The sequence below is a fragment of the Roseivivax sediminis genome (genome assembly GCF_900112685.1).
Lineage (GTDB): Bacteria > Pseudomonadota > Alphaproteobacteria > Rhodobacterales > Rhodobacteraceae > Roseivivax > Roseivivax sediminis.
Genome location: NZ_FOMS01000001.1, coordinates 276693 through 331615 on the forward strand (window position 1 = coordinate 276693; position 54923 = coordinate 331615).

Consider the following 54923-nt stretch of genomic DNA (forward strand, 5'->3'; position numbering starts at 1 on the left):
TTCCCGCAAATGTGATGCACCGGGCGCGGCGGCAATGTTTGTGGCACGGCTCTCACGCCCTCGTGTCCCGGTGGCGGCTTTGTTACAACCGTGTTTCACACTTCAGCCCCGACCGTCCGCGAAAGGCGCGCCGATGTCCCTCGCTCCCGACCTGACCGAAACGCTCGCCCGGGCGCGCGGCGACCTGCGCATGGGGGTGCCGGTGGTGCTGGAGGGCGCGGCCGGTGCCGCGCTGGTCCTCGCCGCCGAGACGCTGACCGCGGACCGGCTCGCGGACATGCGCGCGCTCGGCCCCGTCGACCTCGCAATCACCGGCCGGCGGGCCGAGACGCTAAAGGCACGCGCCTATGACGGCGACATCGCCCGCGTCGCCCTGCCCGAGGACGCGCACCGCGACTGGGTCACCGCCCTCGCCGACCCCAAGGACGACCTCGCCCGCCCGATGAAGGGCCCGCTCGTCACCCGCCGCGGCGGCGACGCGACACTGCACCGCCTCGCGCTGACCCTCGTGAAATCCGCGCGCCTTCTGCCCGCGGCGCTCGTCGTCCCGCTCGCCGATCCCGCCGGCACCGCCGCGACCCACCGGCTCGGCTGCATCGACGCGGTGGCGGCGGCGCCGCACCTGATGCGCCTCAGCCCGCTCGATCACGTCGTCACCGCGCGCGTGCCGCTCCGCGCCGCCGAGGACGCGCGCCTGCACATCTTCCGCCCCGAGGACGGCTCCGAGGAACATTACGCGATCGAGATCGGCCGCCCCGACCGCGCCGCCCCGGTCCTTGCGCGCCTGCACTCGGCCTGCTTCACCGGCGATCTTCTCGGCTCGCTGAAATGCGATTGCGGCCCGCAGCTCAACGCCGCGCTGGCGCAGATGGGGGCCGAAGGCGCCGGCATCCTGCTCTATCTCAACCAGGAGGGCCGCGGCATCGGGCTTGCCAACAAGATGCGCGCCTACGCCCTCCAGGACCAGGGCTTCGACACGGTGGAGGCGAACCACCGCCTCGGCTTCGAGGACGACGAACGCGACTTCCGCCTCGGCGCGCAGATCCTCGAGCGGCTCGGCGTGGGCAAGGTGCGCCTTCTGACCAACAACCCCGCCAAGATCGCGCGCATGGAAGACAGCGGCATCGCGGTGGCCGAGCGCGTCCCCCTCCGCGTCGGCGAGACCCGCTTCAATCACCACTACCTCGAGACCAAGGCAAAGAAGTCCGGCCACCTCCTCTGAGACGCCATCCGCCCCCGCGGCCCACGCCGGGCTCTATCGTGCCTCTCTCTTCTTCTCGTTCAAAATACTCCGGGAGCGCGAGGGCAGCGCCCTCGCTCCTCACCCCTCCGCCCGCTCCGCCGCGCGGGTATCGCGCTCGGCCAGCACCGCCCGCCGCTTGGTGGCCAGCGACGCCGCGATCACCCCGATCGCCACCATCCCGATCAGGATCGTCGACAGCGCGTTGATCTGCGGGCTCACCCCCAGCCGCACCGCCGAGAAGATCTTGATCGGCAGCGTCGTCGCCGAGGGCCCGGTGGTGAAGGACGCGATCACCAGATCGTCGAGCGACAACGTGAACGCCAGAAGCCAGCCCGAGATCACCGCCGGCGCGATGATCGGCAGCGTCACCAGCCGGAATGCCTGCGCCGGCGTGCAGCCGAGGTCGAGCGCCGCCTCCTCCAGCGCCCGGTCGAAGGTGGCGAGCCGAGAGGACACCACCACCGAGACGTAGCACATCGAAAAGGTCGTGTGCGCCAGCACCACGGTAAAGATCCCGCGGTCGAGCCCGATGCCGATGAACAGCAGCAGCAGCGACAGCCCGGTGATCACCTCTGGCATCACCAGCGGCGCGTAGATCATGCCCGAAAACAGCGTCCGTCCGCGAAACCGGCCCATCCGCACCAGCGTCAGCGCCGCGAGCGTGCCCAGCACCGTGGCGAGCGTCGAGGACAGCACCGCCACCCGCACCGTCACCCAGGCGGCGTCGAGGAACGCCTCGTCGCGCAGAAGCTCGCCGTACCAGCGGGTCGAGAAGCCGCCCCAGACGGTGACGAGTTGCGAGGCGTTGAAGCTGTAGATCACCAGGATGACCATCGGCAAGTAAAGGAACGCGAAGCCCAGCGTCAGCGAGGTCGCGTTGAACCACGAAAACCGATTCATCCCTCGCGCTCCCGCTGCTTCTGCTCGTTGCGCTGGAACAGCACGATGGGCACGATCAGGATCAGCAGAAGGATGATCGCCACCGCGCTCGCCACCGGCCAGTCACGGTTGGAGAAGAACTCCTCCCACAGAACCTTGCCGATCATCAGCGTGTCCGAGCCCCCGAGGAGCGACGGGATCACGAATTCCCCGATCGCCGGGATGAACACCAGAAAGCACCCGGCGACCACGCCGCCGCGCGACAGCGGCCAGGTGACCAGCCAGAACGCGCCCAGCCGCGAGGCGCCGAGGTCCTCGGCCGCCTCCAGAAGCGCATCGTCCATCTTCTCCAGCGTGGCGTAGATCGGCAGCACCATGAACGGCAGGTAGGTGTAGACGATGCCGACATAGACGGCATTGGTCGAGTTGAGGATCTGCAGCGGCGCGTCGATGATCCACAGGTCCATCAGCACGCGGTTGAGGATGCCGTCCGACGACAGGATCCCGATCCAGGCGTAGACGCGGATCAGGAACGAGGTCCAGAACGGCAGGATCACCAGCATGAGCAGCGTCGGCCGCCATTCCGGCGCCGCGCGCGCCATCCCGTAGGCGATCGGATAGCCGATCGCGAGGGTGATGAGCGTGGAGACGAACGCGATCCAGACGGAGCTCAGATACGCCCGCCAGTAAAGATCGTCCTGCGTCAGGAACACGAAGTTCTCGAAATCGAGCCCCGACAGGAAGTCACGGATCCCGGCCCAGCCCTCCGACAGATCGAGCGTCGGCGTATAGGGCGGGATCGCCACCGCGATATCCGACAGCGAGATCTTCAGAACGATTACGAAGGGCACCAGAAACAGCGCCAAAAGCCACAGATAAGGCAGCGCGATGACCGCCAGCCGCCTCATGCCGCGGCCTCCGCCCCGCGCGCACGGCCATACGCCGGCGCGGCGAAATGTAGGGTGGGCAATCTGCTCACCTTGCGCCCGGCCTCGCCCGCCACGCTCACCGCTCCAGAAGGACGCCGCAGCCGGCGGTCCAGTTGATCCACACCTCGTCCTCCCAGGTGAAGGGCTGGCGGGTGTCGCGTTCGGTGTTGAAGTTCTGCGCCTTCACCACCCGCCCGTCGGCCAGCCGCACGTGGTACGTGGACAGGTTCCCCAGATAGCCGATGTCGATCACCGTGCCCTTGAGGACGTTGTCGTCCTCCACCCGGTTGCGGTGGATCTCCACCTTCTCAGGCCGGATCGCCACGTGGCAGCGCGCCCCTTCCGCGAGGTCGAGACCCGAGCGCACGCGCAGCGGCGGTTGCCCCTCGGCCCACTCGACCGTGTAGCCGCCCTCGGCGCGCCGCGCCGTGCCCTCGATGATCGTCACGTCGCCGATGAAATCGGCCACGTAGAGCGACGCCGGCTGCTCGTAGATCACCGGCGGTGTCGCCACCTGAACGATGCGCCCCTCGTCCATCACCGCCACGCGGGAGGCGACCGTCATTGCCTCTTCCTGGTCGTGGGTGACGATCACGAACGTCGTGCCGGTCTTCTCTTGGATGTCCATGAGCTCGAACTGCGTCTCTTCGCGCAGCTTCTTGTCGAGCGCGCCCAGAGGTTCGTCGAGCAGCAGCAGCTTCGGCGCCTTGGCGAGAGAGCGCGCCAGCGCCACGCGCTGCCGCTGCCCGCCCGAGATCTGGTGCGGCTTGCGGCGCGCGAACTTCTCCAGCCGCGTCAGGCGCAGCATCTCGGTCACGCGCTCGTCGATCTCGCCCTTCTCGCGCCCCTCGCGCTTCAAGCCGAAGGCGATGTTCTCCCACACCGACAGGTGCGGGAAGAGCGCGTAGTTCTGGAACATCATGTTGACCGCGCGCCGGTTCGGCGGCACCCGGCCGATATCCTGCCCCGACAGGTGAATACTCCCCTCGGTCGGCGTCTCGAAGCCGGCGAGCATCCGCATCATCGTCGTCTTGCCGCAGCCCGACGGCCCGAGCAGCGCGAAGAACTCCTTGGCGTAGATGTCGAGCGTCAGATCGTCGATCGCGGTGAAGTCGCCGAAGCGCTTGGTGACGCCGCGAAACTCGATCAGCGGCGTCGCGTCCGGGTCGTCCCAGGGCGCGAAGACCGCCGGTCGGGTCCGCTCAGCGGTGGCGGTGGACATGGATCGTCACCTTGAGATGTGAGGACGCACGCAAGCCCGCCGCGCGGGGCGGCGGGCCCAAGGACGCGGGAGGCTCAGACCCCCGACTTGATCGATGTCCAGAGTCGGGTGACCGTGCGCTGCACGCGCGGATCGTAGGGCGTTGTGGTGTAGAGATTGTCCAGCGTCTCCTGGTCGGGGTAGATCGCCGGATCGCCGATGACGTCCTCGTTGAGATATTCCTGAGACGCCTCGTTGCCATTGGCGTAGTAGACGTAGTTGGACGCCTGCGCCATGTTCTCCGCGTCGAGGATGAAGTTGAGGAATTCGTGCGCGGCCTCGGGGTTCGGGGCATCCGCCGGGATTGCCATCTGGTCGAACCACATCTGCGCGCCTTCCTTCGGGATGCTGTATTCCACGGTCACGCCGTTCTCGGCCTCGGCCGCCCGGTCGCGCGCCTGCAGGATGTCGCCTGACCAGCCCACGGCCACGCAGATCTCGCCGTTCGCCAGCGCGTTGATGTATTCCGAGCTGTGGAATTTCTGTATATGGGGCCGGATCTCGGCGTACACGTCGCCGGCCTGTTCGATCACCTCGGGGTCGTGGCTGTTGGGATCCTCGCCGATGTAGTTGAGCGCGGCGGGAATCATCTCTGCAGGCGCGTCGAGGAAATGCACACCGCACTCGGCCAGCTTCTCCATGTTGGCCGGATCGAACACCAGGTCCCAGGAATTCATCGGCGCGTCCTCGCCCAGCGCCTCCTGGACGCGGTCGACGTTCACGCCGATCCCGGTCGTGCCCCACATGTAGTTGATCGAGTACTCGTTGCCCGGATCGTAGGCCTCCGTCCGGTCGGTGACGACGGACCACAGGTTGTCGATGTTCGGCAGCTGCTCCTTGTCGAGCTTCTGGAACGCGCCCGCCTGGATCTGGCGCTGCAGGAACGTGCCGGTGGGCACCACCACGTCGTAACCCGAGTTCCCGGCGAGCATCTTGGTCTCCAGAAGCTCGTTCGAATCGAAGACGTCGTAGATCAGGTCGATCCCGGTCTCTTCCTCGAACTGGGTCAGCAGATCCTCGTCGATGTAGTCGGACCAGTTGTAGACGCGCACCTCCTGCGCGGCGGCGGCGCCGGCCAGAAGGGCGGCGGCGGCGGTCAGGCTGGTCAAGCGGTGAATCATGTCGGGCTCCCTGTGATCCGGGGGCTCTGCCGGCCCCGTCGGATCGGATGTGATCAAATCTTGCCCGGCCGGGCAATGAAAAGATCATGCGACGCGCGTTCGGCGTCCGCAAGCGCCCACGAAGCGGGCGGGCGCAGACGGCAAGGCAGGCGCCCCGGCGCTCTCGGGGCCAGCGACCGGGCCGCGTCCGGGCCGCGTCCGGGGCGAAGCGCCATTGCCGCCATGCGCGCCGCGCCCCTTTCACCAGCCGCCGCGCGCCCTTACCTCACCCCCCGAAGCAGACCGGAGCCCGCCATGCGCTATTCCCTTCTCGATCTCGCTCCCGTGCCCGAGGGTGCGGAGACCGCCGACGCCCTGCTCAACATGGAAGACCTCGCGAAGCACGCCGAGGGCTGGGGCTATCATCGCTACTGGCTGGCCGAGCATCACAACATGGCCGGCATCGCCTCCGCCGCGACATCGGTGCTGATCGGCCACGTCGCCGCCCGCACCCGCACCATGCGCGTCGGGGCCGGCGGCATCATGCTGCCCAACCACGCCCCGCTCGCCGTGGCCGAAGCCTTCGGCACGCTCGCCACGTTGCATCCGGGGCGGATCGACCTCGGCCTCGGGCGGGCCCCCGGCGGCGACCAGGCGGTGATGCAGGCGCTCGGCGTCCATCCCCGGCGCGCCGAGCGGTTCGAGACCGAGGTGGCCGAGCTGCGCGCCCTCCTCGGCCCCGGCGATCCATCCTTGCGCGTGCACGCCCATCCCGGCGAGGGCACCGAGGTGCCGCTCTGGATCCTCGGCTCTTCGCTGCACGGGGCAGAGGTCGCCGCGCGGCTCGGCCTGCCCTACGCCTTCGCCTCGCATTTCGCGCCGGCGGCGCTCGATCAGGCCTTCGCCCTCTACCGCGACCGCTTCCAGCCGTCCGAAACGGCGCAGCACCCGCACACGATGCTGGCAATCAACGTCTTCGCCGCGGAGAGCGACGCCGAGGGCGTGCGCCTGCGCACCTCCATGCAGCAGGCCTTCTACCGCCTGCGCACCGGACAGCCCGGCAAGCTGCCCGCCCCGGTGAACGATATCGCAGAGGTCATCCCGCGCGAGGCGCGCCCGGCCATCGACGGCGCCCTCTCGGTGACCGCCGTGGGCAGCCCGCAAACGGTAGAGCGCCAACTCGCGGAACTCATCGACCGCCATCGCCCGGACGAGGTGATCCTCACCGGCCAGATCCACGACCACGCCGCCCGCCTGCGCTCCTTCGAGATCGCGGCGGACGCCCTGAGCCGGCTCGGCGCAGAGGCGGCGGCGTGACCCCGCGCGACCTCGTCCTGACACCGCGCGGGGTGCGCTTCGCGGGGCGGCTCTGGCCCTGCACGATCGGCCGCGGCGGCATCACACGCGACAAGCGCGAAGGCGACGGCGCCACCCCGGCTGGCACGCATGACATCGTCGGCCTTCTCTACCGCCCCGACCGGCTCGCCCCGCCCGCGGATTGGGCGGTGCCGCTCCGGCCCGGCGATCTGTGGTCCGACGATCCGGCGGACGAGGATTACAACCTCATGGTCCGCGCCCCGCATGGCTACAGCCACGAGGCCCTGCGCCTGCCCGATCCGCGCTACGACATCGTCCTCGTCACCGACTGGAACTGGCCGCGCGCCGAAGCCGGCCGCGGCTCGGCGATCTTCCTGCACGCCTGGCGCCGCCCCGGCTACCCGACGGCAGGCTGCATCGCCTTCCGCCCCGATCACCTCCGCCGCATCGCCGCCCTCGTCCGGCCAGACACGCGGCTCGTCGTCCCGGAGACCCTCGCCGCCTGAGCTCGCCCCTGCTTCTTCTCGTTCCAAGTACTCCGGGGGCGTGGGGGCTGGCCCCCACTCCAGTCCGTGACGCTCGCCCGCCTGTCGGACCTCTGCCCCGTAGGGTGGGCGATCCGCCCACCCTCAGCACCGGTCACACCCAGGCGGCCCAGGCCATGCCCGCCGCCAGCGATCCGATGAAGGCGAAGCCGAGATAGGCCGCGAAGACCCGCGGCTTGACCAGCGCCCAGACCGCGATCGCCGCCGGGATGCAGCTCACCCCGCCCGCGATGACGAAGCTCATCGCCGCGCCGGGTGCCATGCCCTGCGCCAGGAGCGCATCGACCAACGGCACCGCCGCGTAGCCGTTGAGGTAGGCCGGCCCGCCGAGCAGCGCGCCTTTGACCACGGGCCACAGCCCCTCGCCGCCCAGCAGCCCAGCGATCGCATCGGCGGGCACGTAGGTCAGCATCACCGCCTCGACCACGTAGGCCAGCGTCAGCCATTTCAGCAGGAACAGCGCGTTCGTCGCCGCGGTCTCGCGGAACGTCTCGCGGCGCGGCCCCTCGGTCCAGAACCGCCAGACCGGCGCGCCCTGGAACGGCTTCTTCACGCCGCAGCAGCCGCCCACCTGCGGTTTCTCGCGCAAGGGATCGCGGAACACCGGCGAGGATTTCAGCGCCATCGTCCCGGCCCCGCCCAGAATGCCGAGCCCGACCGCCGCCAGCGCCTTGGCGACAGCGAAGTCCCAGCCGAGCGTGCCGGAGGTGATCAGAAACATCGCAGGGTCCATGATCGGAGAAGCCAGCCAGAACGCCATCACCGCCGACAGCGGCGCGCCCACGGCCAGGAGCGCGGCGATGAACGGGATCACTTCGCAGGAACAGAAGGGCGAGAGCCCGCCGAGCAGCGCCGCCAGCACGATCATCCGCGTCTCGCGACCCTCGAACGCGCGGGCCAGCAGGGTCTCCGCCCCCGACGCCTTCAGATAGGCGACCGCGAATACGGCAAAGGCGATGAACGGCGCGGTGTGCCACAGCGCGCCGGCCGCGAAGATCACCGTCGGCCCGAATTCGGACGGATCGAACAGGCCGACAGCGGCGAGGATCAGCGCGGTGGCGATCCACGCCTTGCCCGGCAGCTTCAGGCGCCGGGGGTCCGGAAGGGTCGTGTCAGCCATGGTCGTGGCTCCTTTCGTCCGCGCCGGAATCGGCGCAGCATTGCCTGAGAAGGAACTCCGACAAGGCCGCGACCTCGTCGTAGGCGACCGCGGCGCAGATCGTGCTGCGCCCGGCCCGCGATTGCGTGACCAGGTCGGCCTGCGCGAGGATCTTCAGGTGATGCGTGAGCGTCGATCCGGTCACGCCCGACCGCTCCCCCAGCGTGCCGATGGAAAGCCCGTCGGGCCCCGCCCTGACCAGCGTGCGCAGCACCGAGAGCCGCTGTTCGGAGCCGAGGGCCGCGAAGCGCGAGGCCGCCACTTCAAGCGCGAGATCGTCCGTGGATTCGTGTTTCATGTTTCTAGAGGTATCGAAACGTCACAACGCCAGCAAGCGTCATTTCGACGAATCTCGAAATAACTCCAGCCGAAGCCGCCTGTCCGGGCGGCAGCCCCGGTGGGTCCATCGGGCAGTCCCGGCCTACCCGCACAGGCGAGTTGAGGTCCGACCGGCGCCGCCCTACCATGCTGCGCAGCAGAAAAATCCGAGGACCCCACAATGGCCGATTTTCAGAAGATACTGATCGCAAACCGCGGTGAGATCGCCATCCGCATCATGCGCGCGGCCAACGAGATGGGCAAGAAGACGGTTGCCGTCTTCGCCGAAGAGGACAAGCTGGGCCTGCACCGCTTCAAGGCGGACGAGGCCTATCGCATCGGCGAGGGTCTCGGCCCCGTGCAAGCATACCTTTCGATCCCCGAGATCATCCGGGTCGCGAAGCTCTCGGGCGCCGACGCGATCCATCCCGGCTACGGCCTTCTGTCCGAGAACCCGGCCCTCGTCGACGCCTGCGACGAGGCCGGCATCACCTTCATCGGCCCGAAGGCCGAGACCATGCGCGCGCTCGGCGACAAGGCCAGCGCGCGGCGCGTGGCGATCGAGGCCGGCGTGCCGGTGATCCCCGCCTCCGAGGTGCTGGGCGAGGACATGAAACAGGTCCGCGCCTGGGCGGACGAGATCGGCTACCCGATGATGCTGAAGGCGTCCTGGGGCGGTGGCGGCCGGGGCATGCGCCCGATCCTCTCGGCCGACGAGCTCGAGGACAAGGTCAAGGAAGGCCGGCGCGAGGCCGAGGCCGCCTTCGGCAACGGCGAGGGTTACCTCGAGAAGATGATCGAGCGCGCCCGCCACGTCGAGGTGCAGATCCTCGGCGACAAGCAGGGCAACATCTACCACCTCTACGAACGCGACTGCTCGGTCCAGCGCCGTAACCAGAAGGTCGTGGAGCGGGCGCCCGCCCCGTACCTTTCGGAAGCCCAGCGCGAGGAGCTGTGCGAGCTCGGCCGCCGGATCTGCGCGCATGTGAACTACGAATGCGCCGGCACCGTCGAGTTCCTGATGGACATGGACACCGGCGAGTTCTTCTTCATCGAGGTCAATCCGCGCGTGCAGGTCGAACACACCGTCACCGAGGAGGTGACCGGCATCGACATCGTGCAGGCGCAGATCCTCATCGCCGAGGGCAAGAGCCTGGTGGAGGCGACCGGCAAGGCGTCGCAATACGACATCACGCTCAACGGTCACGCGCTGCAGACGCGGATCACCACCGAGGATCCGACCAACAACTTCATCCCCGATTACGGCCGCATCACCGCCTACCGCTCGGCCACCGGCATGGGCATCCGGCTCGACGGCGGCACCGCCTACGCGGGCGGCGTCATCACCCGGTTCTACGATTCGCTGCTGGTGAAGGTCACCGCCTGGGCGCAGACGCCGGAAAAGGCGATCAAGCGGATGGACCGCGCGCTGCGGGAATTCCGCATCCGGGGCGTGTCGACCAATATCGACTTCGTGCAGAACCTGCTGAAGCAGGAAACCTTCCTGACCAACCAGTACACCACGAAGTTCATCGACACGACACCCGAGCTTTTCGATTTCAAGCCGCGGCGCGACCGGGGCACCAAGGTGCTGACCTACATCGCCGACATCACGGTGAACGGCCATCCCGAGACCGAGGGCCGGGTGAAGCCGGCTGCCGACCTCAAGATCCCCAAGCCCCCCGTGACCGAAGGCAAGATCCCGGACGGCACGCGCCAGAGGCTCGACCGTGACGGCCCGCAGGCGGTGGCCGACTGGCTTGCCGCGCAGAAAGAGGTGCTGATCACCGACACCACCATGCGCGACAGCCACCAGTCGCTGCTGGCCACGCGCATGCGCTCTCTCGACATGATCAAGGTGGCGCCGGCCTATGCCGAACACCTGCCCGGCCTCTTCTCGGTCGAATGCTGGGGCGGCGCGACCTTCGACGTCGCCTACCGCTTCCTGCAGGAATGCCCGTGGCAGCGGCTGCGCGACATTCGCGAGAAGATGCCGAACATCATGACGCAGATGCTGCTGCGCGGCTCGAACGGGGTGGGCTACACCAACTATCCCGACAACGTGGTCGAGTTCTTCGTCAAGCAGGCGGCGGAGTCGGGCGTCGACATCTTCCGCGTCTTCGACGCGCTCAACTGGACCGAGAACATGCGCGTCGCGATGGACGCGGTCCTGGATAGCGGCAAGGTGCTCGAAGGGTCGATCTGCTATACCGGCGACATCAACGACCCCGACCGCGCGAAGTACGACCTCAAGTACTACGTCAACATGGGCAAGGAGCTGCGCGACGCCGGCTCGCACATCCTCGGGCTCAAGGACATGGGCGGGCTTCTGAAACCCGCCGCCGCCGGCCCGCTGGTCAAGGCGCTGAAGGAAGAGGTCGGCCTGCCCGTCCACTTCCACACGCACGACACGTCGGGCGCCGGGATCGCCTCGATCATGGCCGCCGCCGAGGCCGGCGTCGACGCGGTGGACGCGGCGATGGATTCGCTGTCGGGCAACACCTCGCAGCCGACGCTGGGCTCCATCGTCGAGGCGCTGCGCTTCACGGAGCGTCAGACCAGCCTCGATATCAAGCGGGTGCGCGACATCTCCACCTACTGGGAACAGGTGCGCGCGCAGTACGCGGCGTTCGAAAGCGCGCAGCAGGCCCCGGCCTCCGAGGTCTACCTGCACGAGATGCCGGGCGGGCAGTTCACCAACCTGCGCGCTCAGGCCCGGTCGCTGGGTTTGGAGGAGAAGTGGCCCGAGGTCGCCAGGACCTATGCCGACGTGAACCAGATGTTCGGCGACATCACCAAGGTCACGCCGTCCTCCAAGGTCATCGGCGACATGGCCCTGATGATGGTCAGCCAGGGTCTGAGCCGCGAAGAGGTCGAGGATCCGAAAAAGGACATCTCCTTCCCCGATTCGGTCATCGACATGATGAAGGGCAACCTCGGCCAGCCCCCCGGCGGATGGCCCAAGGCGATCCAGAAGAAGGTCCTGAAGGGAGAAAAGCCGCTCACCGACCGGCCGGGCAAGCACCTGAAACCCGCCGATATCGACGCGCTGCGCAAGGAATTGGCGGAGAAGTTCCCCGACGAGGAATTCGACGACGAGGACCTGAACGCGTACCTCATGTATCCCAAGGTCTTCGCGGACTACACCGAGCGGCACGCGCTTTACGGTCCGGTGCGCACGCTGCCCACCAACACCTTCTTCTACGGCATGAAACCGGGAGAGGAGATCACCGCGGAGATCGACCCCGGCAAGACGCTGGAGATCCGGCTCGTGACCGTGGGCGAGACGCACGAGGGCGAGGTGCGCGTCTTCTTCGAACTCAACGGCCAGCCGCGCACCGTGCGCGTGCCCGACCGCAAGGCCACCGGCGGCGCGGCGGCACGGCCCAAGGCGGAGCTGGGCAATGCGCTGCATGTCGGCGCGCCGATGCCGGGCGTCGTCAGCCAGATCGCCGTGGAGGCCGGCAAGCCGGTGAAGGAGGGCGATCTTCTGCTCGTCATCGAGGCGATGAAGATGGAAACCGGCCTCTACGCCGAAAAGGACGCGACCGTGAAGGCGGTCCACGTCCAGCCCGGCGGCCAGATCGACGCCAAGGACCTTCTGGTCGAGTTCGACGGGTGACACGGCGCCTTGGCGCGCTGGCGCTGGTAGAGCCGGATTACGACGCCGCCAGCGACCGAAAAATGCGTATCCTCGGCCCCGAGACGGTCGAGGATACGGGCCTTGCAGCCACCAGGCGCCGGGTCGTGGCAAGTCCCGGCGGCACCAGAGGCAGCCATAGCGCCGCAGGCCCGCGCAGGAGAGGCTTTTGCCGTCGTCCGCCAGCGACCTCGAAATCACGGAAATTTCCGCTTGCAGGCCCCGACCGGAGACCTTAAATCCCGCACACACCATCGGGAACGCGGGCGTAGCTCAGGGGTAGAGCATTACCTTGCCAAGGTAAGGGTCGTGAGTTCGAATCTCATCGCCCGCTCCAGATGGTTCATCCGCCGGCCCGGCCGGCGGCGGAGCGCGGGTGTAGCTCAGGGGTAGAGCATTACCTTGCCAAGGTAAGGGTCGTGAGTTCGAATCTCATCACCCGCTCCAATCTTTCCGATATTCAGGCGTCTGGTCGCTCTCTTCTTTCCGAGGGGCCGGTCGGATCATGCGAACAGAGCGTCTTGGCGTCCGGCGGCGCTTCCCCGTGCGGAACGCCCTCCTCAAGCCCGATCCGGCGCGGTCGTCCCCGCAGCGCAAGGCGTCGACCAATGCCGGCCGGCGACCCGGCCGAGCAATCCTCAGAACGCCTTGAACGTCAGGGTCGTCAGCGACCGCTCGATCCCGGGGATGTCCAGCAATTGCTCGTTGATGTACTTTCCCACATCCGCGCCTTCGGGGATGTAGAGCTTCATCAAGAGGTCCCATTCGCCCGAGGTGGAAAAAAGCTCGGAATGGATTTCGCGCAGGGCGATATCCTCGGCGACCTTGTAGGTCCGGCCGGGGGTGCAGCGGATCTGGACGAAGACGCAGATTGTCATGGGGAGGCCTCGGGCAGGATACGTACCGATGCAGACGCTCGCACCGTCCGCGGGCGCGCGCAAGGGCGTCCCCCCTTGGCCTCGGGCGCGCCCGCCCATATACCTCGCCCCGTTCGCCACGCCGGAAGGAGCGTCCATGCGCAGTGCCAACGTCACCCGCACCACCGCCGAAACCGAAATCGCGGTCGCGCTCACGCTCGACGGGACGGGCGCCTACGACAACGCGACCGGCGTGGGGTTCTTCGACCACATGCTCGACCAGCTCGCGCGGCACGCCCTGATCGATCTGCGGGTGCGCTGCGAGGGCGACCGGCACATCGACGACCACCACAGCGTGGAGGATGTCGGCATCGCGATCGGCCAGGCGCTGGCCGAGGCGGTCGGCGACAAGCGGGGAATCCGGCGCTACGGCGAATGGCACCTGCCGATGGACGACGCGCTCGTGCGCGCGGCGCTCGACCTGTCCGGCCGGCCGTACCTCGCCTGGGATGTCACCTTCCCGACCGAGAAGATCGGCACCTTCGACACCGAGCTCGTGCGCGAGTTCTTCCAGGCCTTCGCGACCCACGGCGGGATCACCCTGCACGTGGACGCCCTGCGCGGGCTCAACAGCCACCACATCGCCGAGGCGGCGTTCAAGGCCGTGGCGCGCGCCCTGCGCGCGGCGGTGGAAACCGATCCGCGCCGCGAGGACGCGATCCCCTCGACCAAGGGCGCGCTCTGACGCCGCCGCCCGGGACAGGAGCGAAAGACCCATGCTGACAGCGATCATCGACTACGAAAGCGGCAACCTGCATTCCGCCGACAAGGCGTTCCAGAAGATGGCCCGCGAAGGGGGCGGCGGCGAGGTCGTGGTGACATCCGAGGCCGACGTCGTCGCCAAGGCCGACCGGCTCGTCCTGCCCGGCGACGGCGCCTTCCCCGCCTGCGCCGCGGCGCTCGCCGCTTCGGGCGTGCAGGAGGCCCTGGTTGAGGCGGTCGAGCAGCGCGGCGTGCCCTTCATGGGGATCTGCGTCGGCATGCAGCTGATGGCGCGCACCGGCCACGAATACGAGGAAACCCGCGGCCTCGGCTGGGTCGACGGCGAGGTGATGCGCATCACCCCCTCCGACCCGACGCTGAAGGTGCCTCACATGGGCTGGAACGATCTGCGCATCGACATCCCCCACCCGGTGCTGGAGGGCGTGCACAGCGGCGATCACGCCTATTTCGTGCATTCCTACCAGATCCGCATGGCCGACCCCGGCCAGCGCATCGCCAAGGTCGATTACGGCGAGGACGTCACCGCGATCGTCGGCTCGGACAACTGCATCGGGCTGCAATTCCACCCCGAGAAGAGCGGGCCGACAGGGCTGCGGATGATCGCCAACTTCCTCGCATGGCGCCCCTGAAGCCTTGACCGGCGCCGGCTTCGGGCGCATCTGATCTAATAGAGCCCCGGGCGCGACGCGCGCCCGAACGGAGTGTTCATGCGAGAGCTTGTGTAACGGCCGCCTTCCCTGAGCGGAAGGCCCTCGACCTGCCCCGGCCCGATCCGGCCGGCAGCTTCGTCATGGCCATACACGAGACTTTCGATGAACATTTCGAAACGCGAACAGCGCGTCTTGCACGTGCTCGCGCAGGGCGGTGCGATCCGCCATGAACGCGGCGAGACCGCGAAGATCACCGATGTCACCTGCATCACGCGCGACGGCGCGATCCTTTCGGATTGCGACCTGGCGCTCTTTCAGCGCCTGAAACGCCGCGGCCTGATTGTCAGCGGCGGCGGCCGGCCCTACCGCATTTCGCGCAAGGGCCGGTGCGCGGTGCGCGCGGAGCTCGACAACCGCTAGAAAGGGCGGGGCCGGTGCGCCGGCCCCGCAAGGTTGCTGTCGTTGCATGCAAAAGCTCTTCGAGAGCCACCGAAGGTGCCGGGCGCGCGCCGGACCGGGGGCTGGCGCCAAAACTCTGGAGGTGATCGCTTTATGGCAGCCAAAAACCTCCGCAATACGAGCGGCGCACTAGGGTGACATCGCGCCAGACCGTCGGGCCGGTCCGGCGCGCGCCCGACACCTGCGGTGCTATTCGGGCGGGTCGGCGCCTTGCTCAAAGCGGGCCGGCGATACAAGCCCACGGACGGCGCTACTGCAAGCGCGACCACGTCTGGCCCGAGCACAAAAGCCCTCCGGCCACGCAGCCCGACAGCTTCAGGGTATCGCCCGCGAGCTGCATCTTGCCGCTGTAGATCTTGTCGTTAGACGGGCGCCAGACACGGCCCTCGTAAGCCCCGCCCCCCTGCGGCACCATGTTGATCACCAGCATCTCGCCCTTGCTGGGCGAATCGTATTCGCCGTCGCTGTCGAACGTCCTCTGGATCACCCCGCAGATCTTGTCGCCGCAGGGCACCATCGCGACATGCGCATAGGCGCCGTCGTCCACCTCGGTCTGCCAGAGGCCCTCGACCGGGTCGGCCGTCGCGGCGCCCGCCGCCAGCATCAGCCCGGCCACCATCGCGCCAAATCGTATCATTGCCGTTCTCCTCCCTTGAAGACACGGCCGACGCTGGGGCAACCGCCCTGCCCCGATCAAGCCTGACGCAAGGTCGCGTTGCATGTGCCGTCCCGTCATGCCAAAGCGCCCGGGCGCTGACGACGGAGCCCTCGCGATGATCCTGTACCCCGCCATCGACCTCAAGGACGGCCAGGCCGTGCGGCTCCTGCGCGGCGACATGGAGGCCGCCACCGTCTTCAACGACGACCCGGCAAGCCAGGCGCGCGCCTTCGTCGACGAAGGCTGCACGTGGCTACACCTCGTCGACCTCAACGGCGCTTTCGCGGGGCGCCCGGTCAACGCCGATGCGGTGGAGGCGATCCTCGCGGCGACGGACGTGCCCGCCCAGCTAGGCGGCGGCATCCGCGACATGGGGACCATCGAAACCTGGCTGGACAAGGGCCTCGCGCGGGTGATCCTCGGCACCGTGGCGGTGGAGAACCCGGACCTCGTGCGCGAGGCCGCGCGCGCATTTCCCGGCAAGATCGCCGTGGGAATCGACGCGCGCCGCGGCCGCGTCGCCACCAAGGGCTGGGCGGAGGAAACGGACGTGAACGCCACCGATCTTGCCCGCAGCTTCGAGGATGCCGGCGTCGCGGCGATCATCTACACCGACATCGATCGCGACGGCGCCATGGGCGGCCCGAACGTGCCCGCGACCGAGGCGCTGGCCCGCGCCGTGTCGATCCCGGTGATCGCGAGCGGCGGGGTCTCGTCGCTATCGGACCTGACGGCGCTTCGCGACACCGGTGTCATCGCGGGTGCGATCTCGGGCCGCGCGCTCTATGACGGCGCGCTCGATCTGCGCGCCGCGCTCGCGGCCCTCGGCTAGGATCAGTCCTCGGCGGTCGCCGTGCCGGCGAGCCGCTCCAGAGCGGCGCGCATCTTCTCGACGTAGTCGGCATCGTCGTCGATATCGAAATCGTCGAACATCTCCTCGGGATCTTCCCAGCTGAGATAGACCTGACCTTCCCACTCGTAGGCCAGCACGCGCAGCGGCAGCGCCAGGCCGGCGCGCACGTCGTCCTGCATCGCCGGCGTGCCAAGCTGCGGGTTGCCGAAGATCAGCAGCGTCGCCGGTTCCAGCTCCATGTCCACGGAGGCCGCGCCCTCGGCGTGGTCGATCCGGGCGAAGATTGTCGCGCCCGCCTCTTCGGCCGCGGATTCGAACCGGTCGATGGTCTCGGGCACCGAATGCGGGCTTTCCACGTTCATCGTGTCGGAAAGGGCGGGCGCGGCGGTACACGCGGCCAACGCGGCGGCAGCGAACAGACGGAACATGGTGGAAACCTCCCGGGTGTGGAATACGATGGCCAACGCGACCGCTCCCGCCCGGTTCCCGTTGCGCCACGACGGTTGCGCTTCGGCCGCGCCTTCGGCATATCCGGGCCGACAGGAGGCCGCCATGCTGAAGACCCGTATCATCCCCTGCCTCGACGTGGCGGACGGCCGCGTGGTCAAGGGCGTCAATTTCGTCGACCTGCGCGACGCCGGCGATCCGGTGGATGCCGCCCGCGCCTACGACGCCGCCGGCGCGGACGAGATCTGCTTTCTCGACATCACCGCCACGCACGAAGACCGCGACACGATCCTCGACGTGGTGACCCGCACCGCCGAGCAATGCTTCATCCCGCTCACCGTGGGCGGGGGCGTGCGCACGGTGGACGACGTGCGCAAGCTCATGCTCGCCGGCGCCGACAAGGTCAGCTTCAATTCCGCCGCGGTGAAGGATCCCGACGTGGTGACCGCCGCCGCCGACCGCTTCGGCAGCCAGTGCATCGTCGTCGCCATCGACGCCAAGGCGAAGGAAAACGGCGAAGGGTGGGAAATCTACACCCATGGCGGCCGGCAGGCGACCGGCATCGACGCGGTGGAGTTCGCGCTCGACATGGCCGCCAAGGGCGCGGGGGAGCTCCTGCTCACTTCCATGGACCGCGACGGCACGAAATCGGGCTTCGACATCGCGCTGACGCGTACGATATCCAACGCCGTGCCGATCCCGGTGATCGCATCGGGCGGCGTCGGCACGCTCGACCACCTCGCCGAAGGCATCAACGAGGGCGGCGCCTCGGCCGTGCTCGCCGCCTCGATCTTCCACTTCGGCACTTTCACCATCGCCGATGCGAAGGATCACCTCTCTGCCGCCGGCATCCCGGTGCGCCAGTGACGCTCGAAGAGCTCGAGCGCATCGTCGCCGCCCGCGCCGACGCTGCACCGGACGAAAGCTGGACGGCGAAGCTCCTGGCCCGCGGCCCCGAAAAATGCGCCGAGAAGTTCGGCGAGGAAGCGATCGAGGCGATCATCGAGGCCACGCGCGGCGACCGCGCCGCGCTCACCTCCGAGGCGGCCGATGTCCTCTTTCACCTCCTGGTGATGTTGCGCGCCCGCGAGGTTCCCCTTGCCGATGTCATGGCCGAACTTTCCGGCCGGCAGTCCCGCTCCGGCCTCCAGGAAAAGGCCGCCCGCGACAGTTGAGGGCGCCCGCGTTCGAGCACCGCGTCCCGGTTTCATCTGCCCGGAAATATCCCGGGGGTCCGGGGGCTGGCCCCCGGTCCCGTCCTCGCCGCAAGCGCTCCGGCCTCAGACCTGAAAGACGTCCGCCCAGTCCGGGTTCTTGCGCCGTTGCGCGTTCACGAACGGGCAGAGCGGCACGATCTTCACCCCTTCCGCACGCGCATCTTCCACCATCCGCGCGACCAGCGCCTGCCCGGCCCCGGTGCCGCGCATCGCGTCCGGCACGCCGGTGTGATCGGCGATGATCAGCGCCGGCGAGGAGACGGAGTAGGTCAGCTCCGCCTCCGCCCCGTCCCGCTCGAGCACGTAGCGCCCGTGCGAGCCGCCCGTCTCGCGGGTGATCTCGTCCTCAGCCAACGATCGTCGCCTCGGTTTTTTCGCGGATCTCGTCCTCGGTCACTTCGGGCGCGAGTTCCACGATCTTCAGGCCGCCCTCGACCACGTCGAGCACGCCCAGATCGGTGATGATCCGGTTGACGACGCCGGTCCCGGTGAGCGGAAGGGTACATTCCTTCAGAAGCTTCGGCTCGCCGTGCTTGTTGGTGTGATCCATGACCAAGATCACGCGCTTGACGCCGGCGACGAGGTCCATCGCGCCGCCCATGCCCTTGACCAGCTTGCCGGGGATCATCCAGTTCGCCAGGTCGCCGTTCTCGGCCACTTCCATCGCGCCGAGAATCGCCATGGCGATCTTGCCGCCGCGGATCATGCCGAAGGACATCGCGCTGTCGAAATAGGCGGTATGCGGCAGTTCGGTGATGGTCTGCTTGCCGGCGTTGATGAGGTCGGGATCCTCCGTCCCCTCGACCGGGAACGGCCCCATGCCGAGCATGCCGTTCTCCGATTGCAGGGTGACCTCCACGCCTTCGGGAATGTAGTTCGGCACCAGAGTCGGGATGCCGATCCCGAGGTTCACATAGGTGCCGTCCTCGAGTTCCTGCGCCGCGCGCGCGGCCATCTCGTTACGATCCCAGGGCATTCTCTCAGCCTCCTTGGTGTGTCAGGTCCTGCGGGTCCACCGGCACGTCGATCATCACGACGGTGCCGGCGGCGCCCCGCGCCACGTTGATGGTCGCGTCGAGCCCGTCCAGCAGCGACGCGATGAGCCGCCCGCCGCGCGTGGCGTCGGAGGGCCAGTCGATATTGCGCGGGATCCCGATCCCGTCGTCGAGCACCAGCATGCGCAGCCCGCCCTCGGCCAGCCGCGTCAGGCGCAGCTCGATGCAACCGCGGTCGAGCCCCTCGAAGGCGTGCGTGAAGGCGTTCGACAGCACTTCGGAGGCGATCAGCGCCACCCGCGTCGCCACCTCGAGCGGCACCTCGGCAGGGTCGATCTGCTGCACGAAGCGCACGCCGGGCCGTCCCTCGATATGCGCGACGGTGCTGGCCACACGGCTCAGCAGCGCGCCGATGTCCATGCCGCCGCGTTCGATGGTCTCGTCGGTCAGCCGCAGTTCCTCGTAGACCAGTTGCAGCGATTCCAGACGGCGGGGCAGCGCCTCCACCTCTTCCATCGGGTCGGTCGGCGTCCCCCGATGAGCGGGCGCCCCGATGGTGGTCAGGATCATCCCGAGATCGGCACGCACGCGCGACCGGATCACGTCGAGATTGGCGTCCATGTGCCCGCGCCCGGACTCGTTCGAGCGCAGCTCCTTCTGCAGGCCCAGGAAATAGACCGGCGTGCCGGTCTCGTCCGAGACCGGGGCGATCACCAGCCGGTTGGTGAACGGCTCTCCCGAGGCGCGGTAATTGAGGATGTCGATGCTCAGGTCGCGGCCGGCCTGGATGGCGTCGCGCAGCCGGTCGACATCGGCCTTGGACGTCCGCTCGCCCTGCAGGAACCGGCAATTGCGCCCGATCACGGAGGAGCGGGCATAGCCGGTCGTGCGCTCGAACGCGTCGTTGACGTAGACGATCGGGTTGTCCGGGGCGAGCGGATTGGTGATGATCACCGAGATGGCGAGACGCGAGAAACCCTCGACGACCTCGCGGTCGCCGAGCACGGCCGACAGGGTGCGCCCGCTGGTCATCGTCACGCCCGCCGCCCCGGCTCAGGCCGCGGGGCGCGTGGTGCGCTGCTCGATCCGTTTCTCGTGCTCGCCCTGGATCAGGCGGTGCACGTAGATGCCCGGCAGGTGGATGTGATCGGGATCGAGTTCGCCGGGCTCGACGATCTCCTCGACCTCCATCACGCAGATCTTGCCGCACATCGCCGCCGGCGGATTGAAGTTGCGGGCGGTCTTGCGGAAGATGCAGTTGCCGGTGGTGTCGGCCTTCCACGCCTTGACCACGGACAGGTCGGCAAAGATGCCGCGTTCGAGGATGTAGTTCTCTCCGTCGAACTCCTTGACCTCCTTGCCCTCGCCGATCTGGGTGCCGTAGCCGGTCTTGGTGTAGAAGCCCGCGATGCCCGCCCCGCCCGCGCGCATCCGTTCGGCCAGCGTGCCCTGCGGGTTGAATTCCAGCTCCAACTCGCCGCCGAGGTACTGGCGCATGAATTCCTTGTTCTCGCCCACGTAGGACGACATCATCCGCTTGATCTGGCGCGATTCCAGAAGGATGCCGAGGCCGAACCCGTCCACCCCTGCATTGTTCGAGGCGACCGTGAGGTCCTTGGTGCCGGCCTCGTTGATCGCGGAAATGAGAAGCTCCGGGATGCCGCAGAGGCCGAAGCCGCCCGCCGCGATGGTCATGCCGTCGAACAACAGCCCGTCGAGCGCCTCGGCTGCGGAACCGTAGACTTTCTTCATGGAACGCTCCCTGATGCGGTGGTCGCAAGATATGTGGCCGAGCGCCGGGAGAGAGTCAAACCTCCGCGCATGCGGCTGCCGTCGGGTGGGGGCGCTGCCCCCTACACCCCCCGGAGTATTTCAATGCCCAAAGAAGCAGGTCGCGGTCAGCCGCCCGCGGCCTTGCCCTTGGCGGTTGTCGTCTTGGAGGCCGACTTCTTCGCGGCGGGCTTCTTGGCGGCGGTGGACTTGGTCGTGGTGCCTTTCTTGGCCGCCGTGCTCTTCGCCGCAGCCTTCTTCGCCGGCGCTTTCTTCTTGGCTCCGGACTTCGCCGCTTTCTCGTCGACCAGCGCGACCGCCTCCTCGAGCGTGACGTCGGCGGGTTCGGTTCCCTTGGGCAGGGTCGCGTTGACCTTTTCCCATTTCACGTAAGGGCCGTAGCGACCGTCGAGCACGTTGATCGCGCCGCCCTGCTCGGGATGTTCGCCCAGCTCCTTCAACGGCTTGGCCGCGGCGCGGCCGCCGCCCCGGCGGGCGGCCTTCTCGGCCAGCACGTCGACGGCGCGGTTGATGCCGATCTCGAAGACCTCGTCGACCTCCTTGAGATTGGCGTAGAGCTTGTTGTGCTTCACGTAGGGGCCGTAGCGCCCGATGCCCGCCTCGATCGGCTCCCCATCCTCGGGATGGGTGCCGACCTGGCGCGGCAGTGACAGCAGCGTCAGCGCCTTCTCGAGGTCCATCGCGTCGGGCGCCCAGCCCTTCGGCAGGCTGGCGCGCGGCGGTTTCGGCACCTCTTCGGAGGCCTCGCCGCGCTGCACGTAGGGGCCGAAGCGTCCCGAGCGCAGCGTGATCTCGTCCTCGCCGTCATAGCCCAGAACGCGGTCCTGCGCCTCGGCGGCGTCGCCGCCGATGGGGCGCGTATAGCGGCATTCGGGATAGCGCGAGCAGCCGACAAAGCCGCCCGAGCGCGAGGTCTTGAGGTGCAGGCTGCCCTCCCCGCAGAGCGGGCAGGCGCGCGGGTCCTTGCCGTTCTCGCGCGGCGGGTAGAGCTGCGGCGCCAGCGCGTCGTCGAGCACGTCGAGCACCTCCGCGATACGCAGCTCGGACGTCTCGGAGATCGCGGCAGAGAAGTCGCGCCAGAACTTCGACAGAAGCTCCTTGTAGTCGCGCTCACCGGCGGAGACGTCGTCGAGCTCCTCCTCCAGCGCAGCGGTAAAGTCGTATTCCACGTAGCGCTTGAAGAAGTTGAGCAGGAAATGGGTGACGATGCGGCCCTTGTCCTCGGGGATCAGGCGGTTCTTGTCCTTGCGGACATATTCGCGGTCCTGGATCGTCGACAGGACCGAGGCGTAGGTGGAGGGCCGGCCGATGCCGAGCTCTTCCATCTTCTTGACCAGCGTCGCCTCCGTGTAACGCGGCGGCGGCTGGGTGTGATGCTGAAGCGCGAGCACGGCGTCGCCGCCGCCGATCACCGCCTTGCCGTTGCGATCGCCGGTGGATTCGATGACGGCGTCGTCCTTCTGGCCGGCCTTGTCGAATTCCGGCCGCAGGCCCGTCCTGGCGAAGGCGGCGGGTTCGCCCTCGGTGATCTGCGGCAGGCGGCTGTCGTCCTCGTCCTGCGGCTCGTCCCGGCCTTCCTCGTAGACGCGGATAAAGCCGTCGAAGAGCACGACCTGACCGGTGGCGCGCAACTCCACCTGGCTGTCCTTGGAGCCGATGTCGACGGTGGTCCGCTCGAGCCGCGCAGCCTCCATCTGGCAGGCCAGCGTGCGTTTCCAGATCAGGTCGTAGAGCTTCTTCTGGTCCTGGTCGGTCAGGCGCAGGGACGCAGCATCGGCGGCCATGTCCGTCGGCCGGATACATTCGTGCGCTTCCTGCGCGTTCTTGGCCTTGTTCTTGTAGATGCGCGGCGACGACGGGACGTATTCGTCGCCGTAGCGCGCCTTGATCGCATCGCGGGCGGCGTGCACCGCCTCCTGCGCCATGTCGATGCCGTCGGTCCGCATGTAGGTGATGTGACCTGCCTCGTAGAGGCGCTGCGCGGTCGACATGCATTGCTTGGCGCCCATGCCGAACTTGCGGCTCGCCTCCTGCTGGAGGGTGGAGGTCATGAAGGGGGCCGAAGGATTGCGGGTCGTCGGCTTGGCCTCGACCGATTTCACATGCAGATCGCGCGAGGCGACGGCCTGCACCGCCATCTCGGCCTGGGTCTCGTTCTCCAGGTCGTACTTGTTCAGCTTGTTGCCGGCGAGCATGGTCAGCCGCGCCTCGAACTCCTGCCCACGAGGGGTGGAGAGGAGCGCCTTGACCGACCAGTATTCGCGGGGATCGAAGGCCTCGATCTCGAGCTCGCGTTCCACGATCAGACGCAGGCAGACCGACTGCACCCGGCCGGCGGAGCGTGCGCCCGGCAGTTTGCGCCAGAGCACCGGCGAGAGGTTGAAACCGACCAGGTAGTCGAGCGCGCGGCGGGCGAGATACGCCTCCACCAGCGGAGCGTCGATCTCGCGCGGGTTCTCCATGGCCTCGGCCACGGCGGCCTTGGTGATGGCGTTGAAGGTGACGCGGCGAACCTCGGTGTCCTTCTTGATGGACTTGCGCTTGGTCAGCGCCTCCTTGAGGTGCCACGAGATCGCCTCGCCCTCGCGATCGGGGTCCGTGGCGAGGATCAGGGCGTTGTCGTCCTTGAGCGCGTCGGCGATGGCCTTGACGTGTTTCTTGGAGTCGTTGCCGATCTCCCACGTCATCTCGAAGCCGTGTTCGGGATCGACCGATCCGTCCTTGGCCGGCAGGTCGCGCACATGACCGTACGACGCCAGAACGGTGTAGTCCGATCCAAGATACTTGTTGATTGTCTTGGCCTTGGCCGGTGACTCGACAACGACGACGGGCATGGATTCAGGCACCTTCGGATCGGAAAACTTGGCACTAATGGCCGCCGAGCATGTGGGCTGCAAGGAAAAATTGTCAATCGGCAGGAACGTGGGCAGCGGTGCAGTGCCCGTGGCAGGCCCTGGGAAGAAGAACGCGAAGAGGCACTTCGACTGCCCGCCGGTCCGTTTTCAGGCCGCATGCCCGACGGGCCGGCAGATCAGCCGGTCCGCGCGAGCAAGCCCCCCGGTTCGCGCCTTATTTCGCCCGAAAGCTCGAGGTCGGTGAGGATCCGCGCCACCTGGCCGCGTCCGGCGCCGAGGTCGCGGACGAGTTGATCCTCGGCCACCGGCGAGGGGCCGAGCCGGTCTAGGATCGCGCGGTGCAGCGTCGCGGTGTCGCCGAGGGTGCGACCGGAGGTCCGGGGCGCGTCGGGCGCCGGTCCGGCATGCGGCGTATCCGGAACGGATGCCGGATACCCGGCGCCCTGAGCGGGAGGCGCGGCCGCCTGCCCTGCCGCGGCGCCGGGCACATCGAGCGGCAGCGCCGCCTGCGCCGGCGCCGTCGCCAGGTTCGGCAGCGCCTCGATCACGTCGGCGGCCGACCGCACGAGCCGCGCGCCGTCCCGCAAGAGCAGGTTGGTGCCGCCGGAGCGCGCATCGAGCGGATGGCCCGGCACCGCCAGCACCTCCCGCCCCTGGTCGAGGGCGGCCCGCGCGGTGATGAGCGAGCCGGACTTCGCCGCCGCCTCCACCACCACGACAGCCTCGGCGAGGCCGGAGATGAGGCGGTTGCGCGCCGGGAAATGCCGCGCCTGCGGCTGCAGGCCCATCGCCTGTTCGGAGAGACGAACGCCACCGGAGGGGGGAATGTCCTCCGCCAGGCGCGCGTTCTCTGTCGGGTAGAGCACGTCGACGCCGCCGCCCAGCACCGCGGCGGTTCCGGTGGAGAGGCTGGCGGCATGGGATGCGGCGTCGATGCCGCGGGCGAGCCCGGAGACAACCGTCACCCCGGCCTCCCCGAGCTCCCGCGCCAGTAGCCGAGCCATGCGCAGGCCGAGCGACGAGGCGTTGCGCGCGCCCACCATCGCCACGGCGGGACGGGCAAGGATCGCCGCCTCCCCCACCGCCCAGAAAAACGGCGGCGGGTCGGAGATCGCGGCGAGGCGGGCGGGATAGGCGGGTTCTCCGTAGCATATCATGCGGGCCCGCGCATGGCGCGCGGCGGCGATTTCGGCGCGGGCGACTCGTTCGGAACAGGCCTCGTAAGTGTCGAGCCCAGCTTCGCGGGCAATGTCCGGCAAGGCCGCGAGCGCGGCGGACGCGCTGCCATATTCGCCCATGAGGCGGAAGAAGGTGGCGTTGCCGACGCGGCGCGAGCGCAAGAGCCGGAGCCAGGACAGACGATCGTCTTCCGTGGTGGGTGGGAGTAGGGGGTGAGTGGAAGAAGTAATGTGTTCGACCATCCGCCCTGAGCTCCGAACTCTTGCAAGTCCGGTCTAGCGTACTCCAGGTTAATGCAGCGTAAACGGCGAAGGAAAAACCGCGGCATTCTGCGGCGGCAATGTGGCGGCGCGACCCGGCCGGACTCTCGGCCAGGCTTTCACATTACACGACAAAGCGTTGCAAGGAGCGTAACGCTTTGTCTACAAATGATGACAATCTCGGTCAGCAATACTCAGCCGCCGGAGCCGCCCACGGTCAGCCCGCCGATCAGCACCGAGGGCTGTCCGACGCCCACCGGCACCCACTGGCCCTGCTTGCCGCAATTGCCCATGCCGGGATCGAGCGCCATGTCCCCGGCGAGCCCGCGGATCTGCTGCAGCGCGGTCGCGCCATCACCGATCAGCGTCGCACCCTTCACCGGCGCGCCGACCTTGCCGTCCTTCACCCGGTACGCTTCCGTGCAGGAAAAGACGAACTTGCCGCTGGTGATGTCGACCTGCCCGCCTCCGAAACCGACGGCGTAGATGCCGTCCTTCAGCTCAGCGATGAGGTCCTCGCGGGTGGCGTCGCCGCCCAGCATGTAGGTGTTGGTCATCCGCGGCATCGGAATGTGCGCGTGGCTCTCGCGCCGACCGTTGCCGGTGGGCGCGGCTCCCATCAGCCGGGCGTTCTGGCGGTCCTGCATGTAGCCCACCAGGATCCCGTCCTCGATCAGCACGTTGCGGGCCGAGGGCGTACCCTCGTCGTCGACGGTGATCGACCCGCGCCGGTCCGGGATGGTGCCGTCGTCGAGCACCGTGACGCCGGGTGCCGCGACCCGCTGGCCCATCAGCCCGGCGAACGCTGACGACCCCTTGCGGTTGAAATCGCCTTCCAGCCCATGGCCCACCGCCTCGTGCAGCAGGATCCCCGGCCAGCCGGGGCCGAGGACGATATCGAAGACGCCCGCCGGCGCGGGCTCGGCCGACAGGTTCACCAGCGCGATGCGCAGCGCCTCGCGCGCCTTGGCCTGCCAGTCGGCGGGATCGAGAAGGCCGTCCAGCGTCACCCGCCCGCCACCGCCGGCGGTGCCGCTCTCGCGGCGCCCGCCCTCCTCGACGATGACGCTCACGTTCAGGCGGGTCATCGGGCGGACGTCCGTCACGAGCGAATCGTCCTCGCGCAGGATCGCCACCTCCTGCAGCGACGAAGCGACCGAGGCCGTCACCTGCACCACCCGGGAATCGAGCCCGCGGATGAAGGCGTCGATCTCGGCCAGAGTCTCGACCTTCACGGCGAAGGCGTGGCCTTCGATCGGGTCGGCATCGGTATAGAGCGTGCGGTTGGTGCGTGCCGGGCCCGGCGCCATCACCCCGCCGCCATCGCCGACGGCCAGCCGCGCGGTGTCGGTCGCGCGTTTCAGGGCGCTTTCGCTGATCTCGGTGGCGTGGGCATAGCCCGCCGCCTCGCCGCGGACGGCGCGCAGCCCGAAGCCCTCGGAGGCGTCGTAGCTGGCCTGCTTCACCCGCCCGTCGTCGAAAACCAGCCCCTCGCTGCGCTTGCGCTCTAGGAACAGCTCGCCGTCCTCGGCGCCGGCGAGCGCCGCGCGCAGCTGCGCAAGCGCCCCGCCCCGGTCGAGATGGGTGTCGAAAGGGCGGAAGGGAGCGTCGCTCATGAGGCCTCGCGAATTCGGTTGCGGTTTGATCCCGATCAACGACAAGCGTCTGTTTGCCGCAATGCAGGTTCTTTATCCGAAGCACAGAATATGGTTAGAGGCTGGGCCAGACAACGGGGGAGCCTTCCCCCGGCCACGGACCCGGCGCACCGGCGGCGCCGTGGCACCGGCCACGGACGATGCGTTTGAGAACGACAACCGATCAGGGTGAGACATGAAACTTAAGATGATGCTGCCCGCCGCGCTGGCGGCCCTCGCCGCGCCCGCGATGGCGCAGGACGCCGGCACGGACCTGCCGATCATCGGCACGCCGGCACCGGGCGGGATGGGCTTCCAGGCCGCCGCGACCGAACTGGCGCGTGACATCCATCGGCTGGACGGCATGGTCACCATCATCATGACCGCGATCGTGCTTCTCGTGACCGCACTGCTGGTCTTCTGCATCGTGCGCTACAACCGGAAATCGAACGAGACCCCGGGCAGCTTCACCCACAACTCCCCGCTGGAGATCGCCTGGACCGTCGGGCCGATCCTAATACTCGTCTTCATCGGCGCCTTCTCGTTGCCGGTGCTGTTCAAGCAGCAGGAGATTCCCGAAGGCGACATCTACATCAAGGCGACCGGTTACCAATGGTACTGGGGCTACGAGTACATGGATGACGGCTTCGCCTTCGACAGCTACATGATCGGCTCCCCGGCGACCGGCGGCGACAACCGCCTGACGCCCGAGGTCGAGACGCAGCTCGAGGAGGCCGGGTATGCGCGTGAGCATTTCCGCCTGGCGACCGACACCGCCGTCGTCGTTCCGGTTGGCCAGACCGTCGTGATGCAGGTCACCGGCGGCGACGTGATCCATTCCTGGACCATCCCGGCCTTCGGCGTGAAGCAGGACGCCGTGCCCGGCCGCCTCGCGGAGCTGTGGTTCACCGCCGAGGAAGAGGGCGTCTATTTCGGCCAGTGCTCGGAACTGTGCGGCATCGCCCACGCCTACATGCCGATCACCGTGAAGGTGGTCAGCCAGGAAGAATACGACACCTGGATCTCCGAGATGCAGGAAGAATACGCCGAGGCACCGGCCGCGGCGACCGACGAGGCGCCTGTGCGCCTCGCCTCGGCTGAGTGAGTCACGAGGGCGGCCCGCGCCGCCCCGCTTGATCGGCACGGCGCCCGGGCCGCGGGCGCCGGCGCCCGCTTTCCAGGACAGCCCCGTCAGGACCGACCCAGATGAGCGATGCCTCCCTCGACCCCACGCGCCTTGATGGCGAAGCGCAGTTCGGCGACTACTTCGCCCTGCTGAAACCGCGGGTGATGACGCTCGTGGTGTTCACAGCGCTCGTGGGGCTGCTGGCGGCACCGGTGGACGTTCATCCCTTCGTGGCGTTCTGCGCGATCCTCTTCATCGCCGTGGGCGGCGGTGCGTCGGGGGCGCTCAACATGTGGTGGGATGCCGATATCGACGCGGTCATGCGCCGCACCGCCAAGCGGCCGATCCCCTCCGGCCGCGTCACGGGCGACGAGGCACTGGCGATCGGGCTGGCGCTGTCGGGCTTTTCGGTGGTGTTCCTCGGACTTGCGACCAACTGGGTCGCGGCCGCGCTGCTGGCCTTCACCATCTTCTTCTACGTCGTGATCTACACGATGTGGCTCAAGCGCTGGACGCCGCAGAACATCGTCATCGGCGGCGCCGCCGGGGCCTTTCCCCCGATGATCGGCTGGGCCGCGGCGACCGGCGGCATCTCCGTGGAATCGGTGCTGATGTTCTCGCTCACCTTCCTGTGGACGCCGCCGCATTTCTGGGCGCTGGCCCTGTTCATGCGCAAGGATTACGACAACGCCGGCGTGCCGATGCTGACGGTCACGCACGGGCGGCGGTCGACGCGCACGCATATCTTCGTCTACACGCTGATTCTCGCCGCGCTGGCGATCGCCACCGCGTTCACCTCCGCCGGCGGGCCGCTCTATCTCTGCGTGGCGATCGTGCTCAACGCGATGTTCGTGAAAGGCGCCTGGCACATCTGGGCGCGGGACGAGATCATGGCCGAGACCGACAATTACGCGGTCGAGAAATCCTTCTTCAAGCTCTCCCTGCTCTACCTCTTCCTGCATTTCGGCGCCCTGCTCTTCGAGGCGACGGTGGACCGTGCTGGCATCCTCTGGGGGGCACTCTGATGGCCCTGCGACCGACGCACGAGATCCATGCGCGGCGTTACGGCCGCAACCTGGGTCTCGGACTGGTTCTGGCCGGCTTGATCGTGGTGGTCTTCGGATTGACCGTGGTGAAGGTGACGCGGGGCGACTACCAGATGCAGGACACGACCACGACAACGGAGGAACAGGGCTGATGGCGATGGAACGCAAGACACGGACGGTGGCCGCCCTTGCCGGCGTGGTGGTGTTCATGGGCGCGATGGCCTGGGCGGCGATCCCGATATACAACTGGTTCTGCGCGGTGACCGGCTACGGTGGCACGACCGGCGTCGCCGAGGCCGGCAGCGACAGCGTGATCGACCGCACCATCAAGGTGCGCTTCGATGCCAATACCGAAGCCGGGATGCCTTGGGAATTCAGGCCGGTCGAGCGCGAGATGGAGCTGAAGATCGGCGAGGACGGGCTGGCCTATTACGAGGCCTACAACCCCACAGACCGGCCCGTCGCCGGACAGGCCGGCTACAATGTCGCGCCCTTCGTCGCCGGCAGCTATTTCGAGAAGGTGCAGTGCTTCTGCTTCACCGAGCAGGTGCTGCAACCGGGCGAACGGGTGGAAATGCCGGTGTATTTCTACGTGAACCCCGACATCGTGGACGACCGCGACGCGAAGTACACCAAGACGATCACGCTCAGCTACACGTTCTACGAGATCGACCTGCCCGAGGGCGGCCAGCAGGCCGCGATCGAGGCCGGCGACGACACAGCCGTCAACTGACGACGCCATACGAAGAGGGACGAGACCAATGGCGCATGCAAAGAACCATGATTATCACATCCTGCCGCCGTCCATCTGGCCGCTGATCTCGGCCGTCGCGGCCTTCATCATGCTCTTTGGCGCAGTGCTTTGGATGAAGCAGGACAGCCCGTGGATGTTCCTGATCGGCCTCGTCGGCGTGCTCTACGCGATGTTCGCCTGGTGGTCGGAAATGATCACCGAAAGCGCCGTGGGCGACCACACGCCGGTCGTGCAGATCGGACTGCGCTACGGCTTCATCCTGTTCATCATGTCCGAGGTGATGTTCTTCTTCGCCTGGTTCTGGTCCTTCTTCAAGCACGCGATCTACCCGATGGGCCCCGAGAGCCCGGCGGTCGACGGCGTCTGGCCACCGGCGGGGATCGAGACCTTCGATCCCTGGCATCTGCCGCTGATCAACACGCTGATCCTGCTGTGTTCCGGCGCGGCGGCGACCTGGGCGCACCATGCGCTGGTGCACGAGAACAACCGCCAGGACATGAAGTGGGGCCTGATCATCGCGATCCTGCTGGGCCTGATCTTCAGCGTCTTCCAGGCCTATGAATACAGCCACGCGGCCTTCGGTTTCTCGGGCAACATCTACGGCGCGAACTTCTTCATGGCCACGGGCTTTCACGGCGCACACGTGATCATCGGCACGATCTTCCTCTTCGTGTGCCTGCTGCGGCTGATGAACGGGGCGTTCACGCCGGAGAAGCACGTCGGTTTCGAGGCCGCCGCCTGGTACTGGCACTTCGTCGACGTGGTCTGGCTGTTCCTCTTCGCGGCCGTCTACGTCTGGGGCGGCTGAGCCTGCTTCCATCGCGAACCACCCCGAACGCCCGCCCTCCCCGGCGGGCGTTTTTCGTTGTCAGCCCAGGGAGTGCAAGCCGCGCGTCGTCGGGCCGCGGCTTGGCGATCCGAAGCGTCGAGTGGCAGCGCTTCATGGCAGCCACCTCGGCAAGACCTCCGAGCAACGCGCCAAGCGCCACCCAATCGCCGGTCCGGGGGGTGGCCCGGCAATGCGCGGTGGCCTTCGGCCTTGATTCCGCGCGGGGCGCGTCCGGACGCCCTATGTACGCCCCCTATTCTGCCGCATACGGGGCGAATCGCCTTGCCAATGGCGGCCGGCCCTTGTAACGGGCAAGCCTCGCGCGGGGTGACAGCCTTGGAGGCACCCTGCGGCTTACACAGGAGAGACACATCATGGCTGGAGAAATCCCAGATCTTCACGCCCTGGAACGCACGGGGACGGGCAAGGGCGCCGCTCGTGCAGCGCGCCGCGCGCACCTGGTTCCGGGGATCGTTTTCGGTGGCGACAAGGACCCCTTGCCCATCAACCTGCCCTACCACGACCTGATCAAGCGCCTGAAATCCGGCCGATTCAAGTCGACGCTCTTCAATCTGAAGGTCGACGGGCACGAGGACGTCCGCGTCATCTGCCGCGACGTGCAGCGCGACATCGTCAAGGACTTGCCGACGCATCTCGACTTCATGCGCCTGCGCCGGACCTCGAAGATCAACCTCTTCATCCCGGTCGAGTTCATCGGCGAAGAGGACTGCCCCGGCCTGAAGAAGGGCGGCGTGATGACGGTTATCCGCCCCGAGGTGGAGCTCGTGGTCACTGCCGGCGACATCCCGGAGAAGGTGGTCGCGGACCTGTCGAAGCTCGAGATCGGCGACACGGTGACGATCTCCGCCATCGACCTGCCCGCCGGCGCCAAGCCGACGATCGACCGCGACTTCGTGATCTGCAACGTCTCCGCGCCCTCGGCGCTGGCGTCTGCGGACGACGAGGATGAGGTCGAAGAGACCGAGGTCATCGAACAGACCGATGACACCGTCGAGGAAGAGAAGGAATACGCGGAGGAGTGATCCCCGCCCCGACCCACCGACGAGAGCCGGCCCCGCATCCCTTGCGGGGCCGTTTTCGTTGCGAGGGGCGGGCACGCGGCCTATGTCGTGACGCGACGCGGAAGGAGCGGGACATGAAACTCTTCGTCGGCCTCGGCAACCCCGGCGCCCAATATGCCGGCCACCGGCACAATATAGGCTTCATGGCGGTCGACCGCATCGCCCAGGAGCATCGACTCGGCCCCTGGCGCGCGCGCTTCCAGGGGGAGTGCGCCGAAGGTCGGCTCGGCTCCGACAAGGTGCTGCTGCTGAAGCCAGGCACCTACATGAACCGGTCGGGCCAGGCGGTCGGCGAGGCGATGCGCTTCTTCAAGCTGACGCCGGAGGACGTCTGCGTCTTTCATGACGAGCTCGACCTCGCGCCCGGTCGGCTGAAGGTGAAGATGGGCGGGGGACATGCCGGGCACAACGGCCTGCGCTCCATCCACGCCCATATCGGCGAGGGTTACGAGCGCGTGCGGCTCGGCATCGGCCATCCCGGGCACAAGGACAAGGTGTCGGGCTACGTGCTGCACGACTTCGCCAAGGCCGATCAGGACTGGCTCGACGATCTCCTGCGCGGCATCGCCGACGGCGCACCGGCGCTGGCGGACGGAGATGCCGGGGGCTTCATGAACAAGGTCAGCCTGCGCACCGCGCCGGCGCGCAGTTCCACCAGCAAGCCGAAGCCGGCCGAGGCCCCGTCCACCCCTGCCCCGCCGCCGTCGAAAGAGCCGGAGACCGCCCCGGCGGCCGAGACCCGCTCACCGTTGCAGAGGCTCGCCGACAAGTTCCGCTGACCTCGCGCGGCCTTGGCCCGCGGGGCGCATCCAGAACCTGAAATGCGGGGCGCAACCGTCCGCATTCGTGACCGAAAGGGAGATCGCAATGGAGAAGGATCCCGAAATCAACGTCCTGGGCGAGGCGCTCGAGCCTTGCTCCACCGACCCGCTGACCGGTTACTTCCGGGACGGGCATTGCAACACCTGCGCGCAGGACCATGGCAGCCACACCGTCTGCGCGGTGATGACCGAGGAATTTCTCGCGTATTCCAAGTACGTTGGCAACGATCTGTCCACGCCGAGGCCGGAATTCCGCTTTGCCGGCCTGAAGCCGGGCGACAAGTGGTGCCTCTGCGCCGGGCGATTCCTGCAGGCGCATGACGAGGGCTGCGCACCCCGCGTGGCGCTGGCGTCGACGCACGCCAAGGCGCTGGAGGTCGTGTCGATGGAGACGCTCGAGGCGAACGCGCTGGAAACCGAGTGAACCGAAGGCCTTGCGCCGCTTGGTTCGCGCATCGCCCGAACGGCGCGGCGTGACCTCCCCTGCGGAATATCGCGGGGCCGCCAGCGCGGATCGCTTGACCTTTTGCGACATTCCGGCGCCCGGCAAGGGTGACGCGGGCGCCGCCACTTCACCTTTTCCGACCAATCCCCGGACTTATCCCATGTCGTGACCGAAGGCCTTGGCGACGGTGAAGATATCCTTGTCGCCGCGGCCGCACATGTTCATGCAGATGATGTGATCGGACGGCAGCTCCGGCGCGATCTTGGCGACATGGGCGAGGGCGTGGCTCGGCTCCAGCGCCGGGATGATGCCCTCGGTCTCGCAGGAAAGCTGGAACGCCTCCAGTGCCTCGGCATCGGTGATCGACACGTATTCGGCGCGCCCGATCTCGTGCAGCCAGGCGTGTTCCGGCCCGATCCCCGGATAGTCGAGCCCCGCGGAGATCGAGAACCCTTCGAGGATCTGCCCGTCGTCGTCCTGCAAAAGGTACGTGCGGTTGCCGTGCAGCACCCCCGGCCGCCCGCCGGTGAGCGACGCGCAATGCTCCATCTTGTCGTTCACGCCCTTGCCGCCGGCCTCGACCCCGATGATACGCACCGACTTGTCGTCCAAGAACGGGTGGAAGAGCCCCATCGCGTTCGACCCGCCGCCGATCGCGGCGATCAGGGTGTCGGGCAGACGGCCCTCCGCCTCTTCCATCTGGCGGCGCACCTCCTGGCCGATGATCGACTGGAAGTCGCGCACCATCGCCGGGTACGGGTGCGGGCCGGCCACGGTGCCGATACAGTAGAACGTGTCCTTCACGTTCGTCACCCAGTCGCGCAGCGCGTCGTTCATCGCGTCCTTGAGCGTGCCCCGACCGCTCGTCACGGGAATGACCTCCGCCCCCAGAAGGCGCATGCGGAAGACGTTGGGCTGCTGGCGCTCGACGTCGTGGGCGCCCATGTAGACCACGCATTTCAAGCCGAACTTGGCGCAGACCGTCGCCGTCGCGACGCCGTGCTGGCCGGCGCCGGTCTCCGCGATGATGCGTTCCTTGCCCATGCGGCGGGCAAGCAGGATCTGCCCCAGCACGTTGTTGATCTTGTGCGCGCCGGTATGGTTCAGCTCGTCGCGCTTCATGTAGACCTTCGCGCCGCCAAGGCGTTCCGTCAGCCGCTCGGCGAAATAGAGCGGCGAGGGCCGACCGACATAGTGCTTCCAGAGGAAATCCATCTCCTCCCAGAAGCTCGGGTCGGTCTTGGCATGGGTGTAGCATTCGTCGAGCTCGAGGATCAGCGGCATCAGCGTCTCGGACACGAAGCGTCCGCCGAAATCGCCGAACCGGCCCTTTTCGTCGGGGCCCGACATGAAGGAATTCAGAAGCTCGGTCATCGCTCTCTCCCCCGCGCGTGGTGACGAAGAGATGTAGGACAGACACGCGCCCGGCGCCACCCGGAATACGCTTGGTGGACGGGCGCGCGCGGCTTGGCTAGACGGGCGCAAACCTGCGCCGGAGACGGGATGACGAGACGGCTTTTCCTTCACGTCGGCATGCCCAAATGCGCCACGACCACGGTGCAGGGCTTCCTGCGCGCCGAACGGGACGCGCTCGCCCGGCGCGGCCTCGCCTACACGATGCCGGAGGCGGAGACCGACTGGAGCCAGGGCAACGGCGCAACTCTCGCCTCGCGCATCCTGCACGGCGACGAAAGCTGGCGCCCCCTGCTCGATACCCATTTCGAGACGGACGGCGACGTTGTCATCAGTTCGGAAGTGTTTTTCGGCCTCTTCAACGTCAAGCGCATGAACGACGTCGCGGACCACCTCGCCGCAAAGGGGGTGGAGACCTTCGTGATCGCCTATCTGCGGCGGCAGGATCTGTGGCTGGAATCCGACTACAAGCAGATGGTGAAGTCCGCCAATTCCTGGGCGACGCCGCTCAAGGCGTGGGTCGACAAGCGCGAGCAGCAGGGCTTTCTGAACTACGCGATGACGCTGACCTATTTCGGCGCCTTCTTCGGCCGCGACCACATCCGCCCGGTGCTACTGCGCGAAGGGCAAGGCCCGACCTTCGCGATCAAGGCGTTTCTCGATATCGTGGGCGTCGACGGCCTGCCGCGTCGCCGGCTGCGCCGGGCCGTCACACACAATGTCAGCCCGCCAACCGGCCTGATCGAGCCCGCGCGCCTCATCAAGGCGCGGATGCTGGAGGCCGGCGAGAGCCCGGAGCGGACGCATCGCGCGCTGCGCACCTTTTTCCGGGAGGCCCCGAAGGTGGTCGAGGTGCCCGCCCGCCGGTATCTGATGCCGGCGCAGAGCCGGTCGCGCGCGGCGCGGCTGCGCTTCGGCTCCAACGCCGACATGTGCGAGCGCTTCGACGTCGGGCCGAGCTTTGCCCAGGACATCGACGAGGATCCGGCGAGCGAGCCGCATCTGGGCCAGGAGGCCGCGCGCGTTCTCGACGCCTATCTCGCCCGGCGCGGCATGCCCGACCCCGACGCGCCGGAGCCACCCCCCGCGCCGGCCGGATCGCTGATCGCGCGCACGCTGCGGCGGCTCGGCCGGGGTTGAGGCGCGCATTCACATCGGCGGGCCGCATGGCTATCACCGGGGCGGGGCAACACGGAGGACCGCCATGAAAATGGCCGAACTGGGCGGGCGCCGCCTGCATTACCGCGACGACGGCACCGGCGCGCCGGTGGTCTTCGCCAATTCGCTGGGCACCGACCTTCGGCTCTGGGACGCGGTCCTGCCGCACCTGCCCGAGGGCCTTCGGATCATCCGCTACGACAAGCGCGGCCACGGCCTGTCGGACTGTTCCAAGGGCCCCTACAAGATGGGCGAGCTGGTCAGCGACGTCGAAGCGCTGCTCGACCATCTGGAGGTGCGCGAGGCGGTGTTCGTGGGGCTCTCCATCGGCGGGATGATCGCGCAGGGTCTGGCGACCAAGCGCCCCGATCTCGTGCGCGCGATGGTGCTGTCGAACACCGGCGCCAAGATCGGCACGCGCGAGATGTGGGGCGACCGGATCGCCGCCGTCGAAAAGGGCGGCATCGCGGCGCTCGCCGATCCGATCCTCGAACGCTGGTTCTCTGCCGGGTTCCGCCGGACGGACGCGTTTCACGCCTGGCGCAACATGCTGCTGCGCCAGCCGGTGGAGGGCTATCTCGGCTGCTGCCACGCCATCGCCGGCAGCGATTTCTACGCCACCACCGCGGCGCTGCGCCTGCCGACGTTGGGCATCGCCGGATCGGAGGACGGCTCGACCCCGCCCGACCTCGTGCGCGAAACGACGGAACTCGTGCCCGGGTCGGCATTCGAGATCCTGCGCGGCGCCGGCCACCTGCCCTGCGTGGAGAAGCCCGAGGACTATGCCGGGAAGCTGACTGCCTTCCTGCGCGCGCAGGGCCATGTCTGAGCGGGACATCCTGCTCGTCCACGGCTCTTGCCACGGCGCGTGGTGCTGGCGCGACGTGATGCCGGCGTTGGAGGCGCGCGGCCACGCTGTGCGCGCGATCGACCTGCCCTCGCACGGTGCCGACCGGACCCCGGTCGCGGAGGTGACGCTGGACCTCTACGGCCAGGCGATCCTCGCCGCGCTGGACCGGCCGGCGATGGTGGTCGGCCATTCCATGGCCGGCTACCCGATCAGCCGCGCGGCCGAGATCGACCCGTCCCGCATCGCGCGGCTGGTCTATCTTTGCGCCTACGTGCCCTGGCCTGGGCTCGGCCTCGTGGAGATGCGCCGCCGCGCGCCGCGCCAGCCGATCCTGAAGGCGCTGGAGAAATCGGCGGACGGGCTGAGCTTCTCCATCCTGCCCGAACACGCGCGCGAGGTATTTTACCACGACTGCCCTGACGAATCGGTGGAGTACGCGCTCGCGCGGGTCTGCCCGCAGCCCGTGCGCCCGCAGGAGACGCCGGTGACACTGGGCCCGCGCTACGCCTCGGTGCCGCGCAGCTACGTCGTCTGCGAGGAGGACGGCGCGATCCCGACGGAGTTCCAGCGGACGATGGCCGCGGACTTCGCCCCTGCCGACGTCCACGCCCTGCCCGGCTCCCACTCGCCCTTCTTCGCGCGGCCCGCTGCGCTGGCCGATCTTCTTCACGACATCGCGGAGCCCTGACATGCCCGACGCCTTTTCCAGCCATCTCTACGCCCGGCTCTTCCCGACCGGAGAGGTCGGGCGGCTCTTCACCGACAGCGCCGAGATCCGTGCGATGATGCTGGTGGAGGGCGCGCTGGCGAAGGCGCAGGGCGCCGCCGGCATCATCCCCGAGATCAGCGCCGCGGCGATCCACCGTGCGGCGATGGAGGTGCAGATCGACCCCGCCGACCTCGCCGAGGCGACGGGGGAAAACGGCGTGCCCGTCCCCGCGCTCGTCGCCGCCTTCCGCGCGGCGATGAACGCGCCGGAACACGCGCAGTACCTGCATTGGGGCGCGACCTCGCAGGACATCGCCGACACCGCGCTGATGCTGCGCCTGCGGCAGGTGATCGGCCATTACGAGGCGAGGCTCGACGCGGTGCTGCACCACCTCGGCCGCCTCGCCCGCGATCATGCGGACACGCCGATGGCCGCGCGCACCTACGGACAGCACGCCACGCCCACCAGCTTCGGCGCCGTGGCCGCGTCCTGGGGCTGGCCGCTCCTCAACCTGCGGCGGGAGACCGAGGCACTGCGCGCCGCCCTGCCAGTCTCCCTCTCGGGCGCCGCCGGCACGGCCGAGGCGCTGGAGCCCGAGGCGCCGGCGCTGCGCGCGGCGCTGGCCGAGGCGCTTGGCCTCGCCGATCCCGGCCGCTCCTGGCACACAGACCGCGCGCCTGTCACCGGCCTTGCCGCCTGGGCCGCGCGTGTCGCGGCGGCGCTGGCGAAGATCGGCGTGGATGTCACGCTCGGCACACAGTCCGGTATCGCGGAGCTGCGGCTCGGGCGCGCCGGCGGCTCCTCCACCATGCCGCAGAAGCAGAACCCGGTCGGCGCCGCGGCGATCGAGGCGCTGGCGGCTCAGGTGCAGGGCGCCAACGCGGTGCTGCAATCGGCCGGCACCCAGGCGCAGCAGCGCGACGGCGCGGCGTGGTTCACCGAATGGCTGACGCTGCCGCCCCTCGCCCTCGGCCTCGCCGCAGCGCTCACGCGCGCGGAGACCCTGCTGGGGAGCCTTGCGCCCGATACGGAGGCGATGCAGCGCATCCTGTCGCAGAGCCAGGGCCTGATGGCCGCCGAAGCGCTGGGCTTCGCTCTGACAACGCGGATGTCGCGCACGGAGGCTCAGGCGGAGGTGAAGGCGCTTGCCCGGCAGGTGATCGGTACCGGCGGCCACCTGCGAGACGCGGCGCTGGCAAGATGGCCCGAAATCGACCCCGCGCTCTTCGATCCGGCGCAGGAGATGGGCCAGGCCCCGGCCGAGGCACGCGCCTTCGCAGCGGCCCTGCGCCTCTGATCCGCCTCCCGGCCAATCCGGTGCGGAGCGCGTTCGACACCCCCGCGCCAACGCTCCGCCGCTCTTTCAACCGTCTTGAACGCAGGATGACGCCGGCAGGTGCGACCGTAGCAAGCGACGCCGCCGCGCGCCCATCGCATAGGCCGAAACGAATGTAAGTTTGGCCTTGGAACAAACCGGCATGGAATCTAGTATTACAGATACATGATATGCGACAACGAAGTCACCCGGACCGGAGGCGTATTCCCGTGACGATGGACGACGCATCCTCCAAGGCAGTCGCCGGCTTCGACGGTGTCGACGACGCCACATGCTACCTCAAGACGCTTGGGCACCGCGGGCGCCTTCTCATCCTGCATCATTTGCAGGGCGGTGAGAAGTCGGTCGGCGAGCTTGAGCACCTGCTGAATACCCGGCAGGCAGCGGTGAGCCAGATGCTCGCGCGGCTCCGTGACGATGCGCTTGTCCAGACCCGGCGTGAAGGCAAGACGATCTACTATCGCCTGCATGATCGCGATACCGAAGACGTGCTGAGGCTTCTGCGCAGCAAGTTCGCCTGAACCGCCACCCGCGCCTCGGGCAGCGGGGCCGAGGCGCAGCGCCCCGGCCGTATCGCCCCCGGGTCAGGCCGCAGCCGAAGCCGGCGGATCGGCCCGCTCCCACGGCCGTGTGAAGGCTCCCAGAATATCGCCGATTTCCTTGTCCGTCGCGCCGTGGCCTGTCACCTGCGCCACCAGTCCGCGCGTCTTGTCGTCGATCACCCAGGTGACCCGCGCCGGGCTGCCGGCGGTCTCCAGCGCCCCGTTGTAGACGCGGGCGATGGCAAGCTTGCGCAGATCCGGCTTGAACACCTTTCCCACCGCTGTCTTCGGCAACTCGTCGAGGATCGTCAGGTGCTTGGGATAAGCCGCCCGTTCATGCACATGCGTGCGGCAATGGGCCATCAACTCCTCCACGGTGACCTCGGCGCCGTCCACCAGTTCCACGAAGGCGCAGGGCAACTCTCCCGAATGCGCGTCCGGCTGACCGATGGCGCCGGCGAAGGCCACCGCCGGATGGGCCAGCAGCGCCTCCTCGATCTCTGCGGGGTCGATGTTGTGCCCGCCGCGGATGATCAGGTCCTTCGCCCGTCCGGTGATCCAAAGATAACCGTCCGGGTCGATGCGCCCCAGATCGCCGGTGCGCAGATACAGCCCCTCGTGAAAGAGGTCGCGGTTCTTGTCCTCCTCGGTATAGGTCGACCCGGCATAGACCCCGGGGTTGGAGATGCAGATCTCCCCGATCTCGTCCGGGGCACATTCCTTCGGCCCCTCCGGCGTCTGCCGAACGATCTTCACATGGGTATAGGGGAACGGGATGCCGACGCTGCCGACCTTCTTCTCGCCGCTCGGCGGGTTGCAGGAGACAAGGCAGGTCGCCTCTGTCAGCCCGTACCCCTCCACGATCGTCACGCCCGAGGCCTTCTCGAACCGCCGGAACAGCTCCAGCGGCATCGGCGCGGACCCCGAGAAGGCGGTTTTCACGGTCGAGACATCCGCGTCCACCTCGCGCTGCATGAGCGCGGACACCGCCGTCGGCACGGTGATGATGAAGGTGATCTTCCATCGCTCGACGAGCTTCCAGAAATTGTCGAAAACGCCCTCGCCGCGATAGCCCTGCGGCGTCGGGAACACCACATGCGCGCCCGACGCGACCGCCGCCATCAGGATCACGTGGCAGGCGAAGACATGGAACAGCGGCAGCGGGCACATGATGTTGTCCTCTTCCGAGAACAGCAGACGGTGGCCGAGCCAGCCGTTGTAGATCATCCCCGAATAGAGATGCTGTGCCACCTTCGGCATCCCCGTGGTGCCGCCGGTGTGGAAATACGCGGCGACCCGGTCCTCGCCCGGATCCTCGAATTGCAGGCTTTTCGGCTGGCGCGCGACCTCGCGCCCGAAATCCTTTACGTCGGCATGATCCTTGCCCCCGATCCGCGGGCGGATCAGAGGCACGAGCCAGGATTTCGGCGGCGACAGGTAGCGGTTGAGATCGACATGCAGGATCGTCGTCACGCCCGGCGCATGCCGCACCGCCTCGTGCACCTTCTGCGCCACGTCCGACTTCGGGAACGGCTTCAGCGTCACCACAACCTTGGCGCCGGTCTCGCGCAGGATCGCGCCGATCTGCTCGGGCTCCAGCAGCGGGTTGATCGGGTTGACGATTCCCGCCACCGCGCCGCCCAGCAGCGTCACCGTGGTCTCGTTGCAATTGGGCAGCACGTAGGCGACCACGTCGCGCTCGCCGACGCCGAGCGACCGGAACAGATTCGCCGCCTGCACGCTGCGCTCGTGCAGCGCCCGCCAGGTCAGCGTCTCGGCCCTGTCGCCCGGACCCGAGAAGATCTGGTAGGACACCGCGGGCCGGTCGGCGAACCGCTCCGCCGTGCGCGACAGAAGCCCGTAGAACGTTTTCGGCAGGTCGCGCTCCGCCCATGGCATCTCGGACTCGATGGCGTCGCGATCCGCGAACGAGGCGAAGGTCATCGGCAGGGTCCTCCCAGATTGTCTCCCGGACCCGAGTGTCGCGCGACATGCCGCGTCTTCGCAAGGGCGACCGACGCAACGACAGACCGATGATGACGCCACGTCCTCCACCCGCGCGTCCCGCCGATGGCACGGCCGCCCGCGCGCCCGCTTCTTTGGGACAGAAATACTCCGGAGAGCGCGAGAGGCAGCGCCCCTCGCCCGCGGCGCGCCGCCGCGCGCGCCGCGGCCTCGCCGGTGGACGCCGCCGGCGCCGCCCCGTACTCTGCCCCGGCCCGCAACGGAGTCGTAGATGACCGACAGTCCCGCCTACCAGGTGCTCGCCCGGAAATACCGCCCCGAGACCTTCGCCGATCTCGTCGGCCAGGACGCGATGGTCCGCACGCTGCGCAACGCCTTCGACGTCGGGCGCATCGCGCAGGCCTTCATCATGACGGGCATCCGCGGCACCGGGAAGACGACCACCGCGCGGATCATCGCCAAGGGCATGAACTGCATCGGCAAGGACGGCACCGGCGGGCCGACGACCGAACCGTGCGGCGAGTGCGAACACTGCCGCGCGATCATGGAAGGGCGGCATGTAGATGTGCTGGAAATGGACGCTGCCTCCAATACCGGCGTCGGCGACATGCGGGAGATCATCGACAGCGTGCATTACCGGGCGGCCTCGGCGCGCTACAAGATCTACATCATCGACGAGGTCCACATGCTGTCGACGAGCGCGTTCAACGCGCTCCTGAAGACGCTTGAGGAGCCGCCCGCCCACGTGAAGTTCATCTTCGCGACGACCGAGATCCGCAAGGTCCCGGTGACGGTCCTGTCACGCTGCCAGCGCTTCGATTTGCGCCGGATCGAACCCGAGACGATGATCGCGCTCCTGCGCCGCATCGCCGATGCCGAGGGTGCGGAGATCGCGGGCGATGCACTCGCGCTCATCACCCGCGCCGCCGAGGGCTCGGCCCGCGACGCGACCTCGCTGCTCGACCAGGCGATCAGCCACGGCGCCGGCGAGACCACGGCCGAGGAAGTGCGCGCGATGCTCGGCCTCGCCGATCGTGCCCGGGTCATGGACCTCTTCGAGCTGATCATGCGCGGCGATCCCTCGGGGGCGCTCACCGAACTCGGCGCGCAATACTCGGACGGCGCCGATCCGATGGCGGTGCTGCGCGATCTGGCCGAGATCACGCACTGGGTGTCGGTGGTCAAGATCACGCCCGAGGCGGCGGAGGATCCCACCATCGCCCCCGAGGAACGCAGCCGTGGCCTGTCGCTGGCCGAGGGGCTGGGCATGCGCCCGCTCACGCGGCTCTGGCAGATGCTGCTGAAGGCGCTCGACGAGGTCGCGCAGGCGCCAAACGCGATGATGGCCGCCGAGATGGCGATCATCCGCATGACCCATGTCGCCGAGTTGCCGAGCCCCGAGGAACTCGTGCGCAAGCTGCAATCGGAGGCGCCGCCGCCCCCCGGCCCCGCCGGTCCGGCTGCGGGCTCCGGCGCCCATTCCGCCGGCCCGCAGGCCGCAAGCGGCCCGGCGCCCACGCATCACGGCCCGGCCGGGCCCTCGGCCAGCGCCGGCGGCGCGGCTACCGCGCTCGCCGCCGACCAGGCGCTCGCCCGCTATCCGACCTTCGACCACGTCGTCGAACTCATCCGGGTCAACCGCGACGGCAAGCTGCTTATCGACGTCGAGGGCGGGGTGCGACTGGCCGCCTATCAGCCCGGCCGGATCGAGTTCACGCCGACACCCGAAGCGCCCGCCGATCTCGCGTCGCGACTCGGCGCTGCACTCGGCCGCTGGACCGGCAACCGCTGGGCGGTGAGCGTCGTCAACGGCGCCGAGGCGCCGACGATCTTCGAGACCCGCAACGCCGACCGCCTCGCCCGCGAGGCCGAGGCGTCGGAGCACCCGATGGTGCAAGCCGTCCTCGCCGCCTTCCCGAAGGCGAAGATCGCTGCCATCCGAACCGAGGCCGAGGTCGTGCAGGAGGCCGAGACCGAGGCGCTGCCCGAGGTCGAGGACGAATGGGACCCGTTCGAGGAAGACTGACGGCCCCCGGGCTCCCGCGAGGAAAGCCCGCAAGGGCTTGAGGAGCTCCCCGCCTGCCCGATAGCGCCCTCAGGTCGCGATCGCCTCCACGTCGGCCGCATCCTCTTCGCTGAGGCCGAGCCGGGTGCGCAGATCCTCCAGGTACCGCCGCTCCTGTTCGCCGTGCCCGTCCACGGCGGCACGGGAGGCGAGGTAGAATTCCTCCGCCGTCTCCTCGTCGTTTACCTCGGTCAGCAACTCGTCGAGCGGTTTGGGGTTGGCGATCTCGCGCTCCATCGTCGCACGCTCTTCGGGCGTCGCGTCGGCGTCGCCGATCGCCTGCACGATGCGGGCACGTTCCTCCTGCGACAGGGCGCCGTCGGCATAGGCCGCGGTGATCATCGCGCGGATCATCAGCAGCGCCTCGTCGTCGCTGAAACGCTCGGCCGCGTCTTCGGCCTCGCGCAGATCCTGGTCCGGTGCGGCCGCCTCGGCCCTGCCGTCACCCTGAGACGTCGCGGACGAGGGTCCGGCGTTGAGAAACTCGTTGGCCTTGTCGCGGATCTTGTCGATCAGGCCGCTGGAGCCGGACGCGCCGTGACTGCCCGTCGATGACGCAGTCCCGGTCGCGCCGTGCTGCGACTGCGCGTGCGATTGTGACGACTGGCTGCTCTGGTAGGCTTGGTAGGCCATGTAGCCCAGCGCGGCGACGCCCAGCTTGGAGCCCAGGCCGCGCCGCCGCGGGCGCCGTGCGCCCAGAAGCCCCAGGGCGGCGGAGCTGCCGAGCGCCCCCTTGCTGTGGCCGCGCCCGGCCATCCGGCTCGCAAGCATCGTTCCGAGAATGCGCTTCATGCTCATGGCGGTCTCCTCCTGCCGTGGATCGCCCTTCGGGACGAAGGGACTTTTGGGTATGACGGCCCGCCGGTCCGTGTCTGCAAACGCCGGGGGGCCGCGACCGTTCCGAGGCAAGCACTGCCTGGGGCGGGTTGCCGCTGTCGCGCGTCCCGCTGGGGCAAATGCAGGGACGATCCCGCACGACGCGGCTCGCCCTCCCCTTGTGAGCGGCGATCCCCCCGCGTATCTCTGGCGGAACACCAGATCCACAGGAGATCCCATGTTCAAAGGTTTGGGCGGGCTCGGCGACATGGCCGGGATGATGAAGAAGGCGCAGGAGATGCAGACCCGGATGGGGGAACTGCAGGAAGAACTGCACAACATCACCGTCACCGGGGAATCCGGCGCCGGTCTGGTCAAGGCCACCGCCTCGGCCAAGGGGGACCTGAAGTCGCTCGACATCGACCCGTCGATCTTCAACGGCGACGACAAGGAGGTCGTGGAGGACCTGATCCTCGCCGCGATCAAGGACGCGCAGACCAAGGCGAACGAGCGCGCGCAGGAAGAGATGCAGGCGCTGTCCGAAAGCCTCGGCCTGCCCAAGGACATGAACCTGCCGTTCTGAGGCAAGCGTGATGCCGCCCCCCGGGGACCGCGACGACATCGAGGCGCTGATCGACCTGATGGCGCGCCTGCCGGGGCTCGGCCCCCGGTCGGCGCGGCGCGCCGTGCTGCACCTGATCGCCCGGCGCGGCCCGCTGCTGACGCCGCTGGCCGAGTTGACGCGGAAGGTGGCCGACACCGCCCGCGAATGCCTCAACTGCGGCAATATCGGCACATCCGACATCTGTGCGATCTGTCGGGACGAGCGGCGGGCGACGGGCCTGTTGTGCGTGGTCGAGGACGTTGCCGACCTCTGGGCGATGGAGCGTTCGGGCCAGTTCCGCGGTCGCTACCACGTGCTCGGCGGCACGCTCTCGGCGCTCGACGCGGTGGGGCCCGAGGATCTCGGCATACCCCGGCTGGTCGACCGGATCGCGGCGGAGGGAATTTCCGAGGTCATCCTGGCGCTCAACGCCACGATCGACGGGCAGACGACGGCGCATTACATCGCCGACGCGCTGGAGGGCCGGGTAACATTGTCCTCGCTCGCCCAGGGCGTGCCCATCGGCGGCGAGCTGGACTATCTCGACGACGGCACGATCACCGCCGCGCTGGCGGCCCGCAAGCCGCTCTGACCGGACGGCGTGGCGGATCGGTCGCCCGCCGAATTGCGGTTATCCGCCGCGCAATGACCGAAAGCCCCATCCGCGCGGACGCGACGATCCCGGGCCACGGCGCCATCGCCACCTCCCTCCCGTCGACGCGCGGCTTGCGCGCAGGCCGCCCGGACGCTCGCAAGAGCCTCAGCGGCGGGGATCGTCGCTGTCGTCCTCGTCCTCGTCGTCGTCCTCTGCGTCCGGCAGGTTGAAGAAGCTGTCCGCATCGGCATAGTTGCCGGACTCCGCCTCCTCGGCCTCCTCCGGCGCGACGCTGTCCTCGCCTTCGCGCGGATCGCTGAGGCTGAAGGTCTCCAGCCCCTCGATCGAGGACGGCAGACGCGGTTCGGGATCCATCTCCAGCGACTGCTCGGTGGAGACGAGCTTGCGACGCGCGTCGTCGTCCATCACCTCGCCCTGCTTCTTGGACGCCTTCTGGATCGCCTCGTCGAGCTCGGTCTGGCGGCACAGGCCCAGCGCCACCGGGTCGATCGGCTGGATGTTGGCGATGTTCCAGTGCGTGCGGTCGCGGATCGACTGGATCGTCGGCTTGGTGGTGCCCACGAGCTTGCCGACCTGCCCGTCCGACAGCTCGGGGTGGAACTTGACCAGCCACAGGATCGCCGCCGGCCGGTCCTGCCGCTTCGACAGCGGCGTGTAACGCGGGCCGCGACGCTTGTCCTCGTCGCGCGCGGCCGGGTTGAACTTCAGCTTCATCTTGCGAAGCGGATCCTTCTCGGCCTTGTCAATGTCCGACTGGTCGAGTTGGTTGTTGGCCACCGGGTCGAAGCCCTTCACCCCGGCCGCCACGTCACCGTCAGCAATGCCCTGGATCTCGAGCTCGTGCATGCCGGTGAAGTCCGCGATCTGCTTGAAGGTCAGCGTGGTGTTGTCCACGAGCCAGACGGCGGTCGCCTTGGGGTGCAAGAGCTTGGCCATTTTTCGTGTCTCCTGAATATACGTCTTTCGTCGGCCCCCGTGGCGTCTTTCGCGCCTCGGGAGCTCCCGGATCGGCCCGGGTCGGGTTACCGTTGTCGGGGAACTCGCCGCGTATATAATCGCCAGAGGCTCAGGAGGGAAGGGCAAATGCGGCTCGGTCTGGCACTGATCCTCGCCGCGTCGATGGCCCGTGCGGACGGCGAGACGGCGGGCGCATTCGACTATTACGTGCTGTCGCTGTCGTGGTCGCCGACCTGGTGCGCGCTGGAGGGCCGCGCGGAGGGCGCGGCGCAATGCGACCGCCCGCTCGGCTGGGTGCTGCACGGTCTCTGGCCGCAATACCATCGCGGCTGGCCCGCCTATTGCCCGACCGATGAGTCCCCGCCCTCCCGCGCCGCGGCCGCGGCGATGGCGGACGTAATGGGCAGCGCCTGGCTCGCCCGCTACCAGTGGGACAAGCACGGCACCTGTTCGGGTCTGCCGGCGGACCGCTATTTCGACACAGCCCGCCGCGCCTTCGAGAGCGTGACCCGCCCGGAGGCACTGCGCCGTCTGCCCGCCCCGGTGACCCTGCCCGCCAAGCTGGTCGAGGCGGCGTTTCTCGAGGCCAATCCGGGCCTCGCGCCGGACATGATCACCATCACCTGCCGCGCCGGCCGCATCCAGGAAGCCCGGCTGTGCCTGTCCCGGGAACTCGCCCCGGTGCCCTGCGGCGCGGATGTTGTGCGCGACTGCACAGCGGAAGACGCCTTGCTCGAGCCGGTGCGCTAGGTGGCGCGCGTCGGAACCGCCTCCGGCGGGAGTATTTCAGGCCCAAAGAAGCCGGGTGCGGGTTTCTCCGAGACGGTGCGCCCCTGCTGGAGCAGCGGCACCAGGCCCGAACGACGATCCGCCACCGCCCCGCAGGCGTGCTTCGGCAGCGGCGGATCGCCGGAAGCGGCCGTTGCGCGGCGGCTTCTTCGGGCACGGTCATCGGCGCTCCCGCCTGTACCGTGCCTCCATAATGGTGCCTTAATCTTAATTTTCGGTTTCTTTGGGCCTCAAATACTCCCGCCGGAGGCATCCGCCGGTCGCCGCTTCGCCCCGACGGCAGGCCGGTGCTCCCGCCGCCACCGCCGGGACCCGACGAAGACGCCCGGCAGGGCGGATGAGCTGCCGCCTGTTCAGATCTGCTTTTCCGGCATCTGCACCACCAGGCCGTCTAGCGCATCGCTCACCTTGAGCTGGCAGGTCAGGCGCGAGCGCGCCGGATCGGGCTCGTGCGCGAAATCCAGCATGTCCTCTTCCATGTCCTCGCGCGGAGGCAGTTTCTCCACCCAGTCGGGATGCACGTAGACATGACAGGTCGAACAGGCGCAGGCGCCGCCGCAATCGGCCTCGATACCCGGAATGCCGTTGTCCCGCGCACCTTCCATCACCGTGAGGCCGTTGGCGACCTCGACGACATGCTCGGTCCCGTTCCACTCGATATAGGTGATCTTCGCCATGGGGCTTTCTCCCGTGTCTCGCGTCGCCGCCTTCCCTAGACAAGCGGGCGCCGGGCTTCCAGCGATTTTGCGTCGCGGCACTGGACGCGCGCCCCAGTGTTCACTACCTGTTCTCATCATGCAGACTGTTCTGCCCCAACCCGGGCGCGGCACCTGGCCGCGCCCGCCCGCCTGCCTGACTGCGGCCCGGCTGTTCGAGCCGCCGGAAGGCGCGCGCGTCGCCGTCGCCGGCCTGGTGATCCTGCGCCAGCGGCCGGGGACCGCGAAGGGCGTGATCTTCATCACCCTCGAGGACGAGACCGGCGTGGTGAACGTGATCGTCTGGCGCGCGCTCTACGAACGCTTCCGCCGGGCGGTGATCGCCGGACGCATGTTGCGGGTGACCGGCCGGCTGCAACGGCAGAGCGGCGTCACCCATGTCGTCGCCGAAGAGGTGGAGGACATCTCTCCCCTCCTCGACCGCCTGCTGGCCGACCCGCAGACGCTTTCCCAAGGCGCGGCAAGCGGTTAAGCTCGCGCCGCATGGCGCCCGAGGGCCGCCCACCCCGAACGGACGGACGCGAGCAGGACATGACCGGACGCTTTCCTTTCCTCGCCGCCCTGGCGCTCGGCGTCCTCTGCGCCTGCGACGCGACCGAGGACCCGGCCTCCGACGGGCCGCCGCCCGACCTGGTGTCCCGGACCGAGACCGGCCCTGCCGGCAACTGCTTCGCGCTGGAGCCGATCCCGGCGATCTACGAACAGGTGCCCGGGCAGGTGCAGGTGGTGCAGGCCGAGATCGCCGAGGACGGCACCGTGATCCGCCCGCCGATCTACCGCAACGCCACCGTGCCCAGGGTCGTCCGCCCGCGCGGGCAGATGCGCTTCGAGGTGCCCTGCCCCGACCGGCTCACGCCCGAGTTCGTGTCCTCCGTGCAGCGCGCGCTGGAGGTGCGCGGGCTCTACGCCGGCCCCGTCAGCGGCCGGATCGGCGACGCCACCCGCGCGGCGATCCGCGCCTACCAGTCGGAACGCGGGCTGGAGAGCGACCGGCTCTCGCTGGAAACCGCCCGCAGCCTCGGCCTGATCGAGGTGGAACTGCCGGAGGTGGCAGATGACGAGGACCGGGCCATCCCCTGACAACGCGAAAGCGCGTCGCCTGGCCGGGCGACGCGCTCTCCTGCCCAAACCGGACGGCAGGGCCTATTCGTTTTCGTCGTCTTCCTCGAGGCTCACCGCCACGAAGCGCGGATTGCCGTCGCGGCGCACCAGCAGCAGGATCGACATGCGACCGGCCTCGCGGGCTTCGGAGATCCGGTCCTCGAGATCGGCGACCTCCAGCACTTCGCTCTGGCCCGCCTCGCTGATCAGGTCGCCTTCGCGCAGGCCCTTCTCGTAGGCCTCAGAGGACTCGTCGATGGCCGTCACCACCAGACCGTCGACATTGCCGGCGACGCCGAGTTCCTCGCGCATCTCCTCGGTCAGCGGGCTCAGGGTCATGCCCAGCACGTCGGCCTCTTCCGGCGGCTCGGGCTCGGCGCCCGGCATTGCCGGCTGCGCCGCATCGGCCTCCTCGCGGCGGCCGAGCGTGACGCGGAAGGTCTCCGTCTGGCCGTCGCGGTTGATCACCACGCGCACGGTCTTGCCAACGGCGGTATTGCCGACCTGACGGACCAGCGCGCGGGTGTCCTCCACGTCCACGCCGTCGAAGCTGACGATCACGTCGCCGGATTCGATCCCGGCTTCGGAGGCCGGCCCCTCGGGCACGTCGGTGACCAGCGCGCCGGTGGTCGATTCGAGGCCCATCGCCTCGGCCACGTCGTCGGTGACGTTCTGGATCGACACGCCGAGCCAGCCGCGCCGCGTCTCGCCGTATTCGCGCAGCTGGTCGACGACGCGGGTGACCACGTTGGACGACATCGCGAAGCCGATGCCGATCGACCCGCCGGTGGGCGACAGGATCGCCGTGTTCACGCCGATCACGTCGCCGTCCATGTTGAACAGCGGCCCGCCCGAGTTGCCGCGGTTGATGGCCGCGTCGGTCTGGATGTAGTCGTCATAGCTGCCCGACAGCGCCCGGCCCGAGGCCGAGACGATCCCGGCGGAGACCGAGAAGCCCTGGCCGAGCGGGTTGCCCATGGCCATCACCCAGTCGCCGACCCGCATCTCCTCGCTGTCGCCGAAGTTGACGAACGGCAGCGGCGAGTCCGCCTCCACCTTCAGCAGCGCGATGTCGGTGTTGGGATCGGTGCCCACGACCTCGGCGGGCAGTTCTCGGCCCGAGAAGAACTCCACCTGGATCTCGTCGGCGTTCTCGATCACGTGGTTGTTGGTAACGACGTAGCCGTCCTCGGAGATCACGAAGCCCGAGCCCAGCGCCGAGGAGCGGCGCATCGGGTTGTCGTTGCCTTCGGGGTTCTGGAACTCGCGGAAGAACTCCTCGAAAGGCGAGCCTTCGGGCACGATCCCCTGCGGGCCGGATTGCCGCGCCACCGTGGTGGCCGTGGTGATGTTCACCACCGAAGAGCTGATCCGGTCCACCAGCGGCGCGAGGCTTTCGGGGGCGCCCTGGGCATGGACCCGCACCGCCTGTGCGAAGATCAGCAGCAACGAGAGTGTCGCGATCAGGACAAGATGCAGCGGGGTCTGCACGGCCTGCGCGCGGGCGTCGGATCTCGGGGTCACGTCATACTCCTTGTCGCCGGACGGCGCCGGTCTGGGCGCACGCCACCATTCAATGTCGCAAGATAGAAGGTCCGCGGCAACTCTCAAAGACGGATCGCCGCCTTCAACCGCTCGTGACCGGAATGGCGCGGCATTGTGCCACCGCCAGCCCCGCCGCCTCGTCAGGGCGTGGAACGGACGATGAAAGACCTGCCCGAATCGGCACAAGGTATCCTCCGGCCCGAAAGCCGCGGGCCAGCGCCAGGCCGGGGGGCGGCGCTTCAGACCTCGGAGGTTCGCGCTTCATGGCGGCCCAATACGAACGTTGCACGCGGGCGACAACGCGGAGACGGGCCGCCGCTGGCCCGGGGCCATCGGCTTCTTCCGGGCCGATCAGCGCGAGGCTCGGCCGCCGCGCCGGACACGCAGCCGATGCGGGGAAGGCCCGCAGCCCCGCTATTGCAGCCGCCCCTCTCCAACCGCCAGGCTCTCTGCCGCCGATGCCGGCGAGAGTCCCGCGATCACCCGGACGCGCACGCCACGCAGCGCGTCGCCGTCGGATCGAGTTCCAGCCGCCGCACCGGTATCTCCTCGCCGCATTCGTCGCACCAGCCGAATTCGTCCTCGTCGATCCGCGCCAGCGCCGCCGCCAGCTTGCGCCGCTCCGCGTCGCGCCGGGCCTGCCCCGCCTTGGCCATCGCCTGCGATTGCAGCGCATCCATCCGGCTCAGCCGCCCGACCGATTGCTGGTCGAGCGTCACCACCGACTGCCCGTCCCGCCCAAGCGCGTCCTCGGCATCGAGCGCGGCGATCCGCTCCGCGATCAGCTCGCGGAAACGCGACCCCTCGTTTGCGTTCATCTTTCGTGATCCTCGCTTTCACGGGCTTTGAGTTTCGCGATCCGACCCTATTTGCTAAAGTGGACGTGTCAAAACGGTGTCGGTGTCAAAGGAGTCCCGTCATGGCTGAAACCCGTGCCAAGGTGGCCGAGCTCGATCCGGTCTGGGCCCGCGTCATGCGCGAGGCCGAAGAGGCAGTGACCGAGGAGCCGCTGCTCGGCGGGCTCGTACACCAGTCCGTGCTGCACCACCCGACGATCGAACGCGCGCTCGCCTACCGCATTTCGCTCAAGCTCGCCTCTGGCGAGATGTCCGAACAGATCCTGCGCGAGATCGCCGACGAGGCATATCGCACCGACCCCGAACTGGCGCTCGCCGCCCGCGCCGACATCGTCGCGATCTGGGAACGCGACCCGGCCTGCCACCGTTTTTTGCAGCCGATGCTGTTCTTCAAGGGCTTCCAGGCGGTGCAATCCTACCGCGTGGCCAATTGGCTCTATCGTCAGGGGCGCAAGGATCTGGCCTACTTCCTGCAGATGCGCTGCTCGGAGGTGTTCGGCGTCGACATCCACCCGGCCGCGAAGATCGGCCGCGGCATCATGATCGACCACGCCCATTCCATCGTCATCGGCGAGACGGCGGTGGTGGGCGATAACGTGTCGATGCTGCATTCGGTGACGCTCGGCGGTACCGGCAAGGAGGAAGAGGACCGGCATCCCAAGATCGGCGACGGCGTGCTGATCGGCGCCGGGGCGAAGGTGCTGGGCAATATCCGTGTGGGCAATTGCAGCCGCGTCGCCGCGGGCTCCGTGGTGCTGGAGGAGGTGCCGCCCTGCAAGACCGTCGCCGGCGTGCCCGCCCGCATCGTCGGGGAGGCCGGCTGCGCGCAACCGGCGATCAGCATGGATCACCTCATCACCGGCGGCGCCTGAAGCGCCACGGCGTCGCTGCGAGGAGAGGCCCCGGGGGCCTCGAGGAGCTGCGCCCGTTTGCCGTCAGACCTCGGGCAACCCGGCCAGAAGCGGTCCGGGCGCCTCCAGAAGTGCCGCGACATCGCCCAGAAGCGCCGCGGCGCGCGCCGTCGGCCAATGCGCCGGATCGGCCGTCAGGGCCAGCGCCAGGCTCTCGGCCCCGCAGGTGCAGTCCGCCCGCACCGCCCCGAGGCTCAGTGCCAAGGTGCAACCGTCCGGCAGCACGGCCTCCACGGCATCAAGTCCGAGCGGCCCGAGGTCGATTACCGCCACCTCCGCCCGCGCTGGGCCCGCCTGCGCCCGCAGCGCGCTGAGTGCGGAGGCTCCCGGCGCATCGACCCGGCGACAGCGCGACAGGTCCTCCGTCACAGACACGGCCCCGATCTCAGGGCAGGCCCGCGCCAACGCCTTGGCCGCGAAGGCCCAGAGCGGCACCGGTCCATGGCTCTGCGAGACCACGTCCCGTACAATGCGCAGAGCGCGCGCCGGGACCGTCCGGCGCAGCACCAGCGGCGCGGCCGGCGCCTCGTGCTCCGCCTCTTCCGCCCGCTCCGGCCCTGCCGCCGCCGGGCGCTCAGCGTCGGGCAGGTCGGCCTCCACGATCCGCCCGTTCGGTCCGCTGCCGGTCAGCGCAGACAGGTCGATCCCGCGCTCCGCCGCCAGCCGCCGCACGAGCGGCGAGGCCCGGACCCGCGGCTGCTCAGGCCAGTGATGCGCGCTATCCTCCATGACGCTCCCCCTCCCGCAGCGTGACAAGGTCGTAAGGCGGCCGCGGCACCTTGCCTGCCGCCCGATCTGCCACCGCCGCGGCGATCCGGCGGCGATGCCGGGCGATCCACTCATAAGCCTCCTGGTGGCTCGGCCGCTCCCCCGGCCGCAGCGCCTCCATCAGGCATTCCGGCACCTGCGCCTCGTACGCGCCGTCCTCCAGATGCGCCCGGACGCGGTAGGCCTCCGCCCCGGGGTCCCGGCCCAGAACCTCGACCACGCTCATCGGTAGCACGCATGCCGGGCAGCGGCGACCACGTCGGCGGCGCGCGGCAGCGCCAGTTCCTCAAGGGTCTCGGCATAGGGCATGGGAACATCCGCGCCGGTGACCGAACCGATCGGCGCGTCGAGCCAGTCGAACGCCGCCCGCGTCACCTCCGCGGCCAGATAAGCGCCGATACCGCCCTGCGGCCAGCCTTCCTCCACCGTCACGCAACGATGCGTCTTCCGCACGCTCGCCGCCACGGCCTCCACGTCCAGCGGGCGCAGGCTGCGCAGGTCGATGACCTCCGCCGCGATGCCCTCGGCCGCCAGCGTGTCGGCCGCCTCCAGCACCGCCGCCATGGCCGGGCCATAGCCGGCAAGCGTGACGTCGCCGCCCTCGCGCCAGGTCCGCGCCCGGCCCAGAGGCACGAGATGATCGTCGAGCGCCGGCACCTCGAAGGCGCGGCCGTAGAGCCGTTCGTTCTCCAGGAAGATGACCGGGTCCGGATCGCGGATCGCCGCCTTCAGCAGCCCCTTCGCGTCCGAGGCGGCGAAGGGATAGACCACCTTCAGCCCCGGCACATGAGCGGCCCAAGCCGCAAGGCACATCGCGTGCTGCGCCCCCACGCGCCCCGCCGCGCCATTCGGCCCGCGAAAGACGATCGGACAGGCGATCCGCCCGCCCGACATGTAGTGGGTGAAGGCGGCCGAGTTGACGATCTGGTCCATCGCCTGCAACGCGAAGGACATGTTCATGAATTCCACGACCGGGCGCTGGCCGGCGAAGGCCGCGCCGATCCCGATGCCGCTGAAGGCGGCCTCGGTCACCGGCACGTCGATCACCCGGCCGGACCCGAAGGCGTCGAGCAGCCCCTGCGTCACCCGGTAGGGCCCCTCGGCCGATCCGATCTCCTCGCCCATCACGAAGACGCTCTCGTCGCGCTGCATCTCCTCGAAGAGGGCCGCGCGCAGGGCCTCACGCACGATCAGCGGACCGCGATGGACATGCGCGGGCCAGCCCGGCTCGGCCAGCGCCGTACCGCGCCCCCGTCGGGGCGCCGGGCGCGGCGCGGCGTTCGGATCTGCGGTACCCGCCACGGCGGCATCCGCATGCAGCAGCGCGATGGGCGTGTCGACCTTCACCGCCTCGCTACCCTCCGGCACCAGGATCCGGCCGAGCCGCCCGGCCGCCACCGCCTCGAATTCCAGCGTCGCCTTGTCGGTCTCGATCTCTGCGATGACGTCGCCGGGCTCCACCGCGTCGCCCTCGGCCACGAACCACCGCGCCAGCCGGCCCTCCTCCATCGCGGGCGACAGGGCGGGCATGCGGATCTCGGTCGCCATCGTCTCAGACCTCCGCGTAGACATGCCGGTGAAGCGCGTCGTCCCCCGGCGCCTCGGCCGCCCGCGCGGCATCGGCGGCGGCGCTGACGATCTCCTTCACCTCGCGGTCGATGGCGCGCAGCGCGTCCTCCTCCGCGGCGCCCTCGGCCAGCAGGGAAGCGCGCAGCGAATCGATGGGATCGCGGCTCTCGCGCATCCGCGCGGCCTCGTCCCGCGTGCGGTACTTGGCCGGATCGGCCATCGAATGACCGCGATAGCGGTAGGTGCGCGCCTCGACCACGTACGGCCCCTTCCCCGCGCGCACGTGCAGCACCGCGTCCTCGGCCACGCCGCGCACCGCGCGCACGTCCATCCCGTCGACCCCCTGCACCGGCAGCCCGTAGGCCTTCGCCCGGTCGAGAAGCCCCGGCCCCGCGCCGGACAGCCCGCCACCGGCAGGGTACGAGTTGTTCTCGATCACGAAGAGCACTGGCAGGGCAAGCGCCTGCGCCACCCGGTAGGTCTCCGCCACCTGGCCCTGGTCGG

57 protein-coding genes and 2 tRNA genes (1 of these 59 only partly in view) are annotated in these 54923 nt (G+C 68.6%); 32 read left to right on the top strand and 27 right to left on the bottom strand.

What is annotated here, in order from left to right; all coding sequences use genetic code 11:
* The first annotated feature begins 133 nt into the window (after positions 1-133).
* Positions 134-1222 carry a GTP cyclohydrolase II gene (gene ribA / locus F3H57_RS01390; protein ID WP_149754084.1) on the top strand — a complete coding sequence of 363 codons (1089 nt, stop codon included), beginning with the start codon at positions 134-136 and terminating at the stop codon, positions 1220-1222.
* A gap of 99 nt (positions 1223-1321) precedes the next feature.
* Here the strand turns inward: ribA and F3H57_RS01395 are convergent, their stop codons facing one another.
* The 4 genes from F3H57_RS01395 to F3H57_RS01410 all read right to left on the bottom strand — a co-directional run bounded on the left by F3H57_RS01395 (position 1322) and on the right by F3H57_RS01410 (position 5433).
* Positions 1322-2143 (bottom strand): ABC transporter permease, encoded by an 822-nt coding sequence (locus F3H57_RS01395; protein WP_149754085.1) that lies wholly within the window; start codon positions 2141-2143, stop codon positions 1322-1324.
* Positions 2140-3030, bottom strand: a complete 891-nt coding sequence (locus tag F3H57_RS01400) for an ABC transporter permease subunit (RefSeq protein WP_149754086.1) — start codon at positions 3028-3030, stop codon at positions 2140-2142. The genes F3H57_RS01395 and F3H57_RS01400 overlap by 4 nt, the downstream gene beginning before the upstream one ends.
* Before the next feature lie 97 nt (positions 3031-3127).
* Entirely contained in the window at positions 3128-4273 is a 1146-nt protein-coding gene (locus F3H57_RS01405; RefSeq protein ID WP_149754087.1) for an ABC transporter ATP-binding protein, read from the bottom strand.
* A 74-nt stretch (positions 4274-4347) separates the two neighbouring features.
* A complete protein-coding gene (locus tag F3H57_RS01410; RefSeq protein WP_149754088.1) occupies positions 4348-5433 on the bottom strand; it encodes a polyamine ABC transporter substrate-binding protein in 1086 nt (361 codons plus the stop codon).
* A 294-nt stretch (positions 5434-5727) separates the two neighbouring features.
* Between F3H57_RS01410 and F3H57_RS01415 the strand changes: the two genes are divergently transcribed.
* Together F3H57_RS01415 and F3H57_RS01420 are read left to right on the top strand one after the other, a co-directional pair.
* Complete coding sequence (locus F3H57_RS01415) at positions 5728-6729, top strand: LLM class flavin-dependent oxidoreductase (RefSeq protein ID WP_149754089.1); 1002 nt, start codon at positions 5728-5730, stop codon at positions 6727-6729.
* Positions 6726-7235: a L,D-transpeptidase family protein gene (locus F3H57_RS01420; RefSeq protein WP_149754090.1), complete on the top strand. Its 510-nt coding sequence runs from the start codon at positions 6726-6728 to the stop codon at positions 7233-7235. Before F3H57_RS01415 ends, F3H57_RS01420 begins: the two co-directional genes overlap by 4 nt.
* Before the next feature lie 133 nt (positions 7236-7368).
* Here the strand turns inward: F3H57_RS01420 and F3H57_RS01425 are convergent, their stop codons facing one another.
* Both F3H57_RS01425 and F3H57_RS01430 read right to left on the bottom strand, forming a co-directional pair.
* Entirely contained in the window at positions 7369-8394 is a 1026-nt protein-coding gene (locus F3H57_RS01425; RefSeq protein WP_149754091.1) for a permease, read from the bottom strand.
* The gene (locus tag F3H57_RS01430; protein ID WP_149754092.1) at positions 8387-8731 is read right to left on the bottom strand and encodes an ArsR/SmtB family transcription factor; all 345 of its coding nucleotides are present in this window, start codon (positions 8729-8731) and stop codon (positions 8387-8389) included. The genes F3H57_RS01425 and F3H57_RS01430 overlap by 8 nt, the downstream gene beginning before the upstream one ends.
* A gap of 201 nt (positions 8732-8932) precedes the next feature.
* On the opposite strand from F3H57_RS01430, the gene F3H57_RS01435 reads away from it, so the two are divergent.
* From F3H57_RS01435 to F3H57_RS01445, 3 genes are all read left to right on the top strand, one after another.
* Positions 8933-12373 carry a pyruvate carboxylase gene (locus F3H57_RS01435; protein ID WP_149754093.1) on the top strand — a complete coding sequence of 1147 codons (3441 nt, stop codon included), beginning with the start codon at positions 8933-8935 and terminating at the stop codon, positions 12371-12373.
* A 280-nt stretch (positions 12374-12653) separates the two neighbouring features.
* Positions 12654-12728, top strand: a tRNA-Gly gene (locus tag F3H57_RS01440).
* Positions 12729-12763: 35 nt separating this feature from the next.
* Positions 12764-12838: transfer RNA gene (locus F3H57_RS01445), tRNA-Gly, on the top strand.
* Positions 12839-13029: 191 nt separating this feature from the next.
* Here F3H57_RS01445 and F3H57_RS01450 read toward each other — a convergent pair.
* Positions 13030-13269 carry an Lrp/AsnC ligand binding domain-containing protein gene (locus tag F3H57_RS01450; RefSeq protein WP_149754094.1) on the bottom strand — a complete coding sequence of 80 codons (240 nt, stop codon included), beginning with the start codon at positions 13267-13269 and terminating at the stop codon, positions 13030-13032.
* A gap of 136 nt (positions 13270-13405) precedes the next feature.
* On the opposite strand from F3H57_RS01450, the gene hisB reads away from it, so the two are divergent.
* The 3 genes from hisB to F3H57_RS01465 all read left to right on the top strand — a co-directional run bounded on the left by hisB (position 13406) and on the right by F3H57_RS01465 (position 15101).
* A complete protein-coding gene (gene hisB / locus F3H57_RS01455; RefSeq protein WP_149754095.1) occupies positions 13406-13993 on the top strand; it encodes an imidazoleglycerol-phosphate dehydratase HisB in 588 nt (195 codons plus the stop codon).
* Between the two features lie 31 nt (positions 13994-14024).
* Complete coding sequence (gene hisH / locus F3H57_RS01460; protein WP_149754096.1) at positions 14025-14660, top strand: imidazole glycerol phosphate synthase subunit HisH; 636 nt, start codon at positions 14025-14027, stop codon at positions 14658-14660.
* 183 nt (positions 14661-14843) lie between these two features.
* Positions 14844-15101 carry a YjhX family toxin gene (locus tag F3H57_RS01465; RefSeq protein ID WP_149754097.1) on the top strand — a complete coding sequence of 86 codons (258 nt, stop codon included), beginning with the start codon at positions 14844-14846 and terminating at the stop codon, positions 15099-15101.
* 289 nt (positions 15102-15390) lie between these two features.
* Here the strand turns inward: F3H57_RS01465 and F3H57_RS01470 are convergent, their stop codons facing one another.
* Positions 15391-15777: a DUF2147 domain-containing protein gene (locus tag F3H57_RS01470; RefSeq protein WP_149754098.1), complete on the bottom strand. Its 387-nt coding sequence runs from the start codon at positions 15775-15777 to the stop codon at positions 15391-15393.
* 136 nt (positions 15778-15913) lie between these two features.
* On the opposite strand from F3H57_RS01470, the gene hisA reads away from it, so the two are divergent.
* On the top strand, positions 15914-16630 hold the full coding sequence (gene hisA, locus F3H57_RS01475; RefSeq protein WP_149754099.1) for a 1-(5-phosphoribosyl)-5-[(5-phosphoribosylamino)methylideneamino]imidazole-4-carboxamide isomerase: 717 nt from the start codon (positions 15914-15916) through the stop codon (positions 16628-16630).
* Positions 16631-16632: 2 nt separating this feature from the next.
* Here hisA and F3H57_RS01480 read toward each other — a convergent pair whose 3' ends face one another.
* Positions 16633-17079 (bottom strand): DUF302 domain-containing protein, encoded by a 447-nt coding sequence (locus tag F3H57_RS01480; protein ID WP_149754100.1) that lies wholly within the window; start codon positions 17077-17079, stop codon positions 16633-16635.
* Between the two features lie 124 nt (positions 17080-17203).
* On the opposite strand from F3H57_RS01480, the gene hisF reads away from it, so the two are divergent.
* Together hisF and F3H57_RS01490 are read left to right on the top strand one after the other, a co-directional pair.
* Positions 17204-17965: an imidazole glycerol phosphate synthase subunit HisF gene (hisF, locus tag F3H57_RS01485; RefSeq protein ID WP_149754101.1), complete on the top strand. Its 762-nt coding sequence runs from the start codon at positions 17204-17206 to the stop codon at positions 17963-17965.
* Positions 17962-18273 (top strand): phosphoribosyl-ATP diphosphatase, encoded by a 312-nt coding sequence (locus F3H57_RS01490; protein WP_149754102.1) that lies wholly within the window; start codon positions 17962-17964, stop codon positions 18271-18273. The genes hisF and F3H57_RS01490 overlap by 4 nt, the downstream gene beginning before the upstream one ends.
* 105 nt (positions 18274-18378) lie before the next feature.
* Here F3H57_RS01490 and F3H57_RS01495 read toward each other — a convergent pair whose 3' ends face one another.
* The 7 genes from F3H57_RS01495 to tldD form a co-directional block, all read right to left on the bottom strand.
* Complete coding sequence (locus F3H57_RS01495) at positions 18379-18669, bottom strand: GNAT family N-acetyltransferase (protein ID WP_149754103.1); 291 nt, start codon at positions 18667-18669, stop codon at positions 18379-18381.
* Positions 18662-19291 (bottom strand): CoA transferase subunit B, encoded by a 630-nt coding sequence (locus tag F3H57_RS01500; RefSeq protein WP_149754104.1) that lies wholly within the window; start codon positions 19289-19291, stop codon positions 18662-18664. The genes F3H57_RS01495 and F3H57_RS01500 overlap by 8 nt, the downstream gene beginning before the upstream one ends.
* A 4-nt stretch (positions 19292-19295) precedes the next feature.
* Complete coding sequence (locus F3H57_RS01505) at positions 19296-20342, bottom strand: PAS domain-containing protein (protein ID WP_149754405.1); 1047 nt, start codon at positions 20340-20342, stop codon at positions 19296-19298.
* A gap of 21 nt (positions 20343-20363) precedes the next feature.
* The gene (locus F3H57_RS01510) at positions 20364-21062 is read right to left on the bottom strand and encodes a CoA transferase subunit A (RefSeq protein WP_149754105.1); all 699 of its coding nucleotides are present in this window, start codon (positions 21060-21062) and stop codon (positions 20364-20366) included.
* A 146-nt stretch (positions 21063-21208) separates the two neighbouring features.
* The gene (topA, locus tag F3H57_RS01515) at positions 21209-23935 is read right to left on the bottom strand and encodes a type I DNA topoisomerase (RefSeq protein ID WP_149754106.1); all 2727 of its coding nucleotides are present in this window, start codon (positions 23933-23935) and stop codon (positions 21209-21211) included.
* A gap of 197 nt (positions 23936-24132) precedes the next feature.
* Positions 24133-25377, bottom strand: coding sequence for a DNA-processing protein DprA (gene dprA, locus F3H57_RS01520; protein WP_149754107.1), 1245 nt, complete (start codon positions 25375-25377; stop codon positions 24133-24135).
* Positions 25378-25589: 212 nt separating this feature from the next.
* Positions 25590-27011 (bottom strand): metalloprotease TldD, encoded by a 1422-nt coding sequence (gene tldD / locus F3H57_RS01525; RefSeq protein WP_149754108.1) that lies wholly within the window; start codon positions 27009-27011, stop codon positions 25590-25592.
* Positions 27012-27225: 214 nt separating this feature from the next.
* Here tldD and coxB point away from each other — a divergent pair, with 214 nt between their 5' ends.
* The 8 genes from coxB to F3H57_RS01560 all read left to right on the top strand — a co-directional run bounded on the left by coxB (position 27226) and on the right by F3H57_RS01560 (position 33111).
* Positions 27226-28134, top strand: a complete 909-nt coding sequence (gene coxB / locus F3H57_RS01530; protein ID WP_149754109.1) for a cytochrome c oxidase subunit II — start codon at positions 27226-27228, stop codon at positions 28132-28134.
* Positions 28135-28235: 101 nt separating this feature from the next.
* Complete coding sequence (cyoE, locus tag F3H57_RS01535) at positions 28236-29180, top strand: heme o synthase (protein ID WP_149754110.1); 945 nt, start codon at positions 28236-28238, stop codon at positions 29178-29180.
* Positions 29180-29353 (top strand): hypothetical protein, encoded by a 174-nt coding sequence (locus F3H57_RS22060; protein ID WP_188129571.1) that lies wholly within the window; start codon positions 29180-29182, stop codon positions 29351-29353. The genes cyoE and F3H57_RS22060 overlap by 1 nt, the downstream gene beginning before the upstream one ends.
* Entirely contained in the window at positions 29353-29934 is a 582-nt protein-coding gene (locus F3H57_RS01540; RefSeq protein WP_149754111.1) for a cytochrome c oxidase assembly protein, read from the top strand. The genes F3H57_RS22060 and F3H57_RS01540 overlap by 1 nt, the downstream gene beginning before the upstream one ends.
* Positions 29935-29962: 28 nt before the next feature.
* Positions 29963-30763, top strand: coding sequence for a cytochrome c oxidase subunit 3 (locus F3H57_RS01545; RefSeq protein ID WP_149754112.1), 801 nt, complete (start codon positions 29963-29965; stop codon positions 30761-30763).
* Between the two features lie 395 nt (positions 30764-31158).
* Positions 31159-31827 carry a 50S ribosomal protein L25/general stress protein Ctc gene (locus F3H57_RS01550; RefSeq protein ID WP_149754113.1) on the top strand — a complete coding sequence of 223 codons (669 nt, stop codon included), beginning with the start codon at positions 31159-31161 and terminating at the stop codon, positions 31825-31827.
* A 113-nt stretch (positions 31828-31940) separates the two neighbouring features.
* Positions 31941-32645, top strand: a complete 705-nt coding sequence (gene pth, locus F3H57_RS01555) for an aminoacyl-tRNA hydrolase (RefSeq protein WP_149754114.1) — start codon at positions 31941-31943, stop codon at positions 32643-32645.
* An 88-nt stretch (positions 32646-32733) separates the two neighbouring features.
* Entirely contained in the window at positions 32734-33111 is a 378-nt protein-coding gene (locus F3H57_RS01560; protein WP_149754115.1) for a DUF2237 family protein, read from the top strand.
* A 174-nt stretch (positions 33112-33285) separates the two neighbouring features.
* Here F3H57_RS01560 and trpB read toward each other — a convergent pair whose 3' ends face one another.
* The gene (gene trpB, locus F3H57_RS01565) at positions 33286-34506 is read right to left on the bottom strand and encodes a tryptophan synthase subunit beta (protein ID WP_149754116.1); all 1221 of its coding nucleotides are present in this window, start codon (positions 34504-34506) and stop codon (positions 33286-33288) included.
* A gap of 129 nt (positions 34507-34635) precedes the next feature.
* On the opposite strand from trpB, the gene F3H57_RS01570 reads away from it, so the two are divergent.
* The 5 genes from F3H57_RS01570 (at position 34636) to F3H57_RS01590 (ending at position 39119) form a co-directional block, all read left to right on the top strand.
* Entirely contained in the window at positions 34636-35685 is a 1050-nt protein-coding gene (locus F3H57_RS01570) for a hypothetical protein (RefSeq protein WP_149754117.1), read from the top strand.
* 64 nt (positions 35686-35749) lie between these two features.
* Positions 35750-36532, top strand: a complete 783-nt coding sequence (pcaD, locus tag F3H57_RS01575) for a 3-oxoadipate enol-lactonase (protein WP_149754118.1) — start codon at positions 35750-35752, stop codon at positions 36530-36532.
* A complete protein-coding gene (locus F3H57_RS01580) occupies positions 36525-37241 on the top strand; it encodes an alpha/beta fold hydrolase (RefSeq protein WP_149754119.1) in 717 nt (238 codons plus the stop codon). The genes pcaD and F3H57_RS01580 overlap by 8 nt, the downstream gene beginning before the upstream one ends.
* Position 37242: 1 nt before the next feature.
* Positions 37243-38559, top strand: a complete 1317-nt coding sequence (locus F3H57_RS01585; protein ID WP_149754120.1) for a lyase family protein — start codon at positions 37243-37245, stop codon at positions 38557-38559.
* Between the two features lie 254 nt (positions 38560-38813).
* A complete protein-coding gene (locus F3H57_RS01590) occupies positions 38814-39119 on the top strand; it encodes an ArsR/SmtB family transcription factor (RefSeq protein WP_149754406.1) in 306 nt (101 codons plus the stop codon).
* A 63-nt stretch (positions 39120-39182) separates the two neighbouring features.
* Here the strand turns inward: F3H57_RS01590 and F3H57_RS01595 are convergent, their stop codons facing one another.
* Complete coding sequence (locus F3H57_RS01595) at positions 39183-41084, bottom strand: acyl-CoA synthetase (protein ID WP_149754121.1); 1902 nt, start codon at positions 41082-41084, stop codon at positions 39183-39185.
* Between the two features lie 292 nt (positions 41085-41376).
* Here F3H57_RS01595 and F3H57_RS01600 point away from each other — a divergent pair, with 292 nt between their 5' ends.
* Positions 41377-43131, top strand: a complete 1755-nt coding sequence (locus tag F3H57_RS01600; RefSeq protein ID WP_149754122.1) for a DNA polymerase III subunit gamma/tau — start codon at positions 41377-41379, stop codon at positions 43129-43131.
* A 69-nt stretch (positions 43132-43200) separates the two neighbouring features.
* Here F3H57_RS01600 and F3H57_RS01605 read toward each other — a convergent pair whose 3' ends face one another.
* Complete coding sequence (locus F3H57_RS01605) at positions 43201-43968, bottom strand: DUF533 domain-containing protein (protein WP_149754123.1); 768 nt, start codon at positions 43966-43968, stop codon at positions 43201-43203.
* A gap of 256 nt (positions 43969-44224) precedes the next feature.
* On the opposite strand from F3H57_RS01605, the gene F3H57_RS01610 reads away from it, so the two are divergent.
* Both F3H57_RS01610 and recR read left to right on the top strand, forming a co-directional pair.
* Positions 44225-44569 (top strand): YbaB/EbfC family nucleoid-associated protein, encoded by a 345-nt coding sequence (locus F3H57_RS01610; protein ID WP_149754124.1) that lies wholly within the window; start codon positions 44225-44227, stop codon positions 44567-44569.
* Between the two features lie 10 nt (positions 44570-44579).
* Positions 44580-45182, top strand: coding sequence for a recombination mediator RecR (recR, locus tag F3H57_RS01615; RefSeq protein ID WP_149754125.1), 603 nt, complete (start codon positions 44580-44582; stop codon positions 45180-45182).
* A 168-nt stretch (positions 45183-45350) separates the two neighbouring features.
* Here the strand turns inward: recR and F3H57_RS01620 are convergent, their stop codons facing one another.
* A complete protein-coding gene (locus F3H57_RS01620; protein WP_149754126.1) occupies positions 45351-46142 on the bottom strand; it encodes a DUF1013 domain-containing protein in 792 nt (263 codons plus the stop codon).
* Positions 46143-46289: 147 nt separating this feature from the next.
* Here F3H57_RS01620 and F3H57_RS01625 point away from each other — a divergent pair, with 147 nt between their 5' ends.
* Entirely contained in the window at positions 46290-46913 is a 624-nt protein-coding gene (locus F3H57_RS01625) for a ribonuclease T2 family protein (protein WP_149754127.1), read from the top strand.
* A gap of 392 nt (positions 46914-47305) precedes the next feature.
* On the opposite strand, the gene F3H57_RS01630 is transcribed toward F3H57_RS01625, so the two are convergent.
* On the bottom strand, positions 47306-47629 hold the full coding sequence (locus tag F3H57_RS01630) for a 2Fe-2S iron-sulfur cluster-binding protein (protein WP_149754128.1): 324 nt from the start codon (positions 47627-47629) through the stop codon (positions 47306-47308).
* 118 nt (positions 47630-47747) lie between these two features.
* Here F3H57_RS01630 and F3H57_RS01635 point away from each other — a divergent pair, with 118 nt between their 5' ends.
* A complete protein-coding gene (locus F3H57_RS01635; RefSeq protein WP_149754129.1) occupies positions 47748-48140 on the top strand; it encodes an OB-fold nucleic acid binding domain-containing protein in 393 nt (130 codons plus the stop codon).
* Positions 48141-48199: 59 nt separating this feature from the next.
* Positions 48200-48748 (top strand): peptidoglycan-binding domain-containing protein, encoded by a 549-nt coding sequence (locus F3H57_RS01640; RefSeq protein ID WP_149754130.1) that lies wholly within the window; start codon positions 48200-48202, stop codon positions 48746-48748.
* 63 nt (positions 48749-48811) lie between these two features.
* Here the strand turns inward: F3H57_RS01640 and F3H57_RS01645 are convergent, their stop codons facing one another.
* On the bottom strand, positions 48812-50293 hold the full coding sequence (locus tag F3H57_RS01645; RefSeq protein WP_394349808.1) for a DegQ family serine endoprotease: 1482 nt from the start codon (positions 50291-50293) through the stop codon (positions 48812-48814).
* Positions 50294-50793: 500 nt separating this feature from the next.
* Positions 50794-51132 (bottom strand): TraR/DksA family transcriptional regulator, encoded by a 339-nt coding sequence (locus tag F3H57_RS01650; protein WP_149754131.1) that lies wholly within the window; start codon positions 51130-51132, stop codon positions 50794-50796.
* Positions 51133-51233: 101 nt separating this feature from the next.
* Between F3H57_RS01650 and cysE the strand changes: the two genes are divergently transcribed.
* Complete coding sequence (gene cysE / locus F3H57_RS01655) at positions 51234-52043, top strand: serine O-acetyltransferase (protein WP_149754132.1); 810 nt, start codon at positions 51234-51236, stop codon at positions 52041-52043.
* Between the two features lie 63 nt (positions 52044-52106).
* On the opposite strand, the gene F3H57_RS22875 is transcribed toward cysE, so the two are convergent.
* The 4 genes in view from F3H57_RS22875 to pdhA are tightly spaced (at most 4 nt apart) and all read right to left on the bottom strand, a layout consistent with a single transcriptional unit that may run on beyond the window.
* Positions 52107-52811, bottom strand: coding sequence for an E3 binding domain-containing protein (locus tag F3H57_RS22875; RefSeq protein ID WP_188129582.1), 705 nt, complete (start codon positions 52809-52811; stop codon positions 52107-52109).
* The gene (locus F3H57_RS01665) at positions 52801-53076 is read right to left on the bottom strand and encodes a hypothetical protein (protein WP_149754134.1); all 276 of its coding nucleotides are present in this window, start codon (positions 53074-53076) and stop codon (positions 52801-52803) included. Before F3H57_RS01665 ends, F3H57_RS22875 begins: the two co-directional genes overlap by 11 nt.
* The gene (locus F3H57_RS01670; RefSeq protein WP_149754135.1) at positions 53073-54398 is read right to left on the bottom strand and encodes a pyruvate dehydrogenase complex E1 component subunit beta; all 1326 of its coding nucleotides are present in this window, start codon (positions 54396-54398) and stop codon (positions 53073-53075) included. The genes F3H57_RS01665 and F3H57_RS01670 overlap by 4 nt, the downstream gene beginning before the upstream one ends.
* 4 nt (positions 54399-54402) lie before the next feature.
* Positions 54403-54923, bottom strand: partial view of a pyruvate dehydrogenase (acetyl-transferring) E1 component subunit alpha gene (gene pdhA / locus F3H57_RS01675; protein WP_149754136.1) — the 3' portion only. 457 nt of this gene lie beyond the right edge of the window; the window shows 521 of its 978 coding nt (coding positions 458-978); its start codon lies beyond the right edge, outside the window; the stop codon is at positions 54403-54405.

Coding starts and splice junctions, on each gene's coding strand:
- trpB (WP_149754116.1), bottom strand. CDS start 34,506: ATGACCGAGCTTCTGAATTCCTTCATGTCGGGCCCCGACGAAAAGGGC.
- F3H57_RS01610 (WP_149754124.1), top strand. CDS start 44,225: ATGTTCAAAGGTTTGGGCGGGCTCGGCGACATGGCCGGGATGATGAAG.
- F3H57_RS01500 (WP_149754104.1), bottom strand. CDS start 19,291: ATGCCCTGGGATCGTAACGAGATGGCCGCGCGCGCGGCGCAGGAACTC.
- pcaD (WP_149754118.1), top strand. CDS start 35,750: ATGAAAATGGCCGAACTGGGCGGGCGCCGCCTGCATTACCGCGACGAC.
- F3H57_RS01410 (WP_149754088.1), bottom strand. CDS start 5,433: ATGATTCACCGCTTGACCAGCCTGACCGCCGCCGCCGCCCTTCTGGCC.
- F3H57_RS01505 (WP_149754405.1), bottom strand. CDS start 20,342: ATGACCAGCGGGCGCACCCTGTCGGCCGTGCTCGGCGACCGCGAGGTC.
- F3H57_RS01545 (WP_149754112.1), top strand. CDS start 29,963: ATGGCGCATGCAAAGAACCATGATTATCACATCCTGCCGCCGTCCATC.
- F3H57_RS01430 (WP_149754092.1), bottom strand. CDS start 8,731: ATGAAACACGAATCCACGGACGATCTCGCGCTTGAAGTGGCGGCCTCG.
- F3H57_RS01590 (WP_149754406.1), top strand. CDS start 38,814: ATGGACGACGCATCCTCCAAGGCAGTCGCCGGCTTCGACGGTGTCGAC.
- F3H57_RS01605 (WP_149754123.1), bottom strand. CDS start 43,968: ATGAGCATGAAGCGCATTCTCGGAACGATGCTTGCGAGCCGGATGGCC.
- F3H57_RS01580 (WP_149754119.1), top strand. CDS start 36,525: ATGTCTGAGCGGGACATCCTGCTCGTCCACGGCTCTTGCCACGGCGCG.
- F3H57_RS01450 (WP_149754094.1), bottom strand. CDS start 13,269: ATGACAATCTGCGTCTTCGTCCAGATCCGCTGCACCCCCGGCCGGACC.
- F3H57_RS01665 (WP_149754134.1), bottom strand. CDS start 53,076: ATGAGCGTGGTCGAGGTTCTGGGCCGGGACCCCGGGGCGGAGGCCTAC.
- F3H57_RS01585 (WP_149754120.1), top strand. CDS start 37,243: ATGCCCGACGCCTTTTCCAGCCATCTCTACGCCCGGCTCTTCCCGACC.
- F3H57_RS01415 (WP_149754089.1), top strand. CDS start 5,728: ATGCGCTATTCCCTTCTCGATCTCGCTCCCGTGCCCGAGGGTGCGGAG.
- F3H57_RS01650 (WP_149754131.1), bottom strand. CDS start 51,132: ATGAACGCAAACGAGGGGTCGCGTTTCCGCGAGCTGATCGCGGAGCGG.
- F3H57_RS01640 (WP_149754130.1), top strand. CDS start 48,200: ATGACCGGACGCTTTCCTTTCCTCGCCGCCCTGGCGCTCGGCGTCCTC.
- hisF (WP_149754101.1), top strand. CDS start 17,204: ATGCTGAAGACCCGTATCATCCCCTGCCTCGACGTGGCGGACGGCCGC.
- F3H57_RS01560 (WP_149754115.1), top strand. CDS start 32,734: ATGGAGAAGGATCCCGAAATCAACGTCCTGGGCGAGGCGCTCGAGCCT.
- topA (WP_149754106.1), bottom strand. CDS start 23,935: ATGCCCGTCGTCGTTGTCGAGTCACCGGCCAAGGCCAAGACAATCAAC.
- F3H57_RS01630 (WP_149754128.1), bottom strand. CDS start 47,629: ATGGCGAAGATCACCTATATCGAGTGGAACGGGACCGAGCATGTCGTC.
- F3H57_RS22875 (WP_188129582.1), bottom strand. CDS start 52,811: ATGGAGGATAGCGCGCATCACTGGCCTGAGCAGCCGCGGGTCCGGGCC.
- F3H57_RS01405 (WP_149754087.1), bottom strand. CDS start 4,273: ATGTCCACCGCCACCGCTGAGCGGACCCGACCGGCGGTCTTCGCGCCC.
- F3H57_RS01400 (WP_149754086.1), bottom strand. CDS start 3,030: ATGAGGCGGCTGGCGGTCATCGCGCTGCCTTATCTGTGGCTTTTGGCG.
- pth (WP_149754114.1), top strand. CDS start 31,941: ATGAAACTCTTCGTCGGCCTCGGCAACCCCGGCGCCCAATATGCCGGC.
- F3H57_RS01480 (WP_149754100.1), bottom strand. CDS start 17,079: ATGTTCCGTCTGTTCGCTGCCGCCGCGTTGGCCGCGTGTACCGCCGCG.
- F3H57_RS01600 (WP_149754122.1), top strand. CDS start 41,377: ATGACCGACAGTCCCGCCTACCAGGTGCTCGCCCGGAAATACCGCCCC.
- F3H57_RS01635 (WP_149754129.1), top strand. CDS start 47,748: ATGCAGACTGTTCTGCCCCAACCCGGGCGCGGCACCTGGCCGCGCCCG.
- F3H57_RS01510 (WP_149754105.1), bottom strand. CDS start 21,062: ATGAAGAAAGTCTACGGTTCCGCAGCCGAGGCGCTCGACGGGCTGTTG.
- F3H57_RS01670 (WP_149754135.1), bottom strand. CDS start 54,398: ATGGCGACCGAGATCCGCATGCCCGCCCTGTCGCCCGCGATGGAGGAG.
- hisA (WP_149754099.1), top strand. CDS start 15,914: ATGATCCTGTACCCCGCCATCGACCTCAAGGACGGCCAGGCCGTGCGG.
- F3H57_RS01540 (WP_149754111.1), top strand. CDS start 29,353: ATGGCGATGGAACGCAAGACACGGACGGTGGCCGCCCTTGCCGGCGTG.
- hisB (WP_149754095.1), top strand. CDS start 13,406: ATGCGCAGTGCCAACGTCACCCGCACCACCGCCGAAACCGAAATCGCG.
- coxB (WP_149754109.1), top strand. CDS start 27,226: ATGAAACTTAAGATGATGCTGCCCGCCGCGCTGGCGGCCCTCGCCGCG.
- F3H57_RS01465 (WP_149754097.1), top strand. CDS start 14,844: ATGAACATTTCGAAACGCGAACAGCGCGTCTTGCACGTGCTCGCGCAG.
- F3H57_RS01395 (WP_149754085.1), bottom strand. CDS start 2,143: ATGAATCGGTTTTCGTGGTTCAACGCGACCTCGCTGACGCTGGGCTTC.
- cyoE (WP_149754110.1), top strand. CDS start 28,236: ATGAGCGATGCCTCCCTCGACCCCACGCGCCTTGATGGCGAAGCGCAG.
- F3H57_RS01425 (WP_149754091.1), bottom strand. CDS start 8,394: ATGGCTGACACGACCCTTCCGGACCCCCGGCGCCTGAAGCTGCCGGGC.
- F3H57_RS01435 (WP_149754093.1), top strand. CDS start 8,933: ATGGCCGATTTTCAGAAGATACTGATCGCAAACCGCGGTGAGATCGCC.
- dprA (WP_149754107.1), bottom strand. CDS start 25,377: ATGGTCGAACACATTACTTCTTCCACTCACCCCCTACTCCCACCCACC.
- F3H57_RS01570 (WP_149754117.1), top strand. CDS start 34,636: ATGACGAGACGGCTTTTCCTTCACGTCGGCATGCCCAAATGCGCCACG.
- F3H57_RS01595 (WP_149754121.1), bottom strand. CDS start 41,084: ATGACCTTCGCCTCGTTCGCGGATCGCGACGCCATCGAGTCCGAGATG.
- F3H57_RS22060 (WP_188129571.1), top strand. CDS start 29,180: ATGGCCCTGCGACCGACGCACGAGATCCATGCGCGGCGTTACGGCCGC.
- cysE (WP_149754132.1), top strand. CDS start 51,234: ATGGCTGAAACCCGTGCCAAGGTGGCCGAGCTCGATCCGGTCTGGGCC.
- ribA (WP_149754084.1), top strand. CDS start 134: ATGTCCCTCGCTCCCGACCTGACCGAAACGCTCGCCCGGGCGCGCGGC.
- F3H57_RS01470 (WP_149754098.1), bottom strand. CDS start 15,777: ATGATACGATTTGGCGCGATGGTGGCCGGGCTGATGCTGGCGGCGGGC.
- F3H57_RS01550 (WP_149754113.1), top strand. CDS start 31,159: ATGGCTGGAGAAATCCCAGATCTTCACGCCCTGGAACGCACGGGGACG.
- F3H57_RS01625 (WP_149754127.1), top strand. CDS start 46,290: ATGCGGCTCGGTCTGGCACTGATCCTCGCCGCGTCGATGGCCCGTGCG.
- hisH (WP_149754096.1), top strand. CDS start 14,025: ATGCTGACAGCGATCATCGACTACGAAAGCGGCAACCTGCATTCCGCC.
- recR (WP_149754125.1), top strand. CDS start 44,580: ATGCCGCCCCCCGGGGACCGCGACGACATCGAGGCGCTGATCGACCTG.
- tldD (WP_149754108.1), bottom strand. CDS start 27,011: ATGAGCGACGCTCCCTTCCGCCCTTTCGACACCCATCTCGACCGGGGC.
- F3H57_RS01620 (WP_149754126.1), bottom strand. CDS start 46,142: ATGGCCAAGCTCTTGCACCCCAAGGCGACCGCCGTCTGGCTCGTGGAC.